Origin of the sequence: Labrys sp. KB_33_2 (assembly GCF_052114505.1) — a bacterium.
GTDB lineage: Bacteria > Pseudomonadota > Alphaproteobacteria > Rhizobiales > Labraceae > Labrys.
Window position 1 is genome coordinate 57,672 of record NZ_JBFREW010000022.1, and the last position, 50,362, is coordinate 108,033.

Consider the following 50,362-nt stretch of genomic DNA (forward strand, 5'->3'; position numbering starts at 1 on the left):
ACACCAGTGAGATCATCTCGCCGGTGGTCACGTCCATGATGACGCCGCCCGCTGCCTTGGCCTTGAAATGCTCCATGCCGGCGATGAGCTCGTCACGCATCACCGCCTGGGCGCGCAGATCGATCGAGGTCTGCACCGGCTTCATCGCGTCGGAGGTCGAGGCATAGCCGAGCGCCTGCAGCTCGGAGAGCCCGCGCTTGTTGTCGATGTATTTCTCCAGGCCAGCTATGCCCTGGTTGTCGATGTTCACCGCGCCCAAGACGTGGCTCACCGTCGGCCCGTTGGGGTAGATGCGTTTGTTTTCGTTGATGAAGCCTATGCCGGGCAGGCCGAGCGCATAAATGCGATTGCGCTGTTCTGGCGTGATCTCGCGCTTGAGCCAGATGAAGCCCTTGCCCGAGGCAAGCTTGGTCCTGAGCTCACGTGCGTCGAGCTCGGGCATCTGCGCGGTCAGCAACTCGGTCGCCTCGTCGACGTCGATGATCTTCTTCGGCTCGGCGTAGAGCGAGGGCACCTGCACGTCCGTGGCCAGGATCCGGCCGTTGCGGTCGAGGATATCCGGGCGAGCCGCCGCCAACTGGTCGGCCGCCGAGCGACGTGCGTCATATTGCTGGTCGGGAGCGGTGCCGAACTGGGTGAGCCGCGCCATGATCGCCATATAGATGCAGACGAAGCCCACCACGATCAGCACGATGCGCCCGCCGCTCTTTTCGAGCTTGGAAAGGCGCCGGCGCGGCGTCTTGGCGGGGCTGGCGGCGTCCGAGCTCGTCCCGGCTTCGGGCGCTGATGCGTTGGCCTGGTTGTCCACGATGGTCCCGTCGCTCATGTTCCCCTCACTCATGGGGTCGATCCTGTCACTTGCGGCGCCCCGGCCAGGCCGAGTCCTTCGAGTTTTTCGGCAATCAAATCGCCTTCGCGCGCCTTCTCGGGCAGATCGGTGGCATCGACGGATTGGACGACCTTCATCGGCACGAGGTCGAGATGGCGCTTGGCCAGGGCGCCGATACGGTCGGGCTGACTCATGAAGGCCCATTCGGCTTTGAGTGATTCGATGGCGCGACGTTCGGTCTCGATGGCCCGGCGCAGCTTGGCGACCTTCTCGGCCTGCAAGGTCGATTCATATTTGATCGAGTAGACGCCGATGGCGGAAGCCACCAGCAGACCGACCAGGATGAGATTGAGAATGCGGGTCAACGGCCTCTCCCGGATTGAAGACTCACCTCAGGCAATCCGAGGAAACTGGTGCCGGTGTCACGAGCGGGGGCTTCGCTGCGGATGGCGAAGCGCAGCTTGGCGGAGCGGGCGCGGGGATTGAGCTCGGCTTCCGCCTCGCTCGCAGCCAGCGCTCCCCGATGGGTCTGAACGAAGGTCGGTGGCGGTACCGCCACCACGGGCTGATGGCGCGAACCGCCGGCCTGGCTGCGGGTGCGGTCGGTGAAGAACGCCTTGACGATACGATCTTCGAGCGAATGGAACGTCACCACCACCAGGCGTCCGCCGGGCTTGAGTGCCCGCTCGGCGGCCAGCAGGGCCCGGCCGAGTTCGTCGAGCTCGCCATTGACGGCAATGCGCAGAGCCTGGAAGGCACGCGTCGCCGGATGAATGTCGCCGGGCTTGGAGCGGATCACCCGGCCGCACAGATCCGCCAGTTGCATGGTGGTGAGGAACGGCTCCTTCTGCCGATCGGTGACGATGGCGCGCGCCAGTGCACGCGCGCGGCGCTCCTCGCCCAGCACCTGGAAGATGCGGGCCAGCACCTCCTCGGGAAGCTCGGCCACGAGATCGGCGGCGGTCGGCCCGGCATGCGAGCCTTCACGCGACATGCGCATGTCGAGCGGCCCGTCGCGGCGAAAGGAAAAGCCGCGCTCGGCCTCGTCGAGCTGCATCGAGGAGACCCCGATATCCAGCACCACCCCGTCGACGCCGCCCTCGCCCAGCATGGGCGCGAGCTTGTCGAGATGGGAAAAACGGTCCTCGACCAAAGTGAGGCGTCCCTGCATCTCGGAAACCAGGGCCATGCCGTCGGTGATGGCGTTGCGATCGCGATCGACGGCGAGCACCTGCACATCGGGCGCGGCCGCCAGAACTGCGCGCGTATAGCCCCCTGCCCCGAACGTGCCGTCGATGAAGCGCTCGCCCGCCTTCGGCTCGAGCGCCTTCAGCACCTCGGCGAGCATCACCGGCACATGCCGGGCGGCATCGTTGGCGGGAGCGGAGGAAGCGGACATCGAACTCTCAAAGGCAGGAATTACAGGCGGAAGCGGCCCGCAAATCGGGCAGATTTCTCCTATCCCATTAACGCCCATGAAAGGTTAATGAAGGGTTCGTGGAGACAGCTCCACTCCTTGAAAATTCCGTTACGTCACCACTTCGATAAGAACTCGAGATCCTGCCATTGCTCCCTGCCTCTTTCGCAGTGCCGCAAAGGCGGGCACTATCGGCGCCGAACCGTTTCGACGGTGTGGAGATTCGCAGCCAATGCCCCGACCCGCCAAAGCGCTCTATTGCGCTGCAGCCTTGACCCTCGCCATGCCCGTGACGGGTGCTTCGGCCGAGGAGAGTCTTGCCAATCTCGATGCCGGCGGGCTGGTCATCGAGCCGGCGGACCAGCTCGAATTGAAGGCGGAGGACATCTTCCTCTCGGCCAAGCAGGTCCGGGCTGCCTATCGTTTCCTCAACAAAGCCGGCCAGGACCTGACGCTGACAGTCGCCTTCCCCCTTCCGGAGGTGACCGGCGAAACGGACCTGGATTTAGCCATTCCCAACCCGGCTTCGCCGAACTTCCTCGATGTCCAGGCCAAGGCGGCCGGCAAATCGGTCGAGGCGAGCGTGGAACAACATGCCTTCTTCACGCCGGACGGCGGCAAGGAGAGCGAAATCACCGATCTGCTCAAGAGCCTGAACGTGCCATTGCTGCCCGCCGTCGCCTCCACCGCCGAGGCTCTCAAGCGCTTGAGCAACGAGGACCGTACCAAGCTGAGTACGCCGGGCTATATCGAGCAGGCTGGCGAAAACTGGGTCCCGCTCTGGACCTTGCGCTCCAGGATCGTTCGCCAGCAGGTTTTACCAGCCGGCAAGGAGATCATCCTGCAATACAGCTACACGCCGAGCATCGGTTCGGCGGCCGGCCTCTATTTCGACCGCGCCAACCTGACCGGCGAGTCGTTGACGCAATATCAAAAGAAATATTGCGTCAATGAGGGCTTCCTGCGTGCGGCCGACGGCTTGACCAAGCGCCTGACGGCAGCCAAGCCACAGGCAGGCGAGACCGCGAAGACGCCCAAAACCCGGCAGACCTATTTCGGCTACACCTTCGTCGGCAATGGCCGCTGGTCCGGCCCTGCCGGCCGGTTCGGCCTGGTGATCGACAAGGCCTTTCCCGACAACCTGGTCTCCTTCTGCGCAGAAGGCGCCAAAAAGGTCAGCAGCACCCGCTACGAGCTCAAGCGCAACAATTACGCGCCGGACCGCAATATCGACATCCTGATTCTCGATAAGAACGTCGCACCATAAACGTTTTACAGATCACGATTTTCCGGACGCTGCTACGGTGACAGCCGCCGCTCCGTGGTTGCAGCCGCCTGTTCGTCCGGAACTCGTTCCGTCACAACCTCGAACTTGCTCAGGCTGTGACGGCCGAAGGAACTGATCATCGGGACGTCGGCGGCATCGCGGCCGAAGCCGATGAGGATCCGCCCAATCCGGCGCTGGTTGTGCCGCGGGTCGAAGGTATACCACTCCCCGCCGAGATAGGCCTGGAACCAGGCATTGAAATCCATGGCGGCCGGATCGGGAGGCACCCCGATGTCACCGAGATAACCATTGCAGTAGCGCGCCGGAATGTTGAGGCAACGGCACAGCGCAACCGCCAAATGGGCAAAATCCCGGCACACGCCAACCTTCTGCTCGAAGGCCTGCAAGGCCGAACGCGTCGCGCTGGCGTGCTCGTAGCCAAAGCTCAAATGCGAATGGACGAAGTCCGTGACGGCCTGAACGCGCTGCCAGCCATCGGTTATGTCTCCGAAACGCTCCCAGGCGAAGTCGGACAGGAGATCGGTTTCGCAATAACGGCTGGCATGCAAATAGGTCAGCGTTTCCTTCGGCAGGGCCATGATGGGCAGGATTTTCGCCCTCTCGACCGCCTTATCAGGCTCCCCGCTGTCGCGGATGACGCCGTCGCAGCGCAGATGCAGGAAACCATCTTCGACATGAATGCGCCGGCACAGATTGCCGAAAACGTCGATGTGGGCCTGAGTCGGATGGTTCGACAGGGTGGAGAGATCCTGCTCGCGCACGATGTCGCCGCGCCGTGAGGGGTGAACATCGAGAACGGTGATCAGCGTGGTCGGTTGCGAGAACTGCATCGCAATATCGAAACCGTAGCGGATATGCATCTTGGCTTTCCCATAAACGGCACCGGCCCGCATCCTCATCCCGTTGGGGAGGTGGCGGCATGCCGAGGGGTGCAAGCTAGCGCCGGGAAACCTGCAGCAATAGAAGCCGATACGTCAGCATTGCTAGTGCGGATGCATCAGGTGCTTCAGCTTGAACGGGTGGGCCGGGCTTTTTGCGAAGCGCCGGTGAATCCGCGCTCGCGCGCCCACACCACGGCGGCGGCCCGGCTGTGCACACCGGCCTTGCCATAGATGCGGGCGACGTGGTTGCGCACCGTATTGCGGGTGAGCTTCAACGCCTTGACGATTTGGACATCGGTCAGCCCCTGGCAGAGCAGGCCGAGTACTTCCAACTCCCGCGGGGTCAGGTCGGCCAGCTCCGTGGAGGCCCCGTTCGACGTCCCTCCGCCCCGCAGATTGGCCAGCTTCTCGATTACCGTACGGCTGAACCAGGACGTATCCTGCATCACGGCTTCGATGGCGGACATCAGCTCGACTTCCGATCGCTTGCGTTCGGTAATGTCCTGCAGGACGATCAGGACGCAGTCCTGGCCCTGAATGCCGACGGTCTCGGCCGAGACCAGGCAATCCAGGACTTCCCCATGCCGGCTGCGCAGCTCCAAATCCCGGTTGCGCAAAGCTCCATCGGTCTCGATGTCACGTTCGAGTTGACGCCTAGACCCGCTCGAAGACCAGATCGGTACCAGGGCGATGGGCTTGTCGATCACGTCCTCACGCGCGTAGCCCATGACCACGGCGAAGGCCTCGTTGACATCCAGCACGTGGAAATCTTTGCGGGCCATCACGATGGTCGGCACGGGAGTCATGCGAAAGGCCCGGGCGAAACGCTCTTCGCTCTGCCGCAAGGCCTGTTCGGCCCGCCTGCGCGGCTCCATATCCATGAAGGTGAAGAGCATGCAAGGCTCCTCACCGATCTCGATCGGCTGGCCAGCGACGATGACCAGCTTCGAGTCGCCATCGGCCAGGCGTAAACTTGCCTCGGTCTGTGGAATCGTGCGCCCCTCGCGCAAGGAGGTGATCGCACTCTCCCGGACTCCGGCATTCTCCAACACGTCGATTTCGTAGGTCGAGCGGCCGAGAACCTCCTCGCGCTTGTAGCCGGTCATTTCCAGGAAGCCCTGATTGACCTTCACATAGCGCAGATCCGATATCCGGCAGATGATGGCCGGCGCCGGATTGGCAGCGAAAGTCCGCTCGAAGCGCTCCTCCGCGGTGAAACGCTCGGTCAGATCCTCGATGACCAGCACGTAGGACTCAGGATTACCGGCCGCATCGACGAGAACCAGTCCTCGAAGCTGTTGGATGCAGCGCCACCCCTGTTTCCTTCCGCGCGGCGCCGCTTTGACGACCTCGACGACCAGTTCCTTGAAAACTTCGCCGGCCAGCAGGCGATTCAGAGGGTATTGCTCGGGAGCCAGCGAATGGTTGTTGCGGTATTTCAGCATATAATTCCGCCGATATTCGTCCGGCGTCCTGCCCAACTCCGCCAGTTCTCCCGCATCATGCAGGTCGAGGGCCCTTTCATTGGCCCAGACGATCCCCTCCGCAGGGTCTATCAACAAGATGCCTTCGGCCAGCCCCGCAATGATCTCCTGGAGCTGACGCCGATCCACCTGTCGTCGCAGGATGCTCACATCCGGAACCTCGTTCGCCATGACCTATTCCCACTGCCGGCGAGAGGCGCGGCATGCCATCTCTTACGGACGGAACCATAGTCCGGAACGGTGTGAGGCGAAAGGAACGGCGCTCCACTTCCAGGCGCCGGTAAATGACCGCTTCAATGCGGGGAGCGCCCCTGGACACTCCCCGCTCTCGTCACTTCTTCAATGCGTCGCGCGCCGCATCCTTGGCACCGCCAACGGCACTCTGGACCTTGCCCGCGAGCTTTTCCGCCTTGCCCTCGGCCTGGGTCTTGGCATCGCCCGTCACCTTGCCGACGGCCTCCTTGATAGTGCCTTTGACCTGCTTTGCGGCCCCTCCGACACGATCCTTGTCCATGTCCATTCTCCTGCACTGCCACAGCCGGCGCGCCTGCACCGGACGGCATGCTCTATTGCCGCATGTCGAGCGCAATATCGAAAGACGTCAGGGTATCAGGCGGCCTGATCCATCTGCACCAGAAACGGTCGGGTCAGCTGTCGATAGGACCCGGCCATGAAGGCTCTGGGGACACCATGGTGTTCTCACGCACTGCGAGCAAAGGCTCGCCAGACCAGCAGCACGATGACTGCGCCGACAACAGCGCCGATGAAGCCCGCCTTTTCGCCGATCGTGTACCACCCGATCTGCTGCCCGAGCCAGGTCGCCAGCGCCGCGCCGACCACGCCCAGTATCGTGGTAAGGATGAAGCCGCTGGGATTGTGCTGCCCCGGCGAGAGGAAACGCGCAAGCAGGCCAACGATGAAGCCGATGAGGATGGTCCAGACGATACCCATGATGTTACCCGGTTCGAAGTCCGCGGGAGTTCGCCGGATCGCCACAGAGGCCCATTCCCGAATTCCCCACGATTTCAACTGACTGTCGCGCCTCCCTGAATCGGAATCATATCCGCCGAGAGACTCACTCGGGCGCAATGTGGCGGCGTTCGGTGACAAAAACAAGAACGACTGGCCTGGAACAGCGGTTCTAGAAAAGGCACGAATTGGAGCGCGGAGATCTCAGCGACATGCTTGCATGTCGCGATGTCCGCTCTTGGAGACATCGCGTTTGAAGTCGAAAAGCGGACTGCAAGTCCGCGCACCGCTCATCCGCTGAAAGGCAAGGCTAGCTGGCCTGTAAGCCGGGTTCTGTATGGCCCGCTCGCGCGGACGTGGCGACCATTCATCTGGGGCCACCGTCACCGGTGACCTCAACGCAACCAACCCGGACGACGGCGCGGAAATGCGCCTCGGCGCGTCCGAAGACCGCCGCGGTCGTCCCTATTCGGTCTTGCTCCGGGTGGGGCTTGCCATGCCGCTGCCGTTACCGGCCGCGCGGTGCGCTCTTACCGCACCCTTTCACCCTTACCCCGGCAAGTTCAAAGAAGCCTGCCGAGGCGGTTTACTTTCTGTGGCGCTTTCCCTGAGGTCGCCCCCGCCGGCCATTAACCGGCACCCTATTTCCGTGGAGCCCGGACTTTCCTCCATTCCCAGGTTTGAGCCTGGCAACAGCGGCCGCCCAGCCAGCTAGCCGCGCCTGTGTGACGCCAAGCGCCGGCGGCGTCAACAAAGAAAAACCGGCGCCAACCGATTGGTTGGACGCCGGGAGTTGTGTCTTTGGGAGGAAATGGGAGAACCATTCGCCAATGACCTTAGCGCCGGCAGCGCCGGGGCGCTGTGCGAAAAGTCACACCAGTGCCTGCTTGGCCAGGATGAGGCTGCGCAAGGTTTCAATGGTGGAGGCATCACAGACGCCGTCCACCCTGGCCTGGCGGAAATGGCGCTGGAAGGCCGTCACCACGGCCTCGGTGAGCGCATCATAGACCCCGTTCACCGCGATGCCGTAGCCATAGAGCGAGAACATCGCTTGCAGCGCCTCGATGGGCTGGCCGGCCTCGCCGGCGGAGAAGAAACGCCCGCCCTGAATGGCGGCGGGGCGCACATGGAGGCCGATACCCTCTTGCGCCAGCCCGGCCCAGTCGAAACGCTCACCAGGATCGGTCTTGCGCAGCGGCGCGATGTCCGAATGCCCGAGCACATGGTGCGGCCTGATGCCGTGGCGGTTCACAATATCGCGGCATAGAGCCTTGACCGCCATCATCTGCACAGCCGGAAAATCCCGATAACCCCATTCGTGTCCGGGATTGACGATCTCGATGCCGATGGAGTGGGAGTTGATATCGGTCACGCCCTCCCAGCTCGCCTGGCCGGCATGCCAGGCCCGGCGGGACTCGGGCACCATCTGGATGATCCGTCCGCCCTCGTCGACGAGGTAATGGCAGGAAACCTGCGAAGCCGGATCGGAAAGCCGGGCCAGCGCCAGTTCACCGTCGGGCATGCCGGTATAATGCAGGACGAGCAGAAGTGGCGACGCCGGGTCGAGGCGCTCGCCATGATTGGGCGAGGCAACGGCAAGGTTGGCGAGGGATGTATCAAGCTGCAAGGGCGGTCTTTTCGATACGGCAGATGGAAGGGTCCATCCACGTTGTCGGCCGCTTTCCCAGGCAGACAGGTCTGCCTGGGAAGAGTCGGTCTCGATGCGGACCGGTATTACAACCAGTTGATCCGCTTGAGAACCCATAGCGTGACGATCGAGGTGATCGTGACGAAGGCCACGATGGTCGCGAAAGCCCAGCCCTTGTCGACGCCGGGAATACCACCGACATTCATGCCGAACAGGCCGGCTACCACACTGGGCGGCAGCAGCAGCGCGGCAAGGGCAGCCAGGCGGTTGGAATTGTGCGCGATACGTTCGCCAATCACGGTGGAAAGATCGTCATGCAGGATACTGGTCCGGTCCCGGATCGCGTCGAGATATTCGATGAATCGCATCAGCTTGTCGATCACCTCACGCAAGCGCAGCTTGTCGCGTTCATCCAACCAGGGAGCGTCGTCATGCTCCATGCGGTTGAGCGCATCGCGCTGGGGGGCAAGATAGCGGCGCAGTTGCACCGCGCGCCGCCTGAGTAGCTTCAGGCGCTCACGCACCTCGCCGGCATCGCCCTGGAAGATCAGATCGTCGAGTTCGTCGACCTCCTCGTCCATGGCATCAAGCACCGGCTCGAGGTCGCGAACCAGCTTGTCGCCGATCATCGCCAGGAGATCGCCGGCATGGCTCGGCCCCTTGCCCTTGTGCAGGGCCTTGCGGATATCACGCAGAGCCGTGATGTAATGATCCTTGTCGCGCAGCGAGATCACGCGGTCGCCATCGACCCACAGATGCAGCGGAACCAGATCGATATCGGCGGGCTTTTCCTCGACTTCCTCCGGCGCGGTCGCGCACACGCCACGTAGAATGATCAGCAGACCATCGTCGATTGGCTCGACACGCGGCCGCGACTCTTCTTCGAGGAGGGCATCTGCGACGACAGGATCGAAATCTCCTCTGCCATGGACCCAGTCGGCGGCGGCGGGATGATCGCGCTCCAGATGCAGCCAAAGCACGCCGTCACCGGGCTTCCAGGCCCGGGCCTGCGCCATGTCGAGCTGGCAGCAGCCGCCCCGCCCGTCGAGCAGCAGGGCGAAACGCAATCCGGGTTCGATACCATAGCTCGCAGTCGGCGCGTTGGCGGTTTCCATACGGCCTCACCACAGTCTGAGCAGCCGGGATGCATCCCGGCAGAACCGAAAAGCGCAGCTTGCACAAAAGCTTGCCGAACCGCGCGGATTCACATTATCCGTTCGATCCCTCGTGGCAAGATCAATCAAAAGCATGATGATTCGTTTTGTGACATCATCACCGTCCGATGCCGGCGCCACGCCAAACCGACCAGCGAATGACGCCAATGCAATTGACCATTGCCGAACTCACCGAACGCTTTCCCGACTTCCGTGTGGCCGTCCTCGTGGCCGAAGATCTTGCCGTCACCACGGGACGACCGGGCCATCTCGATGCGGCCATCCTCGCCTCGGAGGCAGCCTGCCGCAGCCAGCATGAAGGTATGGAACTTTCCGCCATTCCGGGCGTCGCGGCCTGGCGCAGCGCCTATAAGGGCTTCGGCATCAAGAAGACCAGCTATCGTTCCTCGGTCGAGCGACTGATCAAGCGCGTGCTGGCGGGCGACAGACTGCCCGCCATCAACAATTTCGTCGATATCTACAACACGATCTCACTGCAGCACGGCTTCTGCATCGGCGCCGACGATCTCGACAAGATCGCCCCGCCCGTCGCCTTCCGCTTCTCGCGCCCCGGCGACAGCTTTCTGGATATGGGCGCGGAGGCAGGCGAGGATCCCAATGATCCGCCCAAGGATGGCGAGGTCGTGCTCGCCGACAGCAGGCATGTGCTGTGCCGCCGATGGAACTGGCGCCAGGACATGCGCTCGGCCATCACGCCGGAAACAAGGCGGGCGCTGGTGACGGTGCAGGCCAATGGCTGGGGTGAACTGGAGGAGGCCGCCAACCATCTCGCCGGTTGGCTCACGGCCGATTGCGGCGCCAGCATCTCGATCGGCTATGCCGACAGGAGCAATCCCACGATCACGCTGGGTTGAGCGGATCGTGCTTTTGCGAGGTGCATTCTCGTCATCTTGCCGTTCTCGAGCCAATGGCCTAGTGTCGGCGCATGAACATAAAGCGCATGACCTGCATGCATCTTGCCACGCACCTCCCTCGGGGCGCGGGAAGAGTATTGCCGTAAGCGCGATACGATCGACCCATGAACCCTGCGAGGCGAGCAGGGTCCATGGAAGCCCAGCTCTCCTCGCGAAAAGGAGAGCGACCATGCCCCCGCCCCCATCCCATCCCCTCGATTCACGGCCTGCACCGCCGGGATTGTCGATACGTGCCACGCGTTTGGAGGATGTCGATGCGATAACCGCACTCGCCAATCTTCCCGGCTACAGGGCCGGCACGCTTCGCCTGCCCTATCAGAGGCCGGAGCTGGCCCGGCGATGGCTGGAAGGGCTCGGTCCGGAGGCCCTCAATCTCGTCGCCGTACTCGAGAGCACCATCGTGGGAAATGCCGGCCTGGAGCGCTACGGCGGCCGGCGGGCCCATGCCGCAGGTCTTGGAATGGGCGTTCATGACGACCATCTCGGCAAGGGTATCGGCACCGCGCTGCTGCGGGAAGTCATCGACGCGGCCGATCATTGGCTGAGGATCGAGCGTCTCGAACTGACGGTCTTTGCCGACAATCTGCAGGCCATACGCCTTTACGAACGGTTCGGCTTCAAGCAGGAGGGGCTCCTGCGCAATTACGCATTCCGGGCCGGTGCGTTCGCGGATGCCCATATGATGGCACGGCTGCGGGGGTGAGCCCTTCGCCCTGTTCCTGAGGAAGTCATGACCGAGGCAAGCATCATCCAGCAAAGCACCATGCCGCGAACGAGGGAAAGCCTTGCTAGCGACCTGCGGCTACTCGGGGTCACGCCCGGCGGAACATTGCTCGTTCATAGCTCCCTCAAGGCGCTCGGCTGGGTCAATGGCGCCGAAACAGCGGTGATCCAGGCGCTTTGCGACGTCATCACCCCCGAGGGCACGCTCCTCATGCCGGCGATGTCGCCGGACCTGACCGATCCTGTCCACTGGGGCGCGCCGCCCATTCCGCAGGCATGGCATGAACCCGTGCGCCAATCGATGCCAGCCTTCGACCCCAAGCGAACACCGGCGCGCGGCATGGGCAGGATCGCCGAATTGTTCCGGACCTGGCCCGGTGTGCTGCGCAGCAACCATCCCACCAGTTCCTTGGCGGCCTGGGGCACACGGGCTGAGACGATCCTTCAAGACCAACCGCTCGAAGACCCCTTCGGCGAGAACTCGCCGCTGGCAAGGCTTTACGATCTCGAAGCCAGGGTGCTTCTACTCGGCGTCAGTTTCGAGAGCTGCACAATCCTGCATCTGGCCGAGCGACGGACCTGGCCGCACCAGACCTTGATACAAGAGGGCGCTCCCCTGATGGTCGATGGCGAGCGCCGCTGGCAGCGCTATGAGACAGCGATCCTGCGTGTCGATCTCCTGGAGGATGCGGGACGCCATCTTGTCGAGACGGGCATCGCCCGTAGCGGCACCATAGGATCGGCACCATCCCATCTCCTGCCTGTCCGCGAAACAGTCGATGCCACCGTTTCGCGCTGGTGCGGCATGAATATACTTAGCGCGTAGGAAACTGGCGCCGGCAACGCGGGTATCCTCGTCCACTCCTGGGAGGATCCCATTTCAGGAAGCGAGAGAAGCGGACTGGAAGTCCGCGCTCCAGCTAAGCCGCCGCCTTCTCCACCTTTGGCCTGAGGCCGAGCAGATGGCAGATGGCATAGACCAGATCGGCCTTGTTCATGGTGTAGAAGTGGAAATCGCTGACCCCGCGATCGACGAGATCGAAAACCTGTTCGGCGGCGACCGCGGCGGCCACGAGTTTACGCGTGGCAACATCATTGTCCAAGCCTTCGAAGCGGTCGGCAAGGCGTCGCGGCACATCGGTCCCGCAGCGCTCGGCGAAGTTGCGGACCTGGTTGAAATTCTGCACCGGCACGATACCCGGCACGATCGGAATATCGATGCCCGCCTCGCGAACCCGATCGACAAAGCGCAGATAATGCTCGTTGTCGAAGAAGAACTGGGTGATGGCACGCGTGGCGCCGGCATCGACCTTGGCCTTGAGGATGTCGATGTCGAAGGCGAGCGACGGGCTTTCGGGGTGCTTCTCGGGATAGGCCGAGACGGAGACCTCGAAATCGCCCTGCGCCTTGATACCCGCCACCAGATCGGCAGAGTTGGCATAGCCACCCGGATGGGGTTCGTAGCGGGCACCCACCCCTGCCGGCGGATCGCCGCGCAGCGCCACGATGTGGCGCACGCCTGCTTCGGCATAGCCACGGATCACCTCGTCGATGGCCTCGCGCGTTGCGCCGACACAGGTCAGATGTGCAGCCGGGCGGATATCGGTTTCCTGCACCATGCGGGCCACCGTGCCATGCGTGCGTTCACGGGTGGTACCACCGGCACCATAGGTCACCGAAGCGAACAGGGGATCGAGCGGCGCCAGGCGTTCGATCGCCTCCCATAGGGCCGCTTCCATCTCCGAATTCTTCGGCGGGAAGAACTCGAAGGAAACCCGAATACCGCCGTGTGAGGGCAAGGCGTGACCAGCCATCACGCGACCTCCTGACCAAGAGTGATAGTGTCCGAGACCCGGCGCGGATCACGCCCGGTCCAAATCGATACGGTGAGGCTCGAGCGCCCCCCGCCCGCTTCCACCAGGCGCCAGCCATCCGGCCGCAGATGCGCGGCTTCCAGCCAATGCTCGATCGTCTCGCGGGCAAAACCGAGACGGCGATGCGCGAAATCCTCGCGCATGAATTCGAGTTCGTGTGGGGCGAAATCGACGATGACCAGACGGCCACCCGGGCGCAGCGCCCGCCCGATCTCGCGCAGGGCCTTGGCGCCATCGTCGAGGTAATGCAGGACCTGATGCACGATGATGAGGTCATAGGCGCCCGGCTCGACCGAAAGCGCGAAGAGATCGCCCTGCCGCACCACGGCATTGCGGATGCCGTTCCGTTCGAGATTGGCCCTGGCGATCACCAGCATTTCCGCGCTGGCGTCGATGCCGACAGCACGGACCGCCAGCGGCGCGAACAGTTCGAGCATGCGCCCGGTGCCGGTGCCGATGTCGAGGAAAGCCTGGATAGGCTGGCTGCCGACCACCTCACGCAACGCTGCCTCGACCGCCTCGTCGGGGGCATGCAGGGCGCGTATGCGATCCCAGTCACCGGCATGGGCGCGGAAATAATCGGCAGCCACCGCCGCCCGGCTGCGCCTGACTTCGACGAGGCGAGAACGGTCGCGGGCAAGAATGCGGTCGCTGCGATCAAGGCCGGCAAGGATTTGCGCGAAGATCTCGGATTTCATCGTCCCTTCCGCCAGGCGGAAGAAGGCCCAGGCGCCCTCGCGGATGCGCTCCACCAGGCCGGCTTCAACTAGAAGCTTGAGGTGGCGCGAGATGCGCGGCTGCGATTGCCCGAGGATCTCGGTGAGATCGGTCACGTTGAGCTCGCCTTCCGCCAGGATGGCCAGCAGGCGAAGGCGCGTCGGTTCACCCGACGCCTTCAGCGTGCCCAACACCATTTCGAAAGGAGCTAGATTCGTCATCCTACGCCACCGTCTCTCACATAAAGATATGTTTATGTCATTTCCCAAAATGCGCAAGAATTTTGTTTCGCAAGCGACGACATCATGTGAACAGGCGACTTCTGCGCGGATAAGCTGGTGAAATCATCGCCTACCCCTTCGAACTGATTGCGTTATGCAATTGGTTTGGGCATAGTGGCCGGAGAACAAGGGAGGCGCCAATGGCCACGATCGTCTATGCCATGCTGATGTCCCTGGATGGCTATGTCACCGCACCACAGCAGGAATTTGGCCTGCCCATCCCCCAGGCCGAGCTGCACCGGCATTTCAACCGGCTTATGCGGCAGACGTCGGTCGCACTCTATGGGCGGCGCATGTATGAGGTAATGCGCTATTGGGACAACCCCGAGCGCGAACAGGACTCCGGCGAGGTCGAGATGGATTTTGCCTACGCCTGGCGCGAGACGCCTAAGCTCGTTTTCTCGACGACGCTGCGGGAGGTCGGGCCGAATGCGACGCTGGTGAGTTCGGACGCCATGGAGGTGGTGCGCTCGCTCAAGGCGGAGAGCGACGGCGAGATCGGCGTCGCCGGCCCCACCCTCGCCGCCGAACTGGCGCGATCTGGCCTCATCGACGAATACCGGCTCTATCAGCATCCCCTCGTGCTGGGCGGCGGCAAGCCCTATTTTCAGCCGGGCCTGTCGCTCAAGCTGAAACCGCTCGGCAGTGAAAGCCTGCCCCAGGGCGTGACGCTGCTGCGCTTTGCGCCGACCGGGCCGGAATTGCCCTGAAGTACCAGTGCAGCACTTGCCATTTCCGGCTCAGCCCTGCCAGATCCACTGCTCGGGGACACGCAGCTTGAACTCTTCGCCACCCCGGATCGAACCGGGACGGTCGACAGTGGCGACCACGCCGCGCAGGCGCTTGGCCGCGGCGGCAAAACGCAGCGCAAGCCCCTCCTGCCCGCTCAGATGCCGTTCGACTTCCGCCCCGGCGATGCGGCAGGGATCGTTCTGCCCCGTCACCGCCAGCACGGCGCCCGAGGGAAAGAACAGTCTGGTACCACGAGGGAGGAAGGAGAAATCCGGCACGCCTTCCACGGCGAGGTTGGCGCCAAGCCATTCCGGCTCCACGCGCTCGACGCCGAGATTGTCGGCGATCACCGCAAGGTCCTCCATCGAGACGATGGAGACCTGGCGTTCGTTCTGGATCGGCGCGTTGCGCTCGAACCAGGGCACCCTGACATCGGCGGGCCTGAGGAAACCGGCATGCCGGTCTCCCGGTATGCCCTCATGCGTGAGCACGAGTTCGCCCAGCCTCTCCGCCCCGATAGCCTCTCCCCCGGCTGCGGCGACCATGACCACCCGCCCCGCACGCTTGAGCACAGGGCTGACAGCGATGTCGGGGATAGTGTTGATCGAAAGATCCGGCATGGTCTCACCTCGTCTGGCAGCGCGGGAATCTCGGTCTGCCACCGAATCGGCAGCGACGCAAAAACGCCGCTCGATGGCTTGCCTCATCCCCCCTCGCCGGCGCTCACCAGCCCACAGTCACGCAGGATACGGGGCAAGTGGCGCCGGATCTGCCAGCGTGTCAGCAGCACCAGAATGACCAGCATCGGGAGATTGTCGAGAATGGCGCGGAGGAATCCGATCACCACATTGCCGATGAGACCGCCATCTCCCAGAAAGCCCGAGACGTCACCGCCCAGCAGGCCGGCGATCAGCATTGCACCATAATGGGAAATCGAGCCTGTAACCTGCAACATCGGCGCGACATAGAACAGGAAGTTCAGCGCCCAGCCGACAGCGAAGACGAACAGGGCCACGGGAATGCCGATCCGCCACCAGACGGCGAAGATGGCCTTCTTGATAATCTGCGTTTCGCTCACGTCCTCGTCTCCGTTCCGGCCCGACCATGCCGGTTCAGGGCAGGCCGCGTCAAATCGGCGACAATTGTAGGCGGGTCCTCAGACCCGCCTACCCTCTCCGGCAAGCTTACGTTTCCAGGCGAGTCCGAAGAGCCGCCCCCGCTTACGCCCCGACCTTCACCGCTTCGCGGTTGGCGATGCGACGCTGCTCAACCGCCAGCGCCAGGCGCTCGAGGGCGACGACGGTGGTGTCCCAATCGATGCAGCCATCGGTGATGCTCTGGCCATAGGTCAGCGGCTGGCCGGGCACCTGGTCCTGGCGGCCGGCGACGAGATTGCTCTCGATCATCACGCCGATGATGCGGTTGTCGCCTGCCGCGAGCTGCATGCCGATATCGGCCAGCACCAGGGGCTGGTTCTCCGGCTTCTTGGCGCTGTTGGCATGGCTGGCATCGATCATCACCACCGGCGAGAGGCCCGACTTGGCGACGTCGCTGCAGGCCGCCTCGACGCTCGCCGCATCGTAATTGGTGCTCTTGCCGCCGCGCAGGATGATGTGGCAATCCTCGTTGCCGGTGGTCGAGGCAATGGCGGAGCGGCCATCCTTGGTCACCGCCATGAAGTGATGAGGCTGGGACGCCGATTTCACTGCATCGACCGCAATGCGCACATTGCCGTCCGTACCGTTCTTGAAACCGACCGGGCAGCTCAGGCCCGAGGCCAATTCGCGATGGATCTGGCTCTCGGTGGTACGCGCCCCGATGGCGCCCCAGGCGACGAGGTCGGCGATATATTGCGGCGTGGTCATGTCGAGGAATTCGCAGGCTGCCGGCAGACCGAGATTGTTGACGTCGAGCAGCACCTTGCGGGCGATGCGCAGCCCCTTGTCGATCTGGAAGCTGCCATCGAGATCGGGATCGTTGATCAGGCCTTTCCATCCCACCGTGGTGCGCGGCTTCTCGAAATAGACCCGCATGATGATTTCCAGCGAGGAACCCAGGCGCTGGCGCAGCTTCATCAGGCGATCGGCGTAATCGAGGGCGGCCACCGGATCATGGATCGAACAGGGGCCGACCACCACGGCGAGACGATCGTCGCTGCCACGCAGGATGTCATGCACGGCCTGTCGCGATTGAGCGACGGTGCGGGTTGCCTCCAGCGTGCGGGGATGTTCTCCCATCACGTCAGCCGGCGTGGTCAACGCCTTGATTTCACGGATACGAAGATCGTCGGTGGTGCTCAACATGGCCTGGGTTCCAGTCTCGGTTTGGGCTTTGGTTGGTCCCGGCCGGCGGCATAAAAAAACCGCCAGTCGGGCTGGCGGTTGTTTGGGTCTGATCTGTTGCTGTCTTCAGATCGAGCGCACCCCTACCTCCGCCTGAGGCCTGCGAAAGCCAAAATACCAATAAAAGGTGGGGGCGGATGCAAAGGTCATGGCAGGCATATAGCGACGGCCAATGATTTTGTCACGTGCGAATTTGCCGTGAGCAATCAGCTTCCCAGCGCCTGGACTCGTTCGGCAAATACCTGTCCCAGCGTGCGATGTGCCTCGGCTTCGTAATGGATGCCATCGATGGGGCTCACCTCGATCAGCGTGCCGACATCGAGAAACTCGGCACCATGCTTGCGCGCGACAGCCTCGTACAAAGGCGGCAGGGCCTGCGATTTTTCCACCCCGCCGGCGAACAGCGATCCGAGGCAACCGACGAGACGGATGGGCGGCGGACAGGCGATCAGCAGCTTGGCCGGCGGCCGGTCGAGATTGGGCGCCCCGGCGATGATGCCGGCGAGAATGTCGACCCCGGCGGCGATGTCTTCAGGCGGCGCGCCGAAACGGGCCTTGAGATCGTTGGTGCCCAGCATCAATACGATGACATCGAGCGGATGATGGCTTTCCAGGCAGGCGGCGAGATAGCGCCGGCCATTCTTGTGGCTTCCCTCGATGAGATCGTCGCGGATGGTGGTACGTCCAGGCAGGCCTTCCTCGATCACGTGCCAGGCATGGCCGAGGATCTTGCGCATGACCCCTGGCCAGCGCGTTTTGCCGTCGTAGCGCCGGGCCTCGTCCAGGCTCGCCAGAGGCGGCGTGCCGAACGTGTTGGAATCGCCGAAACAAAGAACATTCTTCATGGAGGTCTCCTGGAGCGCTTTGCGATGGGGCGGCCTCGACGGGAACCCAAAGGACGCGCCGAAACAAGGAATGAGAGCAAAGAAGCGCGATCAGCGTTGCACGACAATAAAGATGCGCGGAAAGGCCAGCACCACCTTGCCGTCGGCCCGCGGCGGATAGGCCTTCGCGATGCGCGCCGTATAGTCTTCCAGAAAGGCAGGCTGCTGCTCGGGATCCAGCGGATCGAGAAAGGCGCGCAGACCGGTCGCCCGCAGCCAGGACACGATGGCCGGCGCATCGTCGAGCACGTGATAATAGGTGGTGCGCCAAATATCGATTGAAGAGGCCTGACCGGCGAACAGATTATAATAGTCCTCGGCGGGCAGGATGCGCTCGCGGATGCGAGAAGCATTGCCGAGCCTGGCCGCCCAGGGGCCGTCCGCGGCCGTCTCGCGCATCAGGCGGTGGGACGGCTCTGCCAGATTGTCGGGCATCTGCACGGCCAGCACGCCGCCCGGTGCGGTTTGGGCCAGCAGGCGCGGCAGCAAAGCTGCATGTCCGGGAATCCATTGCATCACGGCATTGGCGAAGATCAGTTCCGGCGGCTTTGTTGCTTGCCAGCTCGTCACGTCTCCCTGTTCGAAGCGAGCCGAAGGCAGGCGCTTGCGCGCTTCCGACAGCATGGCCTCGGAGGTATCGATCCCGATCACCTCGGCCGCGGGCCAGCGCTTGGCCAGGAGTTCGGTGGAGTTGCCCGGGCCGCACCCCAAATCGACCGCAAGGGTGGGTGCCGCCAGGGGCACGCGATCGAGCAGGTCGCGTGCCGGCCGCGTGCGCTCATCCTCGAAACGCAAATAAAGCGAGGGGTTCCAATCGGCCATGACAAACATCCTTGAATATTCGCTCCAGCGAAGCGTCTACAGCACCACATCCGATTTCGGAATCGGACTTGGTGTTGCAGGCCCTCGTCGTCGCATCGGGAATGCCGCAAACAGGCATCCCCCTTTCGGCACCATGCCCCGGCCGCGCCGGAGGACCATGGTTGACCGCCTCAGGTGATCAGGAAGCCGCCATCCACGGGCATGGCGACCCCGTTCACCATCGAGGCCTTGTCGCTGAGAAGAAAGGCGATGGTCTCCGCCACTTCTTCCGGCTCGAAGAAGCGTCCCAGCGGGATGCGCTGCAGCATGGGCGCGGCCTTGGCAGGGTCGCTCCAGGCCTTCACCGCCATGGGCGTGAGGATCACCGTCGGGCAGATCGCATTGACGCGGATGCCTTGGCGTCCGAGTTCGTTTGCCATCACGGTGGTCAGCGAGTCGAGCGCGCCCTTGCTGGCGCAATAGGCCGCGTGATCGGCAAAGCCGATCGAGGAGGAGATGCTGGATACGTTGACGATCGCCCCCTTCTTGCCCCGGGCGATCATACTGCGCGCGCATTCCTGGCCGAAGATCATGGCCGCGATCACATTCACCGACATCAGTTCCTGGAAGGCCTCCACACTGGTTTCCAGGAAAGGCTCGAGTGTGGTGGTGCCGGCATTGTTGACCAGGCGGTCGACGGGCTGGATCGAACGGGCCACGGCGCGGACCGCTTCGGGATCGGCGAGGTCGACGGCATGAATCTCCGCCCCCGTCTCGGCGGACAGGCTTTCGAGCTCGTCCTGACTGCGCCCGATGGCAATGATCTGTGCACCCCGGGCCGCCAGCAGCTTGGCTGTAGCCCGCCCGATACCCTTGGTGGCTCCCGTTACCACGATACGCTCGCCGGCAAATTCCATCGTTTCCTCCCGCATGATTGGCGGCATGGTAGCGGGCGCAAGCCTGCTGACAAGTCTGACAAATCAAAGTCAGGAAATTTTGGATCGGCACTAGCTTTGGCGCGCCTCCTGGGCTATTTCCCCCGGCCCTCTTCCCCACCGCCAGAGCAAAGTGCGTTCAATCCTGCACGCTTTTCCTGCTCTGCCTCTCAGGTTCGACGCGTCCTTGCGATTCTTGTCGACCTCGACAGATCGCAAAGCCTTAGGAGGCCTCATGCCGCCCCAATCCCCAGCAACGGGACAGAGCACCCCTGTCTCCATTGGCATCGACTTCGGCACCAGCAACACGGTGGTCGCCTTTGCCCATGCCGACGGTCGCACCGAGGCGCTGAACTTCGAGCATGGCGGCCAGGGCCTGAACCATTTCGTCACGGCCCTGTGCTTTTGGGACGAACGCCGCCCCGGTAAGTCCACGATTCGCGTCGAGGGCGGGCCCTGGGCCATCGAGCAATTCGTGGAGGCGACGAGCGCCCTGCGCTTCATCCAATCCTTCAAGAGCTTTGCCGCCAGCGCCACCTTCCAGGAGACCCGTATCTTCCGCGAGCGCTATCGTTTCGAGGATCTGCTGGCGACCTTCCTTAACACGCTGGTCAAGCATGGGGACGGGAAGCTCGACCTGTCGGCGGCCAACCTTGTCATCGGCCGTCCCGTGACCTTTGCCGGCCGCCAGCCCGATGACGATCTGGCGATGCAGCGCTATCAGACCGCCTTCGAGCGCCTCGGCGTCGTCAATCCCACCTATGTCTATGAACCGGTGGGCGCGGCCTTCTTCTATGCCCGCCAGCTCAAGCGCGATGCGACCGTGCTGGTCGCCGATTTCGGCGGCGGCACCAGCGACTTTTCGGTCATGCGCTTCGAGCAGGCCGCCGGCCAGTTGAAGGCCGAGCCGCTCGGCCATTCCGGCGTCGGCATTGCCGGGGACGCCTTTGACTATTCGATCGTCGATCGCATCGTCTCGCCGCGCCTGGGCAAGGGCGGGCGCTTCCGCTCCTTCGACAAGGAGCTGTCGATCCCCAATCACTATTACGCCAATCTCGCGCGCTGGCATCAGCTCGCCATGATGAAGACCAATGGCGATCTCAAGGGCTTGCAGGACCTGGTCAAAGTCGCGGTCGAACCGGAAAAGCTCGAAAAATTCATCGAGATCATCGAGTTCGACATGGGCTTCTCGCTCTACAGCGCGGTATCCAAGGCCAAAATCGCGTTATCAAGCCAGGACGAGACCGAATTCCGCTTCGCCGGCGGCGACATCGAGATTACGGCTCCGCTGAAGCGCCGCGATTTCGAGCGCTGGATCGCCGCCGACGTCGCCCGCATCGAGGCCAGCCTGGACGAAGGGCTCAAACGCGCCAACACCCGGGCCGAGGAAATCGAGCGCGTCTTCCTCACGGGGGGCACTTCCTTCGTGCCGGCCATCCGCAAGCTCTTCGCCGAGCGCTTCGGCGAAGAGCGCCTGGTCTCCACCGACCAGTTCGAGTCGATCGCCTACGGCCTCGCCTTGATCGGCCAGGACGAGCAGAAAGAGCGCTGGGCCGTGCGCGCGCCCTTGGCGGCGTGAACGGCCCCAGCCCGAAAGGTCGAACGGCCGAACGATAGTGAAGCTTGACTGATCAAGCACCGTCATTGCGTCGCTGCGCTCGCAATGACCTGGAAGTCAAAAACGGCCGTCGCTATCAATCGAAGGTTTTCAGCACCTCACCCGTCCGATCATCCTGCAGCCGTCGCGCCCATCTGCTTAAGATCGGGAGGGCGACGAGGAAAACGGCGAAATAGCAAAGGGTCAGAAAGCGGCCCTGCCAGAGCGTGGCATCATCGGGTCTGGCCCCCCCTAGCCACCCAAGCCCTATCCAGCACAAGGCAGATAGGACGCAGGTGGTCCCGAACCAGAGCAGAACGGGCTTGAGCCGGCAACGGTGCGTGCTCAGCCATGGTATGGCGAGAAGGACGAGCGTCGCACAGATGGCGACGATGCCCCCGCCTACCCTGCCCGGACCCACGTGCAGCAAGGAATAATAGGGCAGCAGCCACCATTGCGGCACATGGGGGTTGCCGGTCGAGATCGGTGGATAGGCAAACAAAGAGCCCATATGTCCGCCGCCTCGGCTCGACTTTGTAATGACGCCGACGATGGCGACGAATGCCAGCACAAGAACGGCTTGCCAGACCTGTGACGAACGGATTCTGGAGGGAGAAGGCTTGTGCGTGCCGACAACTCCGTCGTCACCTGTGAGCATCAAGATCAGGTCAAGCACGAGAAAAACGGCCGCAGTGACAGTTGCGACGAGTACCGGCATCTCCCAGGGAACGTCGAGAAACTGGATCAGTTCACTGCGCCACAAGGGAGTGCCGCTCTCGGGAATTTCATAGTTCGAGCTCAGTCGAAGCACGGATTTGTTCCAGGGCGCCCCATAGCCGGCAAGGGCCAGTATCTGCGCGCACAGGAAAGCCACGATGAACAAGATCCAGCTCACCTTGCGCCAACGCGGGAACAAGCCGTCATAGAGCGAGATCCCCACATGAGTATAGGCGCATAAGAAAAGGGCGCCCATCGACGCCCTTTCGGTAGTGATTGCCACGGAAATGCCCTGCGCCGCGAAAAATACAATCAGGACGAGGCCGATGGTGCGCGCCAGCCGCGCCGGTTCTGCGGCGCGGCTGGCTGGCACACTCACCTCGAGAACTTCTTGTACTGGATGCGCTTGGGAATGGTCGAGTCGATGCCGAGGCGGCGCTTCTTGTCTTCCTCGTAAGCCTCGAAATTGCCCTCGAACCACTCGACATGGCTGTCGCCCTCGAAGGCGAGAATGTGGGTGGCGAGGCGGTCGAGGAAGAAGCGATCATGCGAGATGATCACGGCGCAGCCGGCATAGTTCTCCAGCGCCTCTTCCAGGGCCCGCAGCGTTTCCACGTCGAGGTCGTTGGTCGGTTCGTCGAGGAAGAGGACGTTGGAGCCTTCCTTCAGCATCTTGGCAAGCTGCACGCGGTTGCGCTCACCGCCGGAGAGCACGCCGACCTTCTTTTGCTGGTCGCCGCCCTTGAAATTGAAAGCGGAGGTGTAGCCGCGCGAGTTCACTTCGCGCTTGCCGAGATAGAGGATCTCATTCCCGCCGGAGATTTCCTGCCAGACGGTCTTGTTCGGATCGAGCGCATCGCGCGACTGGTCGACATAGCCGGGCTGCACCGTGTCGCCGAAGGCGATGGTGCCGGCGTCCGGCTTTTCGAGGCCGAGCAGCATGCGGAACAGGGTGGTCTTGCCGGCGCCGTTGGGGCCGATAACGCCGACGATACCACCGGGCGGCAGCGAGAAAGAAAGATCGTCGATGAGGAGACGATCACCGAACGCTTTGGAGACGCCCTCGACCTCGATGACCTTGCCGCCCAAACGCGGGCCGGTCTGGATCATGATCTGGGCGGTGGTGGGGCCCTTCTCGTTCGCCTTGGCGAGCAGGTCCTCATAGGCATTGATACGGGCCTTGGACTTGGCCTGGCGCGCCTTCGGGCTGGCGGCGATCCATTCCTGCTCGGCGGCGAGCACCTTCTGGCGGCTCTCTTCCTCGCTCGATTCCTGAGCCAGGCGCTTCTGCTTTTGCGACAACCAGGTCGAATAATTGCCCTCATAGGGAATGCCGCGGCCGCGATCGAGTTCGAGGATCCAGCCCGTGACGTTGTCGAGGAAGTAGCGGTCATGGGTAACGATCAGGATTGCGCCCGGATAGCTGCGCAGATGGCCTTCGAGCCAAGCCACCGTCTCGGCGTCGAGATGGTTGGTCGGTTCGTCCAGCAGCAGAAGCTCGGGCTGTTCCAGCAGCAGGCGGCAGAGTGCCACGCGGCGGCGCTCACCGCCCGAGAGATTGTCGACGGCGGCGTCGTCGGGCGGACAGATCAGCGCGTCCATGGCCTGGTCGACCTGGCTGTCGAGGTCCCACAGGTTCTTGGCGTCGATCTCGTCCTGCAGGCGGCTCATCTCATCCGCCGTCTCGTCCGAATAGTTCATGGCGAGTTCGTTGTAGCGGTCGAGGATCGCTTTCTTCGCGGCAACGCCGTCCATGACGTTCTCACGCACGGTCTTGGCGGGATCGAGCTGGGGCTCCTGCGGCAGATAGCCCACGCGCGCGCCTTCAGCCACCCAGCCATCGCCGGTGAAGTCCTTGTCGATGCCGGCCATGATGCGCAGCAGGGTCGACTTACCCGAGCCGTTGACGCCGAGCACGCCGATCTTGGCGTCCGGATAGAAGGACAGGTGAACGTTGTCGAGCACCTTCTTGCCGCCTGGATAGGTCTTGTTCAGACCCTGCATGTGGTAGACGAATTGATACGCGGCCATCGTTGCCTGCTTGAGTTTTCGTGGAAAGGGGATTGGGCCGGTGTGTAGCCGAGCGGGCGCATAGGAGCAAGGGCGCCGCCGTAATAAGGCAGGCTCCCCTGCCCTGGAAGCGGGTGCTACTGCCAGAAACGGAACAGCTGATATCCGAGCCCGACATAGCCGGGATAGATGTCGAACAGGCCCGTCAGTGCGAAAACGGCTTTCCAGATCATCCCGCCGACATTGGTGGAGAACACCAGGAACAGGAAGCCGATCGTCGCCAGGGGTGCGATGGCATTGGCCTGGGCCTGAATGTGATAGGGCAGATAGGGCCGGATAACCGCAAAGCCGTCGAAGCCCGGAACCGGCAGGAGATTGAGGACGGCGGCCGAGGCCTGCAGCGCAGCCAGGAAGGCGATGCCGGCCCAGAGTGGCGCCGTGCCCATGGTTTCCGGCAGGCCGAGCATGAAAGGCAGGCCGAGCAGGAAGAGACAGACGAGATTGGCCAAGGGACCGGCCAGGGCGACGAAGGCGTCCCAATGCCTGGTCTTGAGTACGGTGCGGTTGATATAGACCGAACCGCCGGGCAAGCCGATGCCCCCCAGTATCAGGAAGAGCAGCGGCAGGCCGAAGCTCATCAGCGGGTCGCTATAGGCCAGGGGATTGAGGCTGAGATAACCCTTCTCCATCACCGACCGGTCTCCGCCCCAATAGGCCGCCAGGGCATGCGCCCCCTCGTGCAGGCACAGCGACACCAGCCATCCCGAAACGATGAAGGCGAACACGGTGACGGAAGCATCGAACCACCCGGTCGCCAGGCTGATGGCCGTCACCACGAATACGGCGAGGATCGGGAGGAAATTGGCGCTCAGGCGCCAGGGCATCACCGCAACTCTGGACAAGGCAGACTCATTCTCGAAGACGGATGCGCTATTGTGGGAACTCGACCGCATTTTCGCAAGGGCAAGCGGTGATGCTTCAGATGCGTAGCCCCGCGCCGACCCGCCTGAGAATCCAATAGAACAATGCCGTCGCCCCCGCGCCGATGACGATCGCGAACCAGAAGCCCCCTTCGGTCTCGAGGAAGGGCAGATCCTTGGTGTTCATGCCGAATATGCCGGCGACCAGGCTGCCGGGCAGCAGCAGGGCCGTCAGAATCGAGAGGGCACGCAACGAGCGGTTAGTCTCTTCGGCCAGCCGGGCACCCACTTCGTCCTGCAGCAGCTTGGCCCGCTCCTGCAAAGTGAGAATATCATGGTCGAGCGATTGCAACCGGTCCGCCAGGCGTTCGGCGGCAATATGCATGCCCGGCTTGTTCGCCTCGTCCGGCTCGTCTTCCCAGTCGCGCAACACGTGAGCGAGCGAGGAAAGCTGGCGGTGCACACGCACGGTCATGCGGCGGACTTCGATCAGGCGCACTCGCTCGGTGGCGGCCATGTCCTCGACCACGCGGTCCTCGGCGGTGTCGAGTTCGTCGGCCATCCCGGCCACGCGGCGCGCCACCGAATCGCAGAAGCGATCGATGATGGTTTCGATCAGCCGCCCGGCCGCCGGCAGGTTGAGGCCCTTCTGCACGGCACGATGGATCTCCTCCACCGACCTCAGCGGATGCCTGCGCCCCGAGATCACCAGCCTCTCGCTGAGGGCGAAGCGCAGCCGGCCGAGATGATCGCTCTCCCCACCCAGCTCGCTATGGAAATCGGCGATGACACCGAAGATGACATGATCGATCGTGTGCAGGCCGAGCGGCTCGTCCTTGGCCAGGAACAAAGCCCGCACCTCTTCGGGAAGGCTTTCGAAGGAAGACAGCCAATCCCGAGCGAGCCGGTCCGTCAGGCTGAAATGCAGCCAGAGCCAACCGTCCTCCGCCGCCAGGGCTGCAGGCACGTCGCGCGGATCGATCGCCTCGGGCTCATAGCCCTCCCGAAAGCGATAGGCCCAGATCAGGCCGGCGATCGCCGCCGGCACGAAATTGACGCCCGGCAGATGTTGCTGCTGAATAGTGTCCATGCCGCCTCCGCCAAGCGTTTCAGGCCACCCCACCCGAGGCCCGAAGCCCGCATAGCTTCAAGTTCAGGCGATATCCCGCCCCCGGGATAGCCGCCTGAAATGACGGGGCTAGATCATGCATGTGACAATGGGATGACGACCGCGCAGCGCGCTGTCATGCAGGGCTGGCAACCTGTTCCAGCAAGGCGGACAGACCCGGCTCCTCAACCAGGAGAGCAGCATCCCCGGGCGAGAACCAGCGCACCTCGCGTTCATTCATCTCCCGCCAGACCGGCAGATGGCCGGTGACGTCGAGACGATAGACGAAGACGCGGACGAGATCGAAATGCAGGTCGCGGCGCTTCCAATACAGATATTCGCCGACCGGTTCCTTGCCGACCTTGCCCAGCAGCCCGGCTTCCTCCTCGGCCTCGATGGCGGCGGCCCGGCAGTCTTTGCGATCCTTCATCGGCCATCCCTTGGGGATGGTCCAACGCCGCGTTTCGCGCGTGGTCACCAGGCAAACCTCGATCTTGCCGCGCTGGAATCGCAGGGGCAGCGCGCCGACCTGACGAAGCTCCTTGGCTTCGACGGGCGATTTGAGAGGATATTTATCGACTCTGGCCATGTAACGTGAGGAAACCCTAACACTGCACTCGGCAACACTACCTATACCGCGAATATATCAAATATTCCTTAGCACCCGTGCGCTTTTGCACACCAACTTTGTTCTACCACTTTCGAACAAGCACGTTTCTTCAAATAGACGAGAAGCTTGCTGGCAAGTTCCCGACTGCTTCCTGTCACCCGGCCATTCTAGCAGGACAAGACAACCACATAGGTTGCAATGTTGTTATTTTTTTGTCGCACACAATCTGTTTCACCACGCGACGGCCGTCTCTTGCTGCATTGCAATATTAGCTCTCGGATCCAAACAAATAACCCAGCAAGCCTCTCTAGGGACATGTGCGTCATGTCGGAGAAATTTAGCCGTTTCATTGTGAATAACGGTCACATTACCGAACAGTATAGGGTCAAATGCAACCTCATTGTGTTGAAACTCCTCATCGCTTCGCTTATGGCGTGTGGACTGGGCGGCTTTCGATTCGGGCGATATGTGCGTAAACGCACGCCATGCATGAGGATGGCCGGCTAGGGGTTCGCCGCCGGCGCATTTCTCACCTGCGCCGCAGCACCACGAAGTTTTGGGCGGTCCAAAACCGACCTTCCACGGTGAGGAAAGGAAGCCCCATGAGAAAAATGTTGCTCGCCGCCGCTTTTGGCTCTCTCGCTCTTGCCCTCGCCTCCTGCGGTGGCGGCAGTTCGAGCTGCACGGTCGAAGCCCTGACCCAGAAGGGCAAGGACCTGACGGAAGCCATGACCAACGCCATGAAGGATCCGGCCAAGGCTCAGGCCAATGCGCAGACCTGGGCCCAGAAGGCGCAGGAACTGCTGACCAAGGCCCAGGCTGCCCAGGCTGCCGGCGGCAAGCCGACCGACGAGCTCTGCAAGGCCTATGACGAACTGATCACGGCCATCAAGAAGTAAGCCTTCGCCGGTTTTATCCGGCCAAGTCTGGCTCCGGGGCAAGCTCCGGAGCCTTTTTTATTGGTCGGATGAAAAGCCCTGGCCGCCTCCCTGCCAGCGCGATAGCTTGATGGCCGGAGGCTCGCCATGCTCACCGATATTTTCGACCTGACGGGACGGGTAGCGCTCGTCACCGGCTCCAGCCAGGGAATTGGCCTGGCCATCGCGCGCGGACTGGCCGGCGCCGGCGCGACCGTGGTTCTCAACGGTCGCGACCAGGCCAAGCTCGATGCCGCCGCCCGCCTGCTCACCGAAGAAGGCTTGACGATGGAAACCGCGGCCTTCGACGTCACCGACCAGGCCGGCGTGGAGACGGCCATCTCCGCCATCGAGGCCCACCATGGTCGCCTCGACATCCTGGTCAACAATGCCGGCATCCAGCGCAGGGCTCCCTTCGTGGACTTTCCGCTCGCTGTCTTCCGCGACGTGCAGTCCACCAATGTCGAGGGGGTCTTCCTCGTGGCGCAAGCAGCGGCTCGCGGCATGATCGCGCGACGTTCGGGCAAGATCATCAACATCTGTTCGGTGATGAGCGAACTCGGCCGTGCCAATATCGTCCCCTATGTCGCGGCCAAAGGCGCCGTGCGCATGATGACCAAAGCCCTGTGCGCCGAGCTCGCCCGTCACAACATCCAGGTCAACGGCATCGGTCCGGGTTATATCGAAACCGAACTCAACACGGCGCTGATGCAGGACGCCGCCTTCTCGGCCTGGGTCGAGGCGCGCACGCCGGCCGGGCGTTGGGGGAAAGTCGAGGAATTGGCTGGTGCCGCCATCTTCCTCGCCGGCAATGCCTCCAATTTCGTCAACGGCCACATCCTCTATGTCGATGGCGGGCTCACAGCCTGCGTGTGAGAGACGGCTCATCAAATATTGCAGTTCCATTCGCCACAATCCCGCCACGATCGCCACAATAGATGATCGCTCAACTTTGCCGGCAAAGGATTGAGCTTTGGCGGTTGCACGCGCAGATATTCTGGCGGGACTGTCCGTGGCCGGCCTCTTGGTCCCGGAAGCCGTCGCCTATGCGACGATTGCCGGCCTACCACCCCAGCACGCCATCTTCGCAGCCCTCGTCGGCCTGATCGTCTATGGCCTGCTCGGCCGCAGCAATTTTGCGATCACCTCTCCGACGTCATCTTCGGCCGCCATCCTGGCCGCCGTGGTAGCCGGCTTTCCGGCAGCGGCCGCTGGAGAACGTGAAGCCATTGCCTTCACAGCCGTGATCGTTGCCGGCCTCGTCTTCCTCGTCGCCAGCTTTGCCCGTTTGGGATCCTTGTCGGGTTTCGTGTCGCGGCCAGTGCTGCGCGGCTTCGCCTTCGGGCTGGCGGTAACCATCGTCCTCAAGCAGATTCCCGCGATACTCGGGATCAAGGCCAACGGCGACCCGTTTCACCTTCTGGTGGGAATTTTCGGCCAGATCGGCGCATGGAACCTGCTTGGGCTCGCCACGGGCCTGATCTCCCTGGCCACCCTGCTCATCGTGAGACGGTACCCGGTCTTGCCAGGTGCCTTCATCGTCCTTGTGGCAGGTATCGCGGCTACCTATGCCATCGACTTCCCAGCCCACGGCATCCAGATCGCCGGGCGGATCGACATTGCCTTGCAGGCGCCGGCCATACCCGACCTCGCCGCCCGCGAATGGTCGCGGCTGGTACAAACCGCCGTTCCCCTCGCCCTCATCCTTTTCGCGGAATCATGGGGAACGGTTCGGTCCCTGGCCTTGCGTCACGGACAGAGCGTCGATGCCAATCGCGAACTCTTCACTTTGGGTACCGCCAATCTCGTTTCAGGCCTCGTTCGCGGCATGCCGGTCGGTGCGGGCTTCTCAGCGTCCTCCGCCAACGAGGCTGCCGGCGCGGTCAGCCGGCTCTCGGGCTTGGTCGCCGCAGTCGGCATCGCCGTGCTGATCGGCCTTGCCGGCCCGCTCGTCTCCCGCCTGCCGGAACCGGTGCTCGCAGCCGTGGTGATCTCGGCCATGCTGCACGCCCTCGATCCGAAGCCGCTGTGGCGGCTCTGGCGCATCGATCGGGATCAATATGTGGCATGCGCCGCGGCCCTCGCCGTGATGGGCCTTGGTGTGCTGAACGGCATGTTGTTTGCCATCGCTCTCTCCATCGTCGCCACCCTGCGCCGCCTCGGCTCACCCCATGTCGCCTCCCTAGGCCAACTCGACACCTCGCGGGACTTCGTCGATGCCGCCCGCCATCCCGACAGCCACCGCGACCCGCGCGTGATTATTCTACGACCAAGCCAGCCTTTGTTCTTTTTCAATGCCGAAAGCAGTTTTGCGCAGGCCCGCAAGCTTTGCGCCGACCAGCCGGGCGCGCACACCGTCATCCTCAGCCTGGAAGAAAGCTCGGACCTCGACAGCACGGCGCTCGACGCTTTGACGGAATTCGAGGCACTATTGCGTGGAGAAGGTCGGCTTCTCTATCTCGCGCGCCTTAAGGACGATGCTCGCATGGGGTTGGAAAAAGCCGGCGCCGCAGCCCTCATACAGGCAGACCGCTGCTATTGGAGCGTCTGGGACGCCTATCAAGCAGCCGCTCCCTCGCAGGAAACGTCACGATGACCGGCCCCTTCCGCGCGACCACTATATCGCCCCCGTCATCGAACCCGCTTTGATCGATGAACTCACCTGCTTCGGGCCAGGGGATACGTTGAGGTCGATGCTCCCTATGTCGAATTATTTGCTCGGCTGAGGCGGCCCGTAAGGCGATTGAGGCGCCGCAACCTGCCAGGCAGCCAGCAATGCCTTGAAATTGGCCACCGCTGCCGCGGCCTCGCGACCAATCTCCGGCGTCATGGTCCGAAACTCCAGCCGTGCCCGCAGGCCATCTGCGAGGCCGAGCGTGCCGATGCAATAATGCTGGCCAGTGACGGGCAAGCCGTCGACGTCGCAGGAAACCAGGAAGGGCGCGGCCGATTTGGCATCGCGCTCGAGCCAGATCCCTCCTGGATAGATGTCATAATCGCCATCCGGCTGTGCGGGAGGCGGCGTGCCCGCCTTGGTAAGCCGCTCCTTCCAGGCCTTGAAATTGTCGAGATCCGGAGCCTTCGCCTGGAACATGCTCTCGGCCTGGAAAGTGGCGGGTTCGTAGAGCGCAACGGTAACGAGCGAACGCGGTGCCCCGCCTTCGCGTGCCTCGCCGCCGCACAGGAAGGACGAAGCCCCGTTCCCACTCCCCTTGCAGAACGCGGCCCTCCAGCTTGCTGCCATGCCGAAGGGCTTGTCCATCGCTTCCAGCGTGAGCACGAAGGCCTTGGCGGTCACCTCGGGCTGCGAACAGGCCTTTTCCAGTCCGGCCTTGGTGGCGAAATTGACCTCCTCGCCCGCGCCTTCTCCTGTCACCAGCGTCAAGGCCGGTGGGCCGGGAACGCGCAGGCGGATCTTGCCGAGCTTCACCTCGATCCCCTTGCGCAGGCAATCGGCATAGGGAGTGGGTTGAGCCGCGGGGACGGGCGCGGGAACCTGGCCCGCCGGGCTTGCCACAGGCGTAGGCTGCGGATTCGTCGCCTCCCCGCCCGCCATAGCAGCTTCCGCAACGGCCGACTGCGGAGCCGGGCTGTGCAGCACAAAACCGCCTACCGACAACACCAGCCCGATCGTTCCAAGAGCCGCCAGGCCGATACGTTCGCGCGCTTCCATCGTCTCTCCCGAACCGAACACCGCCCTGTCGGGCTCGCTCTTTACACCCGCGCAATAAGGCAAAAACAGGGGAAATGCCACCAAGGCGATGTCCTCGCCCCCCATCGGCCACCTGAAAGGTAAAACACCACACGGGATTATCGCGGAATGGGCGTTGCCAACAGCGCGGCAGCTTCTCACATTCAGCGGATGCGACTTTCCGAAAGCCGCCTCAATTCGAGGATCCCTCACCGCCCATGACGCTCAAGCGCCTCGTCCTCCTGCCGCTGCAGGTTCTCCTTGCAGTCCTGGTGATCATCGACGAACTGGCCCGGCCGGTCTACGGACCGCTGATCCGTCGTTTCGCCGCGCTGCGCCTCGTCGAAATTGGGGAGCGCGCGGTCGCCGGCCTGCCGCGTTTCGTCATCCTCATTCTGCTGGCCGTACCCATCGCCGTGGCAGAACCGCTGAAGATCTACGGCCTGCTGCTTTTGGGGGAAGGCCGGCTGTTCCGCGGCCTTCTCATCCTGGCCGTCGCCTATCTCGCCAGCTTCCTTCTGATCGAGCGCATCTATGCCGCCGGCAAACTCAAGCTGATGACCATAGGCTGGTTCGCCTGGCTCATGAATCTGATCGACTGGATCCGCCGGACACTGCTCGACTGGCTGAAACGCACCCCGGTCTGGGCGGCGGTCATCGCCACCCGCAGCTTTGCGGCCCGGGTCGTCACCGTATTTCGGAGTGCCATTTCACAAAGGCGCGGGTAATCCTTCAGGCACCCGGACGAAAAGGATTCGCGCTAAACGCCACCCGGCGCGCTCGATCAGCCTGCTCGCGGCGGACGGGGCGATCTCCCGCGCACGCAGGGAGATCGGCCACCTCGAAGCGCCTCTCACCGCGCCAGTCCGCCACCCGTCTTGAAGCAGACCCCAGATAAGACAGGATTATTTAGCCGCTTTAGAATATCTCTAAAAATAGATAAGGAGTTGCACAATTTAGAATTACTATGAACTCTAATTTAGAATTGCTCTTATCTTTGATCCGTAACGGCTTTCTGCGTCACAGCCCCTTGTTCATCAGAATTGATCGCGTGTAATAGCTTGCCGATTGTTAATCTTGCATCGGCTGTGGGGGCGCGCAGGAACGACACCATGCTCGTACCATTTCTCATCATGCTCCGGGAGGGCATCGAGGCAGCGCTGATCGTCGGCATCGTTGCGAGCTATCTGCGTGTCACCGGGCGGAGCGCCTGGATGCCGGCGGTGTGGTGCGGCATCATCCTGGCCGTCGGCCTGTCGTTTTCGGTCTTCGTCGCGCTTCACGCCGCCAGCGCCGAATTTCCCCAGCGCACCCAGGAACTGTTCGAAGCCGTGGTCGGCCTGATCGCGGTCTGCCTGTTGACCGCCATGGTATTCTGGATGGTGCGAGCCTCGCGCAGCATCAAGGCCGAGTTGCAGCACTCCGTCGATGCCGCCCTGGCCTCATCAGACCATCAGGGCCTCGCGCTGGTCGGCATGGTCTTCCTGGCGGTCGCACGTGAAGGGCTGGAGTCCGCCTTCTTCCTGCTGGCAACCTTCGAGCAGAATGTCGGTTATGGGGCGCCGGTCGGCGCCGCACTCGGCCTTGCCTGCGCAGCTGTCTTCGGCGTGGCGCTCTATTATGGCGGTGCGCGCCTCAATCTGCGCCTGTTCTTCCGCTGGACCAGCATCCTGATCATCTTCGTGGCGGCCGGCCTGATGGCAACCGCAGTGCGCTCGCTGCACGAAGCCGGCCTGTGGAACCATCTTCAGGGCATCGCCTTCGACATCTCCGGTATCCTGCCCGGCGACAGTGCGCTCGGCACGGTGCTCGGCGGCTTGTTCGGCTATCACGACACGCCGACCCATGGCGAAGTGATCGCCTATCTCCTCTATCTCATTCCGGCGCTGTTTCTCTTCCTGATGGCGCCGACCTCCCCCTCCCCATCCAATTCGAAGGCCGCACGATCGTGACAGCCCCGCGCATCAATTATCCGGCTGTCGGGGCCGGCATGCTCGCCCTCATCGTGGCGGTGGGCGTCGGCACCTATTTCCTGGTCGCCAGGCAGCCTGGCGCCGATGGGCCCAAGGCCGGCGACACCGTCGCCATCGCCGTCACCGCAACGGCCTGTGAACCCAACGAACTGACGGTCCCCGAAGGGCGCACCATTTTCGCTATCACCAACAAGAGCAACCGGGTGATGGAATGGGAGATCCTGCAAGGCGTGATGGTGGTGGAGGAACGCGAAAACATCGCCCCCGGCTTCACCCAAAAGCTGACCACCAGGCTCGAACCGGGCGACTATGAGATCGCCTGCGGTCTACTGACCAACCCCCGAGGCAAGCTCAAGGTAACGGCTCTCGCCAATGTCCCCAAGGAAGTCAAGCCGAGCCTGACGCAGCTGATCGGCCCGCTTGCCGAATACAAGGTCTATGTCACCTTGGAGGTCGACGACCTGGTCGACGCGACCAAGGCCTTCACCGACGCCATCAAGGCTGGTGACCTCGCCAAGGCCCGCGAGCTCTATGCGCCGACACGCCAATCCTATGAGCGCATCGAGCCGGTGGCCGAGCTGTTTTCCGACCTCGACAAGTCGATCGATGCGCGCGCCGATCTTTTCGAGAAGCTGGAGGCCGACCCGGCTTTCACCGGCTTCCACCGCCTCGAATACGGCCTGTTCAAGCAGGGCAGCACCGAGGGGCTCGCCCCCTTCGCCGACAAATTGCAGGCCGATGTCACCGAGCTGCAGAACCGGATTTCGACTCTGGTCATCCCGCCTTCCAAGATGGTGGGTGGCGCTGCCGTGCTCATCGAGGAAGTCGCTTCAAACAAGATCTCCGGCGAAGAAGATCGCTACAGCCGCACGGATCTGTGGGATTTCCAGGCCAATATCGATGGCGCCCGCAAGATCGTCGAACTGCTCGCCCCCCTGACCACCAAGGCCGACGCGGCACGCCAGAAGAGCATCGACGACAATTTCGCGGCCGTGAATGCCATCCTCGCCAAATACCGCACGCCCGATGGCGGCTTCAAATCCTATGACGCTTTGAGCCAGGACGATCGTGTGGCCCTGCAAAAGCCGGTGACGACGCTGGCCGAAAGCCTGTCGACGCTACGCGGCACGCTGGGCCTCGACTGAAGGGATGGGAACAATGACCGACAAGACCCCCTATCCGCCCCAATCCGATACTGATGCCCCACGCTCCCCCGGCCGGCGCTCCATGCTGCTGGGCCTCGGCGCAGCCGGAGGCGGCGCTCTGCTCGCCACCCTGCCGGGCAAGCAGGCGGCCGCCGAGGAAGCCGGTTCAACCGGCCACCTCAGCGACCGCGTGAGCTATCTCGGGACCCATCAGGCCGGCGTCACCACCGACCGACCGCCAATGGGACTGGTGGTTGCCTTCAACATCCTCGCCACCACGCGCACCGATCTCGAACGCCTGTTCCGCGTCCTCACCGATCGCATCGCCTTCCTGACCCAGGGTGGCACGCCGCCGGTAATCGATCCCAAGTTTCCTCCCCCCGATTCCGGGCTGATGGGGCCTGTGGTCTCCCCGGACAATCTCACCATCACTGTGGGCGTAGGTGCCTCGCTGTTCGACCAGCGTTTCGGGCTCGCCGACAAGAAGCCGCGGCAGCTGATCAAGATGCCGCAATTTTCCAACGACGCACTGTCGGCCGACCTGTGCCACGGCGATCTGATGCTCCAGATCTGCTCCAACACCGCCGACAGCAATCTGCATGCCGTACGCGACATCGTAAAGAACACGCCCGATCTTCTGATGATGCGCTGGAAGCAGGAAGGCTTCGTGCCGCCGCCGCGTGCCGCCGGCGAAACCCAGTCGGCACCGCGCAATCTGCTCGGCTTCAAGGACGGCACGGCCAATCCGGACCACAAGGACGAGGCCGAGATGAACCGCCTCGTCTGGATCCAGCAAGGTGCCCCCGAGCCTGCGTGGGCGAAAGGCGGCAGCTATGGCGTGGTGCGCATCATCCGCAATTTCGTCGAGCGCTGGGACCGCACCCCGCTCGGCGAGCAGGAAGCCATCATGGGCCGGCACAAGCCGAATGGCGCTCCTCTCGGCATGAAGGTCGAAGCCGACATCCCTACCTATCATGACGACCCGGAAGGCAAGCGCACACCGCTGGACGCCCATATTCGCCTGGCCAATCCACGCACGCCGGATTCGCGCAAGAACCTGATCCTGCGCCGCCCCTTCAACTATTCCAACGGCATCACCAAATCGGGCCAGCTCGACATGGGGCTGCTCTTCATCTGCTTCCAATCCGATCTGGAAGCCGGTTTCGCCACCGTCCAGCAACGCCTGAACGGCGAGCCGCTGGAGGAATACATCAAGCCGGTCGGCGGCGGCTATTTCTTCATCCTGCCCGGCATTCCCGACAAGACAGCATTTCTCGGCCAGTCCCTGCTGGCGGAGACGGCCTGAACCGATCCTTCAACCTTGAACTGAAGAGAGAGAGAAAAAACATGGCACATCTCAAATGGCGCATGCTGTTGGGCGCTGCGGTTATCGGCCTTGCCACGACCGCCAGCGCAAACACGCCGGCCGTCTCCCCGCTGGACCTGGTTCAGCCCGTGGCCGACTACAAGGTCTTCATCTCCAGGGGCGTCAAGAAGCTGGTGGAGGATACCGCCAAGTTCACGGCTGCGGTCAAGGCCGGCGATCTGAAGAAGGCCCAGGCCCTCTACGCACCGACCCGCGTCCATTACGAACTGATCGAGCCGGTCGCCGAACTCTTTTCCGATCTCGACGGCAGCATCGATTCCCGCGCCGACGACCATGAGAAGAAGGAAGCCGACGACGGCTTCACCGGCTTCCATCGCCTTGAATACGGCCTGTTCGAAAAGAAGAGCACCGATGGCCTCGCCTCCTTCGCCGACAAGCTGAATGCCGATGTCGTGGACCTGCAAAAGCGCATTGCCGGCCTCACCATCCCGCCCGAGAAGATGGTGGGTGGCGCTGCGGCACTGATCGAGGAAGTCGGTGCCACCAAGATCACAGGTGAAGAAGATCGCTACAGCCACACCGATCTGTGGGACTTCAAGGCCAATGTCGACGGCGCCCGGAAGATCGTCGAGTTGCTCCACCCGCTCACGGTGAAGGCCGACAAGGACCTGTCGCAGAAGATCCACGCAAATTTCGAAACCGTCGAGAAGATCCTCGCCAAGTACAAGACCAAGGATGGCTACGAGACCTACGACAAGCTGACGCCCGAGGATCGTACGGCCCTCCAGGGTCCGATCACGACACTCGCGGAAGATCTTTCCAAGCTGCGCGGCACGCTCGGTTTGAACTGAAATCCGGAGCAGAATGCTCTGTCGGGCGACGGGCCTTCGGGCCCGCCTCTCCGGACACTACCAAAATAGCCCCCCGACCGAGTTTGCCTTACTTGTCGAGCAACTCGATCGAGCGCGTCAGCGCGACCTTGCGCCCCCCGACATTGTCCTTGAGCAGGACATCGATGCGATAGGGGCCCGGCTTATCGTCCGTTTCGAAATGAATGGAAAGAGTCGAGCGGCTGTCGACCAGGTTGAATCGGCCGCCGACCTTGTCCTTGAGCGCCGTCACACCTTGCTGCGCCGAACGGGGATCGACCGAGCCATCGGGCCCTGTCACCTTGATGTCATAGCTGACATCGGCGGAGAGATCCTTCTGGAGACCCATGCCCGAAAACAGCATGGTCACGCCGATAGTGTCGCCCCGCCGTGCCTGCGGCATCTCCCCGCTCAGGGCCGTTGCCTCGGGGGCGCTGCCACCGGGCGCAGGCTTATCCGGCAGTTTGAGCATGGCGATGGTACCCGAAAAATCACCGTCGCGGTCCGGGGCCGGCCTGAAGCCTGCGCTTCTGCTGGCCAACAAGGTATCCAGGGCTTGCTTGTAGGAGCCCGAGGCCTCTCCGGCCCGCTGCACCAGATAGCGTTCCAGCACCTCGTGCTGGCGCACATTATAGGCAAGGCCTTGCACCGCATTGATGCGGATCGACTTGTCGAGTTCGTTGCTGCCACTTAATGGCCTGCGCGGATCGAGCGCATCGACCAAAGTTGCGAGGAAGCCGGGATTGCCCGTCGCGAAAAAGGCACCCCATTTGAGATCCATCTCCACCGGCCGGCTCGGCGCCAGAGTGTAGAGATTACCGGGCTTGTCCCTGAGAAAGCCGGGTTCCTCATGGAAAAGAGAAGCGATCAGGTCGGTATTGCCCGATTGCCACAGGGCGAAGATGAGAATCGACTTGCTGTCGGCCGGATAGTCGGCGCCAGCCCCGATCCAGCCTTCCACGCGCGCGCGGTTCTGCAGAAACAGCATCGAGAAAAAGCCGGCCAGCGTCGCGCGTGACAAGCCCGTGCCCGCGATCGCTTCCGAATTCTTCAGAGCGGCGAAGACATCGGGCACCGTCGCAAGATCGTTGCGCACGTAGAAAAAGACGATGGTCGCGGCGAGCTTGATGTCGGCTGCGCTCGGCAGGGCCTTGGCCCTGGGCAGTGGCGGCGGGGGGGCAGGCAATGCCGGCTGCGGAGGCGATGGAGACGAAGAATTTTGCGCCGCAGCGGGAGCGAAGCAAAAGCCCACCAGAACGAACGCCAGCAGCAGAGTGCGCATCAACGGAATTGCCATCCCAACGGCGCCGCGGAATTGAGCGCCCATTCCAAACCAGCTTACGGCACAAGGCGGCAAAATTGCGCTCGCCCTGCGGCAAAGCACTTCAGCCGGTCGCCGATCGCAGCGCCGGATAGAGCGCGCGCCAGCGCACCAAGGCTTCGGCATAGGCGGCGGCGAGAGTTGGATCCGGAGCGATGGTCTCGACGCGGTGCGGCGGTGTGCAGATCGCCAGCGGGTCTTCGCCGGTGACGGCCAGCCGTGCCAGCCGCGCCGCACCGAAAGCCCCGCCGGTTTCACCATCCGCCAGGCGATGGACCGGAAAGCCAAGGACATTGGCGAGGATTTCGAGCCAGAAGCGTGAACGCGAACCGCCCCCGATCACGTCGGCACCGGCAATTACGGTTCCCGCCGCCGCCAGGGCATCGCGGCAATCGGCGAAGGCAAAGGCGACACCTTCCAGCACGGCCTGCACCATGGCATCGCGTCCATTCTCATGGGCGAGGCCGGTGAAGGCGCCGCGGATGGCGGCATCGTCATGCGGCGTGCGTTCGCCGGAAAGATAAGGCAGGAACTGCACCGGCGACGGTGCCGCCGGCTTGTCGCCGAGCGGGGCCAGCAAGGCACTCTCCTTGGTCTGCAGCACGCCGGCGATCCAGGCGAGGCTCGAGGCGGCCGATAGAATCACGCCCATCTGGTGCCATGTCTTCGGCACGGCATGGCAAAAAGCATGCACGGCATGGGCGGGATTGGGCAGGAAGCGGTCGGTCGTCGCCCACAGCACCCCCGAGGTGCCGAGCGAGAGAAAGGCCGAGCCAGGCCTGATGGCACCGAGCCCCACCGCACCGGCGGCATTGTCCCCTGCGCCGCCGGCGAACAGGGGGGCCTTGGCCATGCCCCAGCGCGCCGCAAGATCGGCCTTAAGGCGACCTGCAGGTTCGGAGCCCTCGACCAGGCGCGGCATCGCCTCGCGCGACAGGCCCGTGGCGGCGAGCGCCGCATCCGACCAGTCCCGCCTGTTAACATCGAGCCAGAGCGAGCCGGCCGCATCCGACATTTCCTCGATGGCCTCGCCGGTCAGAGCCAGGCGCATATAAGCCTTGGGCAGCAGCACGAGGCGTGTCGCAGCGAAGATTGCTGGCTCATGCCGGGCGACCCACAGCAATTTGGGCGCTGTGAAACCCGGCATCGCCTTGTTGCCCGTCACAGCACGCAGATCGGGCCATTTGGCTTCCAATTCCGCACATTCGGCCTGCGAGCGGCCGTCATTCCACAAGATCGCCGGCCGGAGCGGCTGATGATCGGCCCCGAGCAGCACGGCGCCATGCATCTGGCCCGACAGACCGACGCCCTCAACCGCGGCAACCTCCTTGGGATGGGTTGTCTTCAGGGCATCGACAGCTGATATCACCGCCTCTACCCAGGCCTGGGGCGCCTGTTCCGAGAAGCCGGGATGAGGCCGCTGTACCGTCAGCGCAACGTCATGGCTGGCGACCACACGCTGCTCGCCATCCACAAGTAGCGCCTTGATCGACGAGGTACCCATATCGATGCCGAGAAACACGCATTCCTCCAAAGAATCTGTTTGGCCGATCATGCGCCCGCCACAAAAGCCGGGGCAAGCCCCATCGCGTCGAAGCGGACATGACAATGATCACCCAAAGGTAAACCATGAGTTTCACGGCCGTGTCACTGCATCTGACCTATGCAAGGGGCTCGTGGACCCCGACTTCCATCAGGGGCTGTAGACGGCGACGCCATTCGCCGTCCTGGCCAGGGCACCTACGCCCTACAGCCCCTGATGCTTTTTTCGTCGCCGCATGACGAGCGGGCACGATGTTGGTTTCCCCTTTTGGCGACACCAACGATTTTCCCTGGTTCGACCGGCTGCTCTTCGCACTCGACCCGGCTCCGGCGAACCTGGCGATATTGGCACATCGCGTCCCGCATGATCCGGCTTATCAGCCTCATGCCGACCGCATTGGGCGCAAAGGCATTCACTTACAACTCGCAGGAAAGCACAAAATAACCTTTAGTTTACATATGCCAAAGAAGTGGATTTATGAAACATTCGTAAATACCAATAGTCTCATTTAAAAAAATACATAAATATCTGAAAGATATTAATAGCGCAATGTGGGCGCAATGTTCGCCCCTATGATGATTCATGTCTTTCAGGCGATCGAATCGATGCAGGTCAGGAGGCAAACCTCCGTTGGCCTTTTCCTTCTCGGGAGCAAAACGCATTCAGGCATGAACACCTGCATGTTCTAGCTCTTTGTTTCCAAGCCAATCTGATGGATTGGCTAGAGAGCCCCTGCGATTTTTGCCAATGCCGGTGCATCGCAGAATGCATCGATCTCGGCAGGCCGTCATCGCCGACGAAAGACAGCCCGAAAGGAGCCGCTCCCTCATCGGAGACATGGCTCCAAACCCGACAATCCGCGCATCGGTCCGCACGGGCAATTGCCCCGCAGCCGCAAGCGCGTGCAGTGGAGTAGACACGTGCGTACGCAATTGCTCACCCCCCTCGCGGCAGGCTTGCTGGCCTTTGCGGCGGCCGGCTGCGGTCCTGCCTGGGCCGAAGATTATTATGATACTTCCTCCCGTTACGCGCCGCCCCCGCCTACGTCCTTTAGTGGCTCCTATGTCGGCGTGCACGTCGGCGCGGCATCGGCCAAGTCGGCCAACCCCTTCGCCAAGGGCAACAGCCTCCAGTTGGGCGTGCAGGCAGGTTACGACATGCGCCTTGGACCCGCCGTCATCGGCGCCGAGATCGAAGGCTCCAATCTCGGCGGTGCCGAACGCCACGTGCGGGGCGGCAAGATCAAGGAGAAATGGCGTGCGGCGTTGAAGGGCCGGGCCGGTATCGCTCTCGATCGCACTTTGCTCTACGGCACGGCCGGCTTCGCCTTCACCAAATTCGAAGGCACCGACGGCGCGCGTGTCAGGGACGGCTGGAAGACCGGCTATCTGATGGGCGCCGGTGTCGAGCAGGCCTTCTCCGACACCGTCTCCTTCAAGGTCGAATACAATTATGTCCGCACCCCAGGCCTGAAGACACGTTCGTCCTTCGGGCATGGCAAGGACGACATTGGCAGCCACGCTTTGAAAGCGGGCCTCAACTACCGATTCTAGTGATCGCTGTTGGGGTCCCCGACCGGATCCGGCCACAAGTCGGATCCGGTCGGCTCCTCGTAATGTCGACGCAATCTTCGGCTTCTAGAGCCAAATATAGTCTGGAATCACCAATGTCTTTTCGTCGCGCCTTCCCTGTCGTGCTCGCTGCAGGCGTTCTGCTGCTTACGGGTTGCGCTTCCGCCGTCATGAAGAACTATGTCGGCGGCCCGGTTGAGACGGTCATGCTGGACTATGGACCGCCAACCAGCATACTGGATCTCGGACCTGGCCAGCGCGCCTATCAGTGGCGCAAGGTTTCCACCAACGTGGTGCCGGGTACCGCCAGGAGCGAAGTCCGCCGGACCCGGCGCGGTAGCGATGTCGAGACCACGGAAACGCCCGGCTATGTCGAGCGGCAGGAATGCTTCTATACCTTCTATGCCCGCGCCGCAGGCGAGCGCTGGCTCATCACCAATTTCCGCAAGCCAAGCCTGGAATGCGAGTAGTCCGGCCTCCCTGTTGAGACCGGCCCGAACCGAAGACGGACAAAGGGTCCCATGCGTATCCTGCTGATCGAGGACGAACCGGAAATGGCTTCCGTGCTCAAGACGGCATTGGAACGCCAGGACGTCGTGGTCGACCACGCCTCGAACCTGGCGGACGCCGAGGCGATGGCTCGCTACGGCGCCTATGACGCGATCGTGCTCGACCGTCGCCTGCCCGATGGCGAGGGCCTCACCTTGATTCCGCGCCTGCGCGCCCTGCATGTGGAGGCTCCGGTCATCGCGCTCACCGCCATGAGCAGCCTGCAGGACCGCGTCGCGGGGCTCGATGCCGGCGCCGACGACTATATGGGCAAGCCCTTCGCCACCGAGGAACTGGTCGCCCGCCTGCGTGCCCTGCACCGCCGCCCCTATACGCTGCGGGCGGACCAGGCGGTGGTCGGCCGCCTCACCTATGATTTCCGCCATCGTGAGGCGTTGATCGACGACCAGCCCCTCGACCTACCGCGGCGCGAACGCCTCGTCCTGGAGACTCTGATCCGGCGGCCAGGGCGCACCGTCATGCGCGGCACGCTGGAAGAGGCGGTCTATGCCCTTGACGATGAAATCGGCTCGAATGCGCTCGACGCCCATATTTCGCGCCTGCGCCGCAAGCTGGACGACCTTGCGGCCGGCATCGAGATCCGCGCCATCCGCAATCTCGGCTATCTGCTTCGGGCCGCCTCGTGAAGCAGGGGCGGGCCCGTTCCCTGCAATGGATCCTGGTGCGGCGGCTGATCCTGCTGCAAGCGGCGATGCTTGTCTCCTTCATCGTGCTGTTCATCATCGCGCTGTCGGTCGCCAATCCGCAGCTCATGGTCGACAACGAGGCGGCAGTTGCCGCCATTACCGGAGCGATCGAGCGCGACAAGGACGGCAAGCTCATCGTCAACGATACCAAGGAACTGGCCGACTTCCGCACCGAATATCCCTATGTCTGGTACATCGTCCGCGACCAGGCGGGACAAAGCCTGCGCGTGGGTTCGGTTCCTCCCGACTATGACCGTGATCTCGGCGACCTGCTGCGGGCGGTCGATCACGCCAATATCGGTTTCGCCGGCAAGAACGACGGGCAGGAAATGCGCCCGGAAGCCTATGTGCAGAAGATCGATACCAAGGCCGGCCCGGTGCAGATCGTCACCTCCACCCTGCACTCGCGGTCCGAAGCCGACGGCTTCATCATCAACATTTCCGCCCAGGTCGACATGGCCCGCAACCCGGACGGCAGCGCCAATTGGGCACGGGTCATCCCCGGCATCATCGTGGGCCTTGCCATCTTCCTGGTGCCGATCATCGTCGTGATGGGCGTCACTACATTGGTGACGACGCCGGCCGTGGTACGCCGCTCCCTAACCGGTCTGGTCGGCACGGCCAGCCAGGCCGCACGCATCGATGTCAGCACGCGCGCCATGCAATTGCCGGTGGAGAACGTCCCCCAGGAGATCGTGCCGCTGGTGCACGCCTTCAACCAGGCACTGGCCCGCCTTGCCCAGGGCTTCGACCGGCACAACCGTTTCCTCACAGACGCAGCCCATGAGTTACGCACGCCGATCGCCATTCTGCGCACGCGGGCCGAATTGCTGAAGGAGGAACCGCAGAGCCTGCGGCTGAGACAGGATATCGAGCGCCTCTCGCATCTGGCCCAGCAATTGCTCGATCATCAATTGCTCGATCGTCCCGCCAACCATCGCGAGGTGGTCGACCTTGCCGAACTCGCGGGCCGCGTCGCCGCCGATTTTGCGCCGCTCGCCATCGAGGCCGGCTACGACCTTGCCTTCGAACCGCCGCACGGCAAGGTCGAGGTCGAAGCCAACGTCCTGCAGGTCGAACAGGCTCTCGCCAACATCATCCGCAACGCCATCGAGCATAGCGGCGGTCACGGCACCATCACGGTGGCGCTCGACGAAGTTGGTGGCCTGGAGGTGCGCGACGAAGGGCCCGGCATCCCCGCCGAGGAGCACAAGAACGTGTTCGAGCCGTTCTATCGCCTGCACCCGCTTTCGCGCGGCGCCGGGCTTGGATTGAACCTCGCCCGCCAGATCGCGCAGTTGCATGGCGGCAGCATCGCAATCGTCAACGGTCCCTGGAAGGGCGCACATGTGCGTATCGAGCTGCCCCTGCTCCGCGCGGCGGCCTGAGGATCCGTCAACTGTTCAAGGCTCGTATGCGTCAGCATTTCCAGACGGGCTATTAGCGCCTGTCTTCGCTGGCGACGACCCCAAGCACCGGCAGGACCAGGCGCGGCAACTCATGCGCCACTGTCTTCACGAACATGTTCTCGATCTTCATGGCCTGGATCGGCTTCATCGCCGGAGTACCGTAGACCTTGGCGATCTCGGCGATGCCCTGGTAGATTTTTGTAGTGGCCGCCTGCACAGACCTATCCATGTAGCGCAACTGCCCGATCGCCGTGCGATACGCATAAAAGGCATGATAGTTCGTCGAGCCAAAGCGCTCGAATTCCACGATGACCATCACGACGCTGCCATCATGGCCCACCATGCGCGCGACGTCCTGCTCCACCTTGACGAGACGGATGGCACCGCAGCGCGCGCCGAGTTGCGTCAGAATCTTCTCCATTCCTTGCATGGAAAGCCCGCCGAGCGCGCCGATGTCGAGGCCGGCGGCCTTGGCAAGGTCTTCCACCGTGACGAAGAGCTTGCCATCGACCTTCGCGCCGATTTGCGTGAGAGCCTTGGCCGATGCGACCCAGGCGCAGATGCCGGCATTCGGATTGATGTCGACGATGAGCCTGGCCATGATGGCGCCCTTGACGGAGCGGACCATCTGCGCCGCCTTGCCGATTGGCAGGATCGCGATGAGCCGCAAGCCATCCTGCCCGGCGCCGGCCGCGGTGCCCTTGGCAAGACCATCGCCAAGCCGCAGCACATCGACGAACCCGGCACCGAAAGTCATCAAGGCCTTGGTGCCGGCTCCCACGATCATCGCACCCTGGCTATAGTTGGAATCCTCGACCCATTTGTCCAGGATCGCTTCGGATTCCTTCTGCTGCTGGCTCCACCAATCCGCGAGCTCCGTGAACTTCCACATGGACCCTCCGTGCAGGATCGATTGCGCGAAAGGCCTCGCCACCGCGCCTATCTCTTTTGGGGGTATAGGAGCGCGCATATCGGCCGACAGTTCCCTGGAGAACCGTGGACATAGAGGCGCAGCCCTTCACAAAGCGGAAAAACTAGGGAAACACCCCGCCGCTATGGTGTGGTCATTCACGCAGGAAGGTGTGGGACCTTGACCATTGCGGCCATGCTCTTCGTCATGCTGGCATTGCTCGGCTTCATCTATGTCACCTTCGACATCTGAAGAGGCCGTTGGGTGAAAGCTGGCTAATCCAGAACGGCCAGGCAGCCGACAATTCCCATGAGCGCAGCGGCAGACAGCATCAGCACAGTTTCGGCCAGATTGCCGCGGCCTGCGAGACGCTCCAGCCAGACTGGCTTGGCGGCTCCGGCGCTGATCTCGTCGCATGACGGCAAGCCCGTTGGCCGCGCCGGCTCGCCACAGCCGAGCCCGATCAGCAGATCGGCGGCCGTGGTATGGAGATGAGCCGAGAGCCGCGTGGCCATGGCCGGTCGTAGGTCGCGCTGTCCGCGAGCCCAGGCATCGATATCGCCCGCAGTCACACCGGCACGGCGGGCAAGCGCGGTAGCATCCACGCCGGCTGTCGCCATGGCTGCAGCCAGCCCGTTGGGGCGAGGCATGCGATCGAAATTCAGTCTGATCGGATCCGACATGACGCACCGGCCTTCGGTCAGACCTGACCGAGACGAGTCCTCGCCGGTGAGTTGAACCGACGGTCGCCCAGACATTCGAGGGGTGGGGAATATAGATACAGTCCGCGAAGGCCGAACGACACTTCGGCGGCGGTGGGATAGGGACACATGGCCTGTCTTCCACGATGACACCTTCGGCAAAGGGTGCGAATCACCCGAAACCTTCGATGTCTCCCTATCGCTCGCGGGTATTACGCGGACATTGCGCCCATCCATCCAGCTCGCAGACCTGTCGGCACGGCATTGCCGATCGGACACGGCCAAACGCTGCCGGACAAACAAAAGCATCCTCCGACCGGCGGAGATCGGAGGACGCATTGTCGGGCAATCCAGCATACGGGCCTAGATCAGGCCGTACTGCCTGGCCTTGTTGCGCAGGAAGGGCAGGCCCTCGGCCAGGATTTCCTCGCGGCTGTTGGCGACGGGGCGCCACACCGACAGGGCGGAGGCGAGCTGCGGCGGCATATGGATGAGGCTCTCCACGGCCATACCGCCCTTGAAGCCGCCCGAGATGATCGGCTTGCGGATGATGGCGAAGATACCGGCGCGGGCGCCGACATCGACACCGACCGTGGGTGAATCCAGGATCAGGAGCTTGGACTTGGTGGCCAGCCATTTCGCCAGCACGACGCGCTGCTGGTTGCCGCCGGACAAGATCGACACCGCATTGTCGGGATTGGAGACCTTGATGGCCAGGGCCTTGACCCAGTCGTCGACCAGCGATTTGCGCCGAGCCGGCGAAATCAGCCGGAAGAGATCGAGCAGCCTGTCCAGTATGGCGATGCCGCGCCGCCGGGTATCCCTTGCGTCAATCTCGATCTGCCCGGCAGCGATGCGCCCTCGGTGGTCACTGACAATTACGGCGACACCTATGCCCTCACCGAGGGGCTGATCGCCAGGCTGCGCAAACGCCGGACGGCGCCATCCGATCTGCTTTTTCTCGGCGGCATCGCCGGGGAACACGCCACCGATCGACGTATCCAGGGTTTCCGCGGCGCCGTGGCGGCACATGGCCAGGGGATGACGCCGGAGGTTTCCTGCTGCGGCTATCGCCCTCATCGGCACGCGAGGCTTTGGCCGCCCGCTTCGAAACGCTCGGCCGCATGCCGGGCGGTCTCTTCATCAATTCGATCACCGCCTTCGAGGGGCTGGTGCGGTTTTCCCTGCAGGTGCCGCGCCAGGCGATGCGCGAAGTCGGTACGGTATGTTCGGACTGGGATCCCTTTGCGGCGCATCTGCCCTTTGACGTCACGATGACCCGGCAGAACGTCGAGGCGATCATCGCGGAGGGCTACGCGCTGGTGGACAATTACGCTCCAGGCGAGAATCCGATGGTGGTGGTGCCGCCCGAATCCGCCCCGAGTTCGGAGCGGGAAAGCAATTGGCGCTGAGGACAGCGCTGATCGCGGCCTCGCGGCAATCCACCACCTTGAACGTCATGGCTCCCCAGGCAGATTCATCATCTCAAAAATCGTCACCAAAGGATGGGAATGCCATGAGAAAGCTAAAAATATCGTCGGCTCAGGTGGTCGCGGCCGCTCGCGCCCGCATCGAGGAAATCGAGACCAGGGATGCCATCGCCATGGTCGGCGATCCCGGCGTGGTCATCGTCGACATCCGCGATCCCCGGGAAAGGCAGCGATCAGGCTATATTCCCGGCAGCTTCCACGCTCCCCGTGGCATGGTTGAGTTCTGGGTCGACCCCGAAAGCCCCTATTTCAAGGACGTCTTCGGCCAGGACAGGAAGTTCGTCTTCCACTGCGCCTCCGGATGGCGCTCGGCCCTGACGGTGGCGACGCTTCAGGACATGGGTTTCGAGGCGGCACATCTCAAGGATGGTTTCTCGTCCTGGGAAAAGGCGGGCGGACCCATCGAGTTTCCCGAGGGCCACGACGGAAAATGAGGGCGAGCGTCATCCGCCTCCCCCTCTTCCCCCTGCTCCTTCCTGCCGAAAGACACCGAATTGACCCAGGCCTGACGCCGTAAATCAAAGACGTCGAGCGCCAAAAAAACGTCTGTTTCCAGGATGATGGCAGGCATCCTGCAACAGGGCGCACACTCGTTTCCTTATGCAATCCTGATTTGTTGAGGCGCCGGCAACGCCCTACCCTCGCGTTCATTGTCGATATCAATCTGTCTGTCGCACATGACCGTACCCTATCTGCGCGAGGCGAGTTCAGCGGATCTTCCTGCCCTGATCGACCTCGAAAACGCGGCCTTCGCCGGCGATCGTATCAGCCGCCGCGATTGGCGCCATCTGCTGACCAGCCCTTCGGCCCTCGTCATCGTCAGCGACGATGCCACCGGCCTCACAGGCTGCAGCGTCATTCTCACCAACCGCCGCACGGCCGTCGCGCGGCTTTATTCCCTTGCCGTGGCACCACGCGCCCGGCGGCAAGGTATCGCACAGGCGCTCCTCCAGCAGGCAATGGCCAGCAGTGCCGGGACCGGCGCTCATCTGCTGCGGCTGGAAACGCGCAGCGACAATCTCCCCGCCCAGGCCCTGTTCAGCCGCCTCGGCTTTCGGCCCTTCAAGCGCGTGGCGAACTATTACGAAGACGGGGCCGAGGCCATTCGCTTCCAGCGCCTGATCGACCACGACTGCCTGAGGCAAAGCGCGCTGCAATAGATACGCGCGGAGTCATAAACCATTGTTCGGATGCATCTTTCGGCCTGCTGCGAAATCGCCGGCGGAGAGACGCGCAAGCACGACCGCAACGCCGAGCGCCTTCCTTCCCTTTCTTGAAAGCAGCCAATGCCCGCTCAACTGATCATCGTTGAAAAATCCAGTGATTTTCGCTGGTCCGTACCCGGCATCCGGGTGATCACCGCACAGGAATTCATCGCGGAAGGACCGAGCCTGCTGCAGCGGCCGCGCCGGATCATCAATCTATGCCGCAGCTATGCCTATCTCAGCATCGGCTACTACGTGTCCCTGCTCGCCGAGGCGCGCGGCGAACGGGTGACGCCAAGCATGGAGGCGATTACCGATCTTCAGGTCAAGGCGGTGCAGACCCAGAAGCTTGCCGGCCTGGAGCGCTGCCTCGGCGCTCTTGCCTCCGTACCCCGAGCGGTGGAGGCGATGCGGATCCAGGTCTTTTTCGGCCAGGTCGATGATCGCGGCATCGAGGATCGCGGTCTGCCCGAGTTTGCCAGCCGCAGCTTCGAGCTGTTCCGGTGTCCCCTGTTGGCGATCGACCTCGAGCGCCTGGAAGGCGGCAGCGGCTGGAAGGTCGCCGCCCTGCGTCCGCTCGACCCGCGCGACGTCGACCCGGCCCGCGACAGCCTGTTTCTCGATGGCCTTGCCCGCTTCTGCCGGCGTCCCTGGCGCCATGCCCCCTCGACCAGCGGCCCGCGCATGGACCTGGCAATCCTGCACGATCCCAAGGATCCCCTGCCGCCTTCCAAGCTGAAGACTCTGCAGGCCATGGTGCGCATCGGCCAGGACATGGATATCGCCGTGGAGCTGATCGAGAAGAAGGACTATCCGCGCCTCACCCAGTTCGACGCGCTGTTCATCCGCGAGACCACGGCAATCGCGCACCATACCTTCCGTTTCGCCCGCAAGGCAGCCAGCGAGGGCATGCCGGTGATCGACGATCCCGGCTCGATCCTGCGCTGCACCAACAAAGCCTTCCTGTCCGAACTTCTCGGCGGCAACGGTATCGCGACGCCCCGTACGCTCTTCCTCACTCGCCGCACGCTGACGAGCTTCGAGACGCAGTTGACCTATCCCGCGGTGCTGAAAGTGCCTGACGGCGCCTTCAGCCTCAGCGTGAAGAAGGCCGAGAATTGGCAGCAATTTCAGGAAATTGCCGCCGCGATGTTCAAGCAGTCCGATCTCATCCTGGTGCAGGACTATGTCTACACGCCCTTCGACTGGCGCATCGGCATCCTCGCAGGCGAGGTGATTTTCGCTGCCAAATATTTCATGTCCTCCGGCCACTGGCAGATCATCCAGCATGGCGAAGCCGGGGCCTATACCGAAGGCCGCACCCAGGCCGTGCCGGTCGGGGAGGTGCCTAGCGAGGTGATCGAACCGGCAGTGCGGGCAGCAAGGCTGATCGGCAACGGCCTCTATGGCGTGGACCTCAAGCAGACCAAATCGGGGGTCGTGGTCATCGAGATCAACGACAATCCCAATATCGATCTCGGCCTGGAGGATGCCGCCGCCGGCGAGGGCCTCTATCGCAAGCTGCTGTCGCACTTCCAGGCCCTGGTGGATGCCCGTCATCGCCCGCCCGCACCGGCGCTCCCGTCCGAGGCGATCTCCAGGCCGCGGCTGGTGCACAATCTGCGCGACACCGGTTCCTGAGGTGGCCAATGTCGCTGGCGTTTGGGGCTCGAACGCGCCCCCGATGCCCTGCCATGGCACGAGCGGACCACAAGCCCGCCGCAGCCGGCACCCGGCATCGCTGGCTGACAGCGCCGTTCGCTACAGGATATGCACCACCCCTTCGTGGAGGGCGATGATGAGCACGGCGAGCATCGCACTCACCGCCAGGAGGGCGGCGGCGCTCGTCAATGCTCCCTGCAGAAAGACCGAAACGGCATTGGCACGAAACGACATGGCACTCCTCCAGATGGAGAATGCAGTATCGGTCCCCGATGCTTCCGGCCTCGGTCTGTCGTGTAAAGTTTCGTTGCCGGGGCTGGAGCGTTTTTTTTGAAAAGTTGATCGACTTTTCGATTGGGAAAACGCGTCAAAACAAAGAGTTAGAGCGTCGGATCTGAAACTGGAATCGGCGATTCCCTTGGAGGGCAATTTGTGATTCACCGTTATTGGAGGTGGATCATGGGCAGGAGCTATTCTCAGGATCTTCGCGATCGGATTGTCAGCTTTGTTGAGAAC

General features: G+C 63.0%; 51 protein-coding genes, 1 other RNA gene and 2 pseudogenes (1 of these 54 running past the window's edge). 23 read left to right on the top strand and 31 right to left on the bottom strand.

Annotation, left to right across the window (positions count from 1 at the left end; translation table 11 throughout):
* The 3 genes in view from AB4037_RS30075 to rsmH are tightly spaced (at most 11 nt apart) and all read right to left on the bottom strand, a layout consistent with a single transcriptional unit that may run on beyond the window.
* A protein-coding gene (locus AB4037_RS30075; RefSeq protein ID WP_441774002.1) for a peptidoglycan D,D-transpeptidase FtsI family protein crosses the window boundary here: on the bottom strand, nt 1-826 show its start. The gene continues 980 nt to the left of window position 1, outside the view; the window shows 826 of its 1,806 coding nt (coding positions 1-826); the start codon lies at nt 824-826; its stop codon lies beyond the left edge, outside the window.
* A gap of 11 nt (nt 827-837) precedes the next feature.
* Nucleotides 838-1,194 carry a cell division protein FtsL gene (gene ftsL, locus AB4037_RS30080; protein ID WP_434955733.1) on the bottom strand — a complete coding sequence of 119 codons (357 nt, stop codon included), beginning with the start codon at nt 1,192-1,194 and terminating at the stop codon, nt 838-840.
* Complete coding sequence (gene rsmH / locus AB4037_RS30085; protein WP_441774003.1) at nt 1,191-2,228, bottom strand: 16S rRNA (cytosine(1402)-N(4))-methyltransferase RsmH; 1,038 nt, start codon at nt 2,226-2,228, stop codon at nt 1,191-1,193. The genes ftsL and rsmH overlap by 4 nt, the downstream gene beginning before the upstream one ends.
* 250 nt (nt 2,229-2,478) lie before the next feature.
* On the opposite strand from rsmH, the gene AB4037_RS30090 reads away from it, so the two are divergent.
* Nucleotides 2,479-3,513, top strand: coding sequence for a DUF4424 family protein (locus tag AB4037_RS30090; RefSeq protein ID WP_441774004.1), 1,035 nt, complete (start codon nt 2,479-2,481; stop codon nt 3,511-3,513).
* A 32-nt stretch (nt 3,514-3,545) separates the two neighbouring features.
* Here the strand turns inward: AB4037_RS30090 and AB4037_RS30095 are convergent, their stop codons facing one another.
* The 7 genes from AB4037_RS30095 to AB4037_RS30125 form a co-directional block, all read right to left on the bottom strand.
* A complete protein-coding gene (locus AB4037_RS30095) occupies nt 3,546-4,394 on the bottom strand; it encodes a transglutaminase-like domain-containing protein (RefSeq protein WP_441774005.1) in 849 nt (282 codons plus the stop codon).
* A 146-nt stretch (nt 4,395-4,540) separates the two neighbouring features.
* Nucleotides 4,541-6,070, bottom strand: coding sequence for a PAS domain S-box protein (locus AB4037_RS30100; RefSeq protein WP_441774006.1), 1,530 nt, complete (start codon nt 6,068-6,070; stop codon nt 4,541-4,543).
* Between the two features lie 160 nt (nt 6,071-6,230).
* Nucleotides 6,231-6,413: a CsbD family protein gene (locus tag AB4037_RS30105; RefSeq protein WP_434955728.1), complete on the bottom strand. Its 183-nt coding sequence runs from the start codon at nt 6,411-6,413 to the stop codon at nt 6,231-6,233.
* 185 nt (nt 6,414-6,598) lie between these two features.
* Complete coding sequence (locus AB4037_RS30110; RefSeq protein ID WP_434955727.1) at nt 6,599-6,850, bottom strand: GlsB/YeaQ/YmgE family stress response membrane protein; 252 nt, start codon at nt 6,848-6,850, stop codon at nt 6,599-6,601.
* A gap of 324 nt (nt 6,851-7,174) precedes the next feature.
* Nucleotides 7,175-7,583: RNase P RNA component class A (gene rnpB / locus AB4037_RS30115), an RNA gene on the bottom strand.
* A 156-nt stretch (nt 7,584-7,739) separates the two neighbouring features.
* Nucleotides 7,740-8,495: an N-acetylmuramoyl-L-alanine amidase gene (locus AB4037_RS30120; protein WP_441774007.1), complete on the bottom strand. Its 756-nt coding sequence runs from the start codon at nt 8,493-8,495 to the stop codon at nt 7,740-7,742.
* A gap of 107 nt (nt 8,496-8,602) precedes the next feature.
* The gene (locus AB4037_RS30125) at nt 8,603-9,631 is read right to left on the bottom strand and encodes a CorA family divalent cation transporter (protein ID WP_434955725.1); all 1,029 of its coding nucleotides are present in this window, start codon (nt 9,629-9,631) and stop codon (nt 8,603-8,605) included.
* Nucleotides 9,632-9,837: 206 nt separating this feature from the next.
* Here AB4037_RS30125 and AB4037_RS30130 point away from each other — a divergent pair, with 206 nt between their 5' ends.
* The 3 genes from AB4037_RS30130 (at nt 9,838) to AB4037_RS30140 (ending at nt 12,154) form a co-directional block, all read left to right on the top strand.
* A complete protein-coding gene (locus AB4037_RS30130) occupies nt 9,838-10,545 on the top strand; it encodes a B3/B4 domain-containing protein (protein WP_441774008.1) in 708 nt (235 codons plus the stop codon).
* Nucleotides 10,546-10,774: 229 nt separating this feature from the next.
* Complete coding sequence (locus AB4037_RS30135; RefSeq protein ID WP_441774009.1) at nt 10,775-11,308, top strand: GNAT family N-acetyltransferase; 534 nt, start codon at nt 10,775-10,777, stop codon at nt 11,306-11,308.
* A gap of 27 nt (nt 11,309-11,335) precedes the next feature.
* On the top strand, nt 11,336-12,154 hold the full coding sequence (locus AB4037_RS30140; RefSeq protein WP_441774010.1) for an aminoglycoside N(3)-acetyltransferase: 819 nt from the start codon (nt 11,336-11,338) through the stop codon (nt 12,152-12,154).
* Nucleotides 12,155-12,248: 94 nt separating this feature from the next.
* On the opposite strand, the gene metF is transcribed toward AB4037_RS30140, so the two are convergent.
* On the bottom strand, nt 12,249-13,142 hold the full coding sequence (gene metF / locus AB4037_RS30145; protein ID WP_441774011.1) for a methylenetetrahydrofolate reductase [NAD(P)H]: 894 nt from the start codon (nt 13,140-13,142) through the stop codon (nt 12,249-12,251).
* Nucleotides 13,142-14,140 (bottom strand): ArsR/SmtB family transcription factor, encoded by a 999-nt coding sequence (locus tag AB4037_RS30150; protein ID WP_441774012.1) that lies wholly within the window; start codon nt 14,138-14,140, stop codon nt 13,142-13,144. The genes metF and AB4037_RS30150 overlap by 1 nt, the downstream gene beginning before the upstream one ends.
* Nucleotides 14,141-14,340: 200 nt before the next feature.
* Between AB4037_RS30150 and AB4037_RS30155 the strand changes: the two genes are divergently transcribed.
* Complete coding sequence (locus AB4037_RS30155) at nt 14,341-14,910, top strand: dihydrofolate reductase family protein (RefSeq protein WP_441774013.1); 570 nt, start codon at nt 14,341-14,343, stop codon at nt 14,908-14,910.
* Nucleotides 14,911-14,940: 30 nt separating this feature from the next.
* Here AB4037_RS30155 and AB4037_RS30160 read toward each other — a convergent pair whose 3' ends face one another.
* From AB4037_RS30160 to AB4037_RS30185, 6 genes are all read right to left on the bottom strand, one after another.
* The gene (locus AB4037_RS30160) at nt 14,941-15,552 is read right to left on the bottom strand and encodes an MOSC domain-containing protein (RefSeq protein WP_441774014.1); all 612 of its coding nucleotides are present in this window, start codon (nt 15,550-15,552) and stop codon (nt 14,941-14,943) included.
* 83 nt (nt 15,553-15,635) lie between these two features.
* Entirely contained in the window at nt 15,636-16,010 is a 375-nt protein-coding gene (locus AB4037_RS30165; protein ID WP_434955717.1) for a hypothetical protein, read from the bottom strand.
* 142 nt (nt 16,011-16,152) lie between these two features.
* Entirely contained in the window at nt 16,153-17,235 is a 1,083-nt protein-coding gene (locus AB4037_RS30170; RefSeq protein WP_434955716.1) for a 3-deoxy-7-phosphoheptulonate synthase, read from the bottom strand.
* Nucleotides 17,236-17,480: 245 nt separating this feature from the next.
* Entirely contained in the window at nt 17,481-18,119 is a 639-nt protein-coding gene (locus AB4037_RS30175; protein WP_441774015.1) for an SGNH/GDSL hydrolase family protein, read from the bottom strand.
* Nucleotides 18,120-18,209: 90 nt separating this feature from the next.
* Entirely contained in the window at nt 18,210-18,980 is a 771-nt protein-coding gene (tam, locus tag AB4037_RS30180; protein WP_441774016.1) for a trans-aconitate 2-methyltransferase, read from the bottom strand.
* Nucleotides 18,981-19,150: 170 nt separating this feature from the next.
* A complete protein-coding gene (locus AB4037_RS30185; RefSeq protein ID WP_441774017.1) occupies nt 19,151-19,876 on the bottom strand; it encodes an SDR family oxidoreductase in 726 nt (241 codons plus the stop codon).
* 253 nt (nt 19,877-20,129) lie between these two features.
* On the opposite strand from AB4037_RS30185, the gene AB4037_RS30190 reads away from it, so the two are divergent.
* The gene (locus tag AB4037_RS30190) at nt 20,130-21,473 is read left to right on the top strand and encodes an Hsp70 family protein (RefSeq protein ID WP_441774018.1); all 1,344 of its coding nucleotides are present in this window, start codon (nt 20,130-20,132) and stop codon (nt 21,471-21,473) included.
* 115 nt (nt 21,474-21,588) lie between these two features.
* Here the strand turns inward: AB4037_RS30190 and AB4037_RS30195 are convergent, their stop codons facing one another.
* The 5 genes from AB4037_RS30195 to AB4037_RS30215 form a co-directional block, all read right to left on the bottom strand.
* On the bottom strand, nt 21,589-22,587 hold the full coding sequence (locus AB4037_RS30195; protein ID WP_441774019.1) for a hypothetical protein: 999 nt from the start codon (nt 22,585-22,587) through the stop codon (nt 21,589-21,591).
* On the bottom strand, nt 22,584-24,239 hold the full coding sequence (ettA, locus tag AB4037_RS30200) for an energy-dependent translational throttle protein EttA (protein ID WP_434955710.1): 1,656 nt from the start codon (nt 24,237-24,239) through the stop codon (nt 22,584-22,586). The genes AB4037_RS30195 and ettA overlap by 4 nt, the downstream gene beginning before the upstream one ends.
* 116 nt (nt 24,240-24,355) lie before the next feature.
* Nucleotides 24,356-25,120 (bottom strand): site-2 protease family protein, encoded by a 765-nt coding sequence (locus AB4037_RS30205; RefSeq protein WP_441774020.1) that lies wholly within the window; start codon nt 25,118-25,120, stop codon nt 24,356-24,358.
* Between the two features lie 76 nt (nt 25,121-25,196).
* Nucleotides 25,197-26,228, bottom strand: a complete 1,032-nt coding sequence (locus tag AB4037_RS30210) for a transporter (RefSeq protein WP_434955708.1) — start codon at nt 26,226-26,228, stop codon at nt 25,197-25,199.
* Nucleotides 26,229-26,382: 154 nt separating this feature from the next.
* Nucleotides 26,383-26,835, bottom strand: a complete 453-nt coding sequence (locus AB4037_RS30215; RefSeq protein ID WP_434955707.1) for an NUDIX hydrolase — start codon at nt 26,833-26,835, stop codon at nt 26,383-26,385.
* A gap of 623 nt (nt 26,836-27,458) precedes the next feature.
* Here AB4037_RS30215 and AB4037_RS30220 point away from each other — a divergent pair.
* The 3 genes from AB4037_RS30220 (at nt 27,459) to AB4037_RS30230 (ending at nt 30,369) form a co-directional block, all read left to right on the top strand.
* A complete protein-coding gene (locus tag AB4037_RS30220; protein ID WP_434955706.1) occupies nt 27,459-27,755 on the top strand; it encodes a hypothetical protein in 297 nt (98 codons plus the stop codon).
* A 126-nt stretch (nt 27,756-27,881) separates the two neighbouring features.
* The gene (locus AB4037_RS30225) at nt 27,882-28,649 is read left to right on the top strand and encodes an SDR family oxidoreductase (RefSeq protein ID WP_434955705.1); all 768 of its coding nucleotides are present in this window, start codon (nt 27,882-27,884) and stop codon (nt 28,647-28,649) included.
* Nucleotides 28,650-28,746: 97 nt separating this feature from the next.
* Nucleotides 28,747-30,369, top strand: a complete 1,623-nt coding sequence (locus AB4037_RS30230) for a SulP family inorganic anion transporter (RefSeq protein WP_441774021.1) — start codon at nt 28,747-28,749, stop codon at nt 30,367-30,369.
* A 114-nt stretch (nt 30,370-30,483) separates the two neighbouring features.
* Here the strand turns inward: AB4037_RS30230 and AB4037_RS30235 are convergent, their stop codons facing one another.
* Nucleotides 30,484-31,530 (bottom strand): hypothetical protein, encoded by a 1,047-nt coding sequence (locus AB4037_RS30235; protein ID WP_441774022.1) that lies wholly within the window; start codon nt 31,528-31,530, stop codon nt 30,484-30,486.
* 152 nt (nt 31,531-31,682) lie between these two features.
* On the opposite strand from AB4037_RS30235, the gene AB4037_RS30240 reads away from it, so the two are divergent.
* The 5 genes from AB4037_RS30240 (at nt 31,683) to efeO (AB4037_RS30260) (ending at nt 36,760) form a co-directional block, all read left to right on the top strand.
* Nucleotides 31,683-32,192, top strand: a complete 510-nt coding sequence (locus tag AB4037_RS30240; RefSeq protein WP_441774023.1) for a hypothetical protein — start codon at nt 31,683-31,685, stop codon at nt 32,190-32,192.
* A 384-nt stretch (nt 32,193-32,576) separates the two neighbouring features.
* Nucleotides 32,577-33,416: an iron uptake transporter permease EfeU gene (gene efeU / locus AB4037_RS30245; RefSeq protein WP_441774024.1), complete on the top strand. Its 840-nt coding sequence runs from the start codon at nt 32,577-32,579 to the stop codon at nt 33,414-33,416.
* A complete protein-coding gene (gene efeO / locus AB4037_RS30250; RefSeq protein WP_441774025.1) occupies nt 33,413-34,582 on the top strand; it encodes an iron uptake system protein EfeO in 1,170 nt (389 codons plus the stop codon). Before efeU ends, efeO (AB4037_RS30250) begins: the two co-directional genes overlap by 4 nt.
* Before the next feature lie 13 nt (nt 34,583-34,595).
* Nucleotides 34,596-35,888 carry an iron uptake transporter deferrochelatase/peroxidase subunit gene (gene efeB, locus AB4037_RS30255; protein ID WP_441774026.1) on the top strand — a complete coding sequence of 431 codons (1,293 nt, stop codon included), beginning with the start codon at nt 34,596-34,598 and terminating at the stop codon, nt 35,886-35,888.
* Between the two features lie 41 nt (nt 35,889-35,929).
* Nucleotides 35,930-36,760: an iron uptake system protein EfeO gene (gene efeO, locus AB4037_RS30260; RefSeq protein ID WP_434955697.1), complete on the top strand. Its 831-nt coding sequence runs from the start codon at nt 35,930-35,932 to the stop codon at nt 36,758-36,760.
* 88 nt (nt 36,761-36,848) lie between these two features.
* On the opposite strand, the gene AB4037_RS30265 is transcribed toward efeO (AB4037_RS30260), so the two are convergent.
* Both AB4037_RS30265 and xylB read right to left on the bottom strand, forming a co-directional pair.
* On the bottom strand, nt 36,849-37,964 hold the full coding sequence (locus AB4037_RS30265) for a hypothetical protein (RefSeq protein ID WP_441774027.1): 1,116 nt from the start codon (nt 37,962-37,964) through the stop codon (nt 36,849-36,851).
* A 199-nt stretch (nt 37,965-38,163) separates the two neighbouring features.
* Complete coding sequence (gene xylB, locus AB4037_RS30270) at nt 38,164-39,621, bottom strand: xylulokinase (RefSeq protein ID WP_441774028.1); 1,458 nt, start codon at nt 39,619-39,621, stop codon at nt 38,164-38,166.
* Between the two features lie 272 nt (nt 39,622-39,893).
* Here xylB and AB4037_RS30275 point away from each other — a divergent pair, with 272 nt between their 5' ends.
* The 5 genes from AB4037_RS30275 (at nt 39,894) to AB4037_RS30295 (ending at nt 43,857) form a co-directional block, all read left to right on the top strand.
* Nucleotides 39,894-40,154, top strand: a complete 261-nt coding sequence (locus AB4037_RS30275) for a hypothetical protein (RefSeq protein WP_441774029.1) — start codon at nt 39,894-39,896, stop codon at nt 40,152-40,154.
* Nucleotides 40,155-40,562: 408 nt separating this feature from the next.
* On the top strand, nt 40,563-41,195 hold the full coding sequence (locus AB4037_RS30280) for an outer membrane protein (protein WP_441774030.1): 633 nt from the start codon (nt 40,563-40,565) through the stop codon (nt 41,193-41,195).
* 113 nt (nt 41,196-41,308) lie between these two features.
* Nucleotides 41,309-41,683, top strand: coding sequence for a hypothetical protein (locus tag AB4037_RS30285; RefSeq protein ID WP_434955693.1), 375 nt, complete (start codon nt 41,309-41,311; stop codon nt 41,681-41,683).
* A gap of 51 nt (nt 41,684-41,734) precedes the next feature.
* The gene (locus tag AB4037_RS30290) at nt 41,735-42,409 is read left to right on the top strand and encodes a response regulator transcription factor (RefSeq protein WP_434955692.1); all 675 of its coding nucleotides are present in this window, start codon (nt 41,735-41,737) and stop codon (nt 42,407-42,409) included.
* Entirely contained in the window at nt 42,406-43,857 is a 1,452-nt protein-coding gene (locus tag AB4037_RS30295; RefSeq protein ID WP_441774031.1) for a sensor histidine kinase, read from the top strand. Before AB4037_RS30290 ends, AB4037_RS30295 begins: the two co-directional genes overlap by 4 nt.
* 52 nt (nt 43,858-43,909) lie before the next feature.
* Here AB4037_RS30295 and AB4037_RS30300 read toward each other — a convergent pair whose 3' ends face one another.
* From AB4037_RS30300 to AB4037_RS30315, 4 genes and pseudogenes are all read right to left on the bottom strand, one after another.
* Nucleotides 43,910-44,770, bottom strand: coding sequence for a hypothetical protein (locus AB4037_RS30300; protein WP_441774032.1), 861 nt, complete (start codon nt 44,768-44,770; stop codon nt 43,910-43,912).
* Nucleotides 44,771-45,063: 293 nt separating this feature from the next.
* Nucleotides 45,064-45,438 (bottom strand): hypothetical protein, encoded by a 375-nt coding sequence (locus AB4037_RS30305; protein ID WP_441774033.1) that lies wholly within the window; start codon nt 45,436-45,438, stop codon nt 45,064-45,066.
* Between the two features lie 414 nt (nt 45,439-45,852).
* Nucleotides 45,853-46,014 (bottom strand): annotated as a pseudogene (locus AB4037_RS30310) (sugar phosphate isomerase/epimerase); the annotation flags it as partial.
* A gap of 78 nt (nt 46,015-46,092) precedes the next feature.
* A pseudogene (locus tag AB4037_RS30315) lies at nt 46,093-46,569 on the bottom strand (ATP-binding cassette domain-containing protein); the annotation flags it as partial.
* Nucleotides 46,570-46,583: 14 nt separating this feature from the next.
* Here AB4037_RS30315 and AB4037_RS30320 point away from each other — a divergent pair.
* The 4 genes from AB4037_RS30320 (at nt 46,584) to AB4037_RS30335 (ending at nt 49,825) form a co-directional block, all read left to right on the top strand.
* The gene (locus AB4037_RS30320) at nt 46,584-46,901 is read left to right on the top strand and encodes a hypothetical protein (RefSeq protein WP_441774034.1); all 318 of its coding nucleotides are present in this window, start codon (nt 46,584-46,586) and stop codon (nt 46,899-46,901) included.
* A 104-nt stretch (nt 46,902-47,005) separates the two neighbouring features.
* Entirely contained in the window at nt 47,006-47,413 is a 408-nt protein-coding gene (locus tag AB4037_RS30325; protein WP_441774035.1) for a rhodanese-like domain-containing protein, read from the top strand.
* Nucleotides 47,414-47,656: 243 nt separating this feature from the next.
* Nucleotides 47,657-48,139 (top strand): GNAT family N-acetyltransferase, encoded by a 483-nt coding sequence (locus AB4037_RS30330; RefSeq protein ID WP_434955686.1) that lies wholly within the window; start codon nt 47,657-47,659, stop codon nt 48,137-48,139.
* 126 nt (nt 48,140-48,265) lie between these two features.
* Nucleotides 48,266-49,825 (top strand): RimK family protein, encoded by a 1,560-nt coding sequence (locus tag AB4037_RS30335; RefSeq protein ID WP_441774036.1) that lies wholly within the window; start codon nt 48,266-48,268, stop codon nt 49,823-49,825.
* A gap of 120 nt (nt 49,826-49,945) precedes the next feature.
* Here AB4037_RS30335 and AB4037_RS30340 read toward each other — a convergent pair whose 3' ends face one another.
* Nucleotides 49,946-50,080: a hypothetical protein gene (locus AB4037_RS30340; RefSeq protein WP_441774037.1), complete on the bottom strand. Its 135-nt coding sequence runs from the start codon at nt 50,078-50,080 to the stop codon at nt 49,946-49,948.
* Nucleotides 50,081-50,362: the final 282 nt, after the last annotated feature.

What these genes read in the sequence shown, in the direction of transcription:
- rsmH (WP_441774003.1), bottom strand. Translation starts at nt 2,228, where the DNA reads ATGTCCGCTTCCTCCGCTCCCGCCAACGATGCCGCCCGGCATGTGCCG.
- AB4037_RS30090 (WP_441774004.1), top strand. Translation starts at nt 2,479, where the DNA reads ATGCCCCGACCCGCCAAAGCGCTCTATTGCGCTGCAGCCTTGACCCTC.
- AB4037_RS30095 (WP_441774005.1), bottom strand. Translation starts at nt 4,394, where the DNA reads ATGCATATCCGCTACGGTTTCGATATTGCGATGCAGTTCTCGCAACCG.
- AB4037_RS30100 (WP_441774006.1), bottom strand. Translation starts at nt 6,070, where the DNA reads ATGGCGAACGAGGTTCCGGATGTGAGCATCCTGCGACGACAGGTGGAT.
- AB4037_RS30105 (WP_434955728.1), bottom strand. Translation starts at nt 6,413, where the DNA reads ATGGACAAGGATCGTGTCGGAGGGGCCGCAAAGCAGGTCAAAGGCACT.
- AB4037_RS30110 (WP_434955727.1), bottom strand. Translation starts at nt 6,850, where the DNA reads ATGGGTATCGTCTGGACCATCCTCATCGGCTTCATCGTTGGCCTGCTT.
- AB4037_RS30125 (WP_434955725.1), bottom strand. Translation starts at nt 9,631, where the DNA reads ATGGAAACCGCCAACGCGCCGACTGCGAGCTATGGTATCGAACCCGGA.
- AB4037_RS30130 (WP_441774008.1), top strand. Translation starts at nt 9,838, where the DNA reads ATGCAATTGACCATTGCCGAACTCACCGAACGCTTTCCCGACTTCCGT.
- AB4037_RS30135 (WP_441774009.1), top strand. Translation starts at nt 10,775, where the DNA reads ATGCCCCCGCCCCCATCCCATCCCCTCGATTCACGGCCTGCACCGCCG.
- AB4037_RS30140 (WP_441774010.1), top strand. Translation starts at nt 11,336, where the DNA reads ATGACCGAGGCAAGCATCATCCAGCAAAGCACCATGCCGCGAACGAGG.
- metF (WP_441774011.1), bottom strand. Translation starts at nt 13,142, where the DNA reads ATGGCTGGTCACGCCTTGCCCTCACACGGCGGTATTCGGGTTTCCTTC.
- AB4037_RS30150 (WP_441774012.1), bottom strand. Translation starts at nt 14,140, where the DNA reads ATGACGAATCTAGCTCCTTTCGAAATGGTGTTGGGCACGCTGAAGGCG.
- AB4037_RS30155 (WP_441774013.1), top strand. Translation starts at nt 14,341, where the DNA reads ATGGCCACGATCGTCTATGCCATGCTGATGTCCCTGGATGGCTATGTC.
- AB4037_RS30160 (WP_441774014.1), bottom strand. Translation starts at nt 15,552, where the DNA reads ATGCCGGATCTTTCGATCAACACTATCCCCGACATCGCTGTCAGCCCT.
- AB4037_RS30170 (WP_434955716.1), bottom strand. Translation starts at nt 17,235, where the DNA reads ATGTTGAGCACCACCGACGATCTTCGTATCCGTGAAATCAAGGCGTTG.
- AB4037_RS30175 (WP_441774015.1), bottom strand. Translation starts at nt 18,119, where the DNA reads ATGAAGAATGTTCTTTGTTTCGGCGATTCCAACACGTTCGGCACGCCG.
- tam (WP_441774016.1), bottom strand. Translation starts at nt 18,980, where the DNA reads ATGGCCGATTGGAACCCCTCGCTTTATTTGCGTTTCGAGGATGAGCGC.
- AB4037_RS30185 (WP_441774017.1), bottom strand. Translation starts at nt 19,876, where the DNA reads ATGGAATTTGCCGGCGAGCGTATCGTGGTAACGGGAGCCACCAAGGGT.
- AB4037_RS30190 (WP_441774018.1), top strand. Translation starts at nt 20,130, where the DNA reads ATGCCGCCCCAATCCCCAGCAACGGGACAGAGCACCCCTGTCTCCATT.
- ettA (WP_434955710.1), bottom strand. Translation starts at nt 24,239, where the DNA reads ATGGCCGCGTATCAATTCGTCTACCACATGCAGGGTCTGAACAAGACC.
- AB4037_RS30210 (WP_434955708.1), bottom strand. Translation starts at nt 26,228, where the DNA reads ATGGACACTATTCAGCAGCAACATCTGCCGGGCGTCAATTTCGTGCCG.
- AB4037_RS30215 (WP_434955707.1), bottom strand. Translation starts at nt 26,835, where the DNA reads ATGGCCAGAGTCGATAAATATCCTCTCAAATCGCCCGTCGAAGCCAAG.
- AB4037_RS30220 (WP_434955706.1), top strand. Translation starts at nt 27,459, where the DNA reads ATGAGAAAAATGTTGCTCGCCGCCGCTTTTGGCTCTCTCGCTCTTGCC.
- AB4037_RS30225 (WP_434955705.1), top strand. Translation starts at nt 27,882, where the DNA reads ATGCTCACCGATATTTTCGACCTGACGGGACGGGTAGCGCTCGTCACC.
- AB4037_RS30240 (WP_441774023.1), top strand. Translation starts at nt 31,683, where the DNA reads ATGACGCTCAAGCGCCTCGTCCTCCTGCCGCTGCAGGTTCTCCTTGCA.
- efeU (WP_441774024.1), top strand. Translation starts at nt 32,577, where the DNA reads ATGCTCGTACCATTTCTCATCATGCTCCGGGAGGGCATCGAGGCAGCG.
- efeB (WP_441774026.1), top strand. Translation starts at nt 34,596, where the DNA reads ATGACCGACAAGACCCCCTATCCGCCCCAATCCGATACTGATGCCCCA.
- efeO (WP_434955697.1), top strand. Translation starts at nt 35,930, where the DNA reads ATGGCACATCTCAAATGGCGCATGCTGTTGGGCGCTGCGGTTATCGGC.
- AB4037_RS30275 (WP_441774029.1), top strand. Translation starts at nt 39,894, where the DNA reads ATGTTGGTTTCCCCTTTTGGCGACACCAACGATTTTCCCTGGTTCGAC.
- AB4037_RS30285 (WP_434955693.1), top strand. Translation starts at nt 41,309, where the DNA reads ATGTCTTTTCGTCGCGCCTTCCCTGTCGTGCTCGCTGCAGGCGTTCTG.
- AB4037_RS30290 (WP_434955692.1), top strand. Translation starts at nt 41,735, where the DNA reads ATGCGTATCCTGCTGATCGAGGACGAACCGGAAATGGCTTCCGTGCTC.
- AB4037_RS30300 (WP_441774032.1), bottom strand. Translation starts at nt 44,770, where the DNA reads ATGTGGAAGTTCACGGAGCTCGCGGATTGGTGGAGCCAGCAGCAGAAG.
- AB4037_RS30305 (WP_441774033.1), bottom strand. Translation starts at nt 45,438, where the DNA reads ATGCCTCGCCCCAACGGGCTGGCTGCAGCCATGGCGACAGCCGGCGTG.
- AB4037_RS30325 (WP_441774035.1), top strand. Translation starts at nt 47,006, where the DNA reads ATGAGAAAGCTAAAAATATCGTCGGCTCAGGTGGTCGCGGCCGCTCGC.
- AB4037_RS30330 (WP_434955686.1), top strand. Translation starts at nt 47,657, where the DNA reads ATGACCGTACCCTATCTGCGCGAGGCGAGTTCAGCGGATCTTCCTGCC.
- AB4037_RS30335 (WP_441774036.1), top strand. Translation starts at nt 48,266, where the DNA reads ATGCCCGCTCAACTGATCATCGTTGAAAAATCCAGTGATTTTCGCTGG.
- AB4037_RS30340 (WP_441774037.1), bottom strand. Translation starts at nt 50,080, where the DNA reads ATGTCGTTTCGTGCCAATGCCGTTTCGGTCTTTCTGCAGGGAGCATTG.